The sequence below is a fragment of the Streptomyces sp. URMC 127 genome, assembly GCF_051386535.1.
Taxonomy (GTDB): Bacteria; Actinomycetota; Actinomycetes; order Streptomycetales; family Streptomycetaceae; genus Streptomyces.
In genome coordinates, this window is sequence record NZ_JBPQTW010000014.1 from 1 (window position 1) to 56,198 (window position 56,198).

Sequence of the window (56,198 nt, forward strand, 5' to 3'; positions counted from 1 at the left end):
GCCCGGCATGAGGCCCGGCATGAGGCCCGGCATGAGGCCCGGCATGAGGCCCGGCATGAGGCCCGGCATGAGGCCCGGCATGAGGCCCGCGCTCAGCGCGCTGGGCCGCATGAGGCGGTGGGGCGGGGGGCCGCGGTCCGGACAGCGCGGGAAGGGTGAGACGGGGTTTCGCTCGGGCTCTCAGTGCCCCGCGCCCGGGACGACCAAGCCGCTCTCATAGGCGACCACGACCGCTTGGGCGCGGCTGCACAGGCCGAGCTTGGCCATGGCGCGGTTGAGGTGGGTCTTGACGGTGGCCTCGCTGATCACGAGTTCGGCGGCGATTTCCGCGTTGGACAGGCCTCGTGCGGTGTGCCGCAGCACCTCGAGCTCGCGGCCGGTGAGCGCGTCGAGGGCGGTTCCGGGCGGGGCGGAGGCGCCGGTGTCCGTCCGCCGGGTGAAGGCTTCGACAAGGCGGCGGGTGACGCTGGGTGCGAAGAGCGTGTCGCCTCCTGCGACCGCCGTGACGGCGGCCAGGAGCCGCTGCGGTCCGGCGTCCTTGAGCAGGAAGCCGGCGGCGCCTGCACGCAGGGCCGCGTACACGTACTCGTCGAGGTCGAAGGTCGTGAGCACCAGGACGCGGGGGGCGGGGGGCGGTGCCTCGCGCAGGATCCGTTCCGTGGCGGTGATGCCGCTGATGTCGGGCATCCGGATGTCCATGAGGATCACGTCCGGCCGGTGCTCTGCGGCGAGCGCCACGGCCTCCTCGCCGCCGGACGCCTCGGCGACGACCTCCATGCCGGGGGCTGCGCGCAGCAGCGCGGCGACACCGGCGCGGATGAGGATCTGGTCGTCCACAACGAGGACGCGGATGCTGCTGCCGGGTCCGCCCGCCTCAGGCGCCTGGGTCTCGCCGGACTTGCCCGTCATCCCCCGCCGTCCTTCTCCCGCGCACCGCCGGCTGCAAAGGGAGGGTGAGCCGGACCTCGAAGCCGCCCTCGTCCCGCGGTCCTGCGGCCAGGGTTCCCCCGTAGATCCTGGCGCGCTCGCGCATACCGATCAACCCGTGCCCGCCCGGCGGCCCCGGGATGGCCGGAACGTTTCCCCGCCCTTCGTCGGTGACCCGTACCGACAGCTCGTGCGCCAGGAACGTGATGTGGACCGCGGCCCGGGCGGGGCGGGCGTGCTTGATGACGTTCGTCAGCGCCTCCTGGATGACTCGGTAGGCGCACAAGTCCGGTCCCGGGGCGAGCGGACGCCGCTCCCCCGCGATCCGCAGTTCCACGTCAACGCCTGCCGCCCGTACGCGCTCGGCCATGTCCTCGAGCCTGTCCAGGCCGGGCGTCGGCTGGTAGGGGCCCTCCTGGCCGGCGGTCTCCCCGACGCCTTCCGGGCCGACGCGCAGCACCGCCAGGAGCCGGCGAAGCTCCTCGAGGGCCTCGCCGCTGGCGGCCGAGATCGCGCCGAGCGCCCCGTGCGCGGTGCCGGGATCGGCGGTGAAGACGTAGTGCGCGAGGCCCGCTTGGACGGAGATCACGGACATGTGGTGGGCGACCACGTCGTGCAGTTCGCGGGCGATACGGACGCGCTCCTCGGCGACGGCCCGGCGGGCGTTCTCCTCGCGCTCGCGCCGCAGTTGGCCGGTCAGCTCGGACAGCGCGCGGTTACGGTCCCCGAGCTTGCGGGCGTTCTCGCCGAACTTCCACATGATGAACGGCACGACGAGGGCTTGGGCGACGGCCGTCGCCGGGGCGTTGCTGCCGGAGAGCAACGCCCCCGCCACCCACACCCCTGCGAAGGCGGCTCCGCAGGCCGCGGCGCAGACCGTACGGCGCATGGCCGCGACCGTGTACAGCGCCAGCATCAGGGCGGCGCTGTTGACGACCGGCCAGAATCCGGCAGCGATGTACCACAGCCACAGGGCGGTGGCGCCGGTGAAGACCACCACGGGGGCGCTGCGGCGAGCGGCGACGAGGAGGTTGATGACACAGATCAGCGTGTAGCCCAGGGCGTCGGGCCGGTCCCAGTACCAGCCTTCCGGCGGGCGCTCGCCGGCGAGCAGCAGCGCCACGACGGTGAAGCCGACCGCCAGCGCCACGTCCAGCGCCGCCCTCGGCCGGCCCGCAGCATGTCCTCGCAGCGCCCGAACGGTCCGCACCGCCGCAGCGTAGCCAGCCTGGTGACGGCTCGGCATCGGTCGGACGGAGGCTGTCACGGCTACCGCGCAGGGTGGAGAGCGCCGAGCGGCTACTGCGTGGGTTGAGGGAGGAATTCCACCCGTTACGGGACGACCGGTGCGCGGGCGCTCCGTAACGTCGGTGGGGTCGGCCCGGCAGCGGTCACGGGGGACGGGCCGGCAGGACGGGGGAACCACGGGGGAACACAGTGCGCTCCGTGCTCCGGGGCGGGGTTACGGGGCGCACTGTGCGGATACGGGGGCGACGAATCCGGTGCATGAGGCGGAGACATAAGGCCGCCTCATGCCCCCGCATGGAGCCGCAGCTGTCGTCAGCATGAGGCCGTCCTGCGCACTGCGGCGCGCATGAGGCCACGACGCATGAGGCAGCCGCGCCGCATGAGGCCGCGAGGCTCGCACGGGGCAGCAGCCTCTTACGCGCGGGCTCAGCGGTCAGTCGCCGACGGTCAGCACGATCTTGCCGGCGGTGCGGCCGGTCTCCCCGATCTCATGCGCCTTGGCCGCCTCGGCGAGAGGCAGGACTGCGGCAATCTCGGTGCGCAGCCGCCCGGACTCCACAAGCTCGCTGATGCCCTGCAGGCCCGCAAGGTCGGGCTCGACCATCATGCGCACGGCGCGGATGCCGCGTTCGCTCGCCTCGGCGAAGACCGGCTGCTCCAGAGGGAGCAGCGAGACGAGCGTTCCACCGGAGCGCAGGGTGCGCAGGGAGCGGGCGGGGTAGTCGCCGCTGATGGACTCCACGACGACGTCCAGGTCCTTCAGTTCCTCGGCGAAGTCCTGCTCGCGGTAGTCGATGAGCTCATCCGCGCCGAGGCTGCGCAGGAAGTCGTGCTTGGCGGCGCTGGCCGTACCGATGACGTAGGCGCCTCGTGCCTTGGCGATCTGGACGGCGAGGTGGCCGACGCCGCCCGCTGCGGCGTGGATGAGGACGCGCTGGCCCTCCGTGACCCGGGCGGTGTCGACAACGGCCTGCCAGGCGGTGAGGGCGGCGAGGGGCAGGGCAGCGGCCTGCACGTGGTCCAGGCCCCGGGGCTTGGGGGCGAAGTGCCGGGAAGGGGCGGTGACGTACTCGGCGTAAGCGCCTGCCGGGTGGGGGAAGCGCGGCATGCCGTAGACCTCGTCCCCCGGGGCGTACAAGGTCACGCCGTCGCCGATCGCCTCGACCACGCCCGACACGTCGAAGCCGAGGCCGAACGGCGGGGTTTCGCCCGGGTAGTAGTAGCCGCGCGCGCGGGTCTTCCAGTCGGCCGGGTTGACCCCTGCTGCCCGCACTCGCACCAGGATCTCGGTGGGGCCCGGCGTGGGGCGGTCGGTCTCGACCAGTTCCAGCACCTCGGGACCGCCGGCGGTCTCCTGGCGGATGGCGTGCATGCGGGCGGGGCTCGCGGTCATGGTGGCGCTCCTTGCAGTCGTGCCGTTCGCTTCGATGCCTCAAGGCTCGCCGAGTTCGGGGACGACAACGAGTGGCTCGACTGCCATGCTCCGCAAGGATCGGGCCATCGCATCGAGGGGCAGCCGGAACGCCGACGGCCGGGGCGCGCTCCATGCGCGCCCCGGCCGTGCGGTGCGACTCTGCCTGCTACTGCGTGCGGGCTCGCGTCAGAGCGCCAGGCCCGTCAGTACGAGCACCCGCTCGTAGGTGTAGTCGTCCATTGCGTAGCGCACGCCCTCGCGCCCCACCCCGGACTGCTTGGCACCGCCGTAGGGCATCTGGTCCGCGCGGTACGACGGGACGTCGCCGATGATGACGCCACCGGTCTCCAGCGCACGGTGCGCCCGGAACGCCGTCTGCAGGTCGTGCGTGAAGACGCCGGCCTGCAGGCCGTACGGAGAGTCGTTGACCGCGGCGAACGCGGCTTCCTCGCCCTCGGCCTTGGTGATCGTCAGGACCGGCCCGAAGACCTCCTCACAGGCGATCGTCACGTCTGCCGGGACGTCCGCAAGTACGGTCGGAGCGTACGTTGCACCGTCGCGCTTGCCGCCCGTGAGCAGAGTGGCGCCGTTTTCCACAGCCTCGTTCACCCAGGACTCCACCCGCTTGGCGGCGTCCTCGCTGACCAGCGGGCCGACGTCCGTGGCGGCGTCCGACGGGTCACCGGTGACCTGGGCCTCGACGGCGGCGACGACCTTGGGCACGAGGCGCTCGTAGAGGGAGGCGTCCACGATGACCCGCTGCACCGAGATGCAGGACTGGCCGCCCTGGTAGTTGGAGAACGTCGCGATGCGCTGCGCGGCCCAGTCGAGGTCCTCCTCGGAGGACCAGTCGGCGAGGACGACCGCCGCACCGTTGCCGCCGAGTTCGAGGGTGACGTGCTTGCGCGGGGCCGAGTCGAGGATCGACCAGCCCACCGGGCCTGAACCGGTGAAGGAGATGACCGGGAGCCGCTCGTCCTGGACGAGGGCGGGCATGCGGTCGTTCGGGACCGGCAGCACGCTCCAGGAGCCCGCCGGCAGGTCCGTCTCGGCGAGGATCTCGCCCAGCACGAGGGAGGAGATCGGGGTCGCCGGAGCGGGCTTGAGGATGATCGGCGCGCCGACGGCGATCGCCGGGGCGACCTTGTGGGCACTCAGGTTCAGCGGGAAGTTGAACGGGGCGATGCCCAGCACGGTGCCGCGCGGGAAGCGGCGGGTCAGCGCCAGGCGGCCGGTGCCGCCCGCGTCGGTGTCCAGGCGCTGCGCGTCACCGGCGTTGAAGCGACGAGCCTCCTCGGCGGCCCAGCGGAAGACGGAGACGGCGCGGCCGACCTCGCCGCGGGCCCACTTGATGGGCTTGCCGTTCTCGGCGGAGATGAGCTGGGCTATCTCCTCGGCGCGCTCGGTGAGCCGCTTCGCGACGTGGTCGAGGGCGGCGGTCCGCACGTGGGCGGGTGTCGCCGCGAACTCCTCTCGTACGGCGTGCGCAGCGGCCACGGCCTCCTCGACCTGTGCCTCGGTGGGCACGCTCACGGTGCCGACGAGACGGCCGTCCCAGGAGTTCGTGACGTCAAAGGTCTCCTCGCCGGTGGCCTCGCGGCCGGCCAGCCAGAACGCGTGGGGAGCAGTCACAATCCCGGCCCTTCCCAAGTGGTGTGGATATTGCTCCCCCACCGTAGGTGCGGGGCGGCCGGGCGCCGATTGTCCGCGGTGGAGCAGTACCGCGGGAGGGGGCACCGCAATGGCGGGGTAGGGCCCCGGGACCTTCTGTCCGCCTCATGCCGCGGGGCCCCGCCCGCCTCATGCCCTCCCAAGGCCTCCGTTCGCCTCATGCCCTGCCCGGGGACCGCCCCATGACCGGACACCGACCGCCGGCCTTCGGCATCGAACGTCCGCAGCCGGCCAGAGGGCATGGGGCGCTACTGCTCGCCGCACGAGGCCGTCCCCGGCCTCCCGGCGATGAGGTCTGCCCGCCCGCATGAGGCCGCTGTCACCTCGGCATGAGGCCGCCGTCACTCCTGCCCTGAGGCCGCCGTCGCCTTCAAAGCCAGCCACAGCTCCATGCGTACGTCCGGGTCGTCGAGCGAGCGCCCGAGGATCTCCTCCACCCTGCGCATGCGGTAGCGCAGCGTGTGGCGGTGGACCCCGAGGTCCGCCGCGGCCGCGTCCCACTGGCCGTGGCGGGAGAGCCAGGCCCGCAGGGAGGCGACGAGGTCGCCGCGGCCTGTGGCGTCGTGTTCGTGCAGGGCCCGCAGCATGCCGTCCGCGAAGGCACGTACGGCGTCGTCCGCAAGGAGCGGCAGGACGGAGCCGGCGGCGACCTCCTCGTGTTCGACGAGGACCCTGCCTCGGCGGCGTGCGACGGACAGGGCCTGCTCCGCCTGGCGGAAGGCCGCCGCCGTGGCGATGGGTCCGGCGGGCGCAGAGAGGCCGATGACAAGGTCGCAAGCGGGTGCTGCGGCGCTGCGGTCCCGCGGACGGGTCTTCGTGCCGCGGCGGGCCTCTATGGCGCGGGCGTGCTCCCCGCACGAGGCCACCACAGCCCCGCCGTCGGGCGCAAGGACGACAAGCCGTCCGCCGTCCGGGACGATCAGCAGCGGCTCCGCCACCCGCCCCGCCGCGGTCTCCAGGGTGTCGGCGAGCACCGCGAGCGGGTCCACGGGGCCCCCGGCCTCCTCCTCCGATGCCGCAGCATCGGAATCGGCGGGCGTCTCCACTCCCTCGGCGACGATCACCCGGAACGGCGCGTCCAGCAGGCTGCCGTACAGGTCGCCGGCGACGGCCCGCGCGTGATCGGGTTCACCGGCGAGCAGCATGCGCAGCAGCGCCGCGCCCAGCCGTTGCTCCGCCTCCTGCAGGGCCCGGGAGCGCTCGGTGGTCAGGGTGAGCAGGGCGATGGCGGAGTGCACGGCGTAGCGTTCGGCGGTCCCCAGGGGCGCACCCGTACCGACGGCGAGGACGCCGCGTGCCCGCCGCCCGGAGCCGAGGGATTGCAGCTCGACCCGGTCGGCTCCCTCCTCGGCGGGGTCCGTGCCCAGCACGGCGGTCGCGGGCGCGGGGCGCTCCCTCAGCCGCTCGACATCCGCTCCGAGGCGCGCGGCACGGCGCGCGGCCCACTCGGGCGCTGCCGCGACGACGGCGCCTGAGGCGTCGTACAGCGCTGCCCAGCCGTCGAGGTGCGCGGCCAGCCTGGCGACGAGGGCGGCCGGGCCGTCCGGGCCGAGCGCGGCCCGCGTCAGCTCGCGCTGGGCCTCGAAGCCGGCGGTCACCGCCCGGTACTGGTCGGCCGCGATGGCTGCCGACACGGCCTTGGTGATGGCGATGAAGGGAGTGCGACGGGGCACCTCCAGCAGCGGCAGGCCCTCCGCGGCGGCAGCCGCGACCAGGGCGCCGGGCACCGTCTCGTAATTGACGCCGACCGCAAAGCCCAGGCCCACGACGCCGGCGCGCACGAGGCGGCGGACGTACTGCTGCATGGCCTCCGGGTCCTCCGCATCGATCTTCAATGCGGTGATCAGGAGCAGTTCGCCGCCGTCCATCCACGGCACCGGGTCCGCCAGCTCGCTGACGTGCGCCCAGCGGACCGGCCTGTCCAGCCGGTCCTGCCCCGCGAGCACGGTGAGTTTCAGCGCGGAGTGGTGGACGAGGGAAGCGAGCGTGGGGGGCATGGCACCTTCGGAGGGAGCGTCGCGGCAACAGTGCCGTCACGTATGAACTGCTGTGACCGATTCTGCCTCAGTGGAGCATTCACCGGGAACGCCGACGCTTCATCGAACGCTTCACCGAACGTTTCACCGCTGCAGATCGATCAGCACCGGAGGCGCACTGCTTCCCCGTACCGAGGTCACGGAGAGCACGGCGTGACCCGCGGGCACGCCGTGGGCCAGTTCGGAGGCGGACCACCGTTCCCGCTCCACCTTGCGCACCGTCACGGACTGTGCGGTGACCGCGCGCCCCGTGACCAGCCTGCGCACCACATGGGTGACCCGGGTCAGCGGCTCGTGGGCGATGACCTGGCGGTCGGTGACGTCGCGGGTCTCCACCCACTCCTTGCCCCACACCTCCGCAAAGCGCGCCCCGTCCCAGGTGGTGACCCCGGAGAACGCCATGCGGCAGCCCACCGCGCCCAGCAGCGCACTACGCAGGGACTCGGGCACGTCATCGAGTGTGCGGAGAGTGAGCAGCGCCCCGGCGTTCGCGGAACGGAGCCGCGCCAGGCCCCGGACCGCCTCAGGCGTGACGGCGTGGGTGGCGTCGTCGAGCACGAGGAAGGCGAAAAGGGAGCGGTCTCCCCGGGCGACCGCGCACTCCGTGAACTGAGCGAGGACGAGCCTGGCCAGCATCCGCGACGCCTCGGCGTGGCCGCGCTCGGGCAGGTCGATCCGGACGCGCAGCGGGTGCTCGAGGGCGCGCAGAGAGAAGGTGCGGGAGGGGTCGGTGGTGTCGAAGAAGCGGGCGAAGGCAGGGCGGTCGAGGAGCGCGAGGCGGTCGGCGAGCATGGGGCCGGCGTCGCCGGGGCGGTGCGCCTGGCGCTCCCGCGCGTCGACCTCCCGGACGAGGGCGTCCTGCCCCGCCTCCGTGAGGGCGGCACGAAGGGCGCCCATCGCGGAGGGCGAGCCGTCCAGGAGCTCCCGCAGTTCCGGGACGGACGGGAAGCGGCCGTGGGCGGCGCGGTAGGGGCCCAGGATCTGGGCCAGCACCGTCGCAGCCCGGCGTCCGCCCTCGCCCGGCAGCGCGGCGGTGAGGTCCCCCACGAGTCCTTCGGCGAGGACGGCGGCGGCCTCGTCGGGGTCGTCGGTGCCGCCGTACAGGTCGAGGTCGTACGCGGAGTCCTGCCTGCCGATCCGCACCACGACATCGAACGCCTCGTCGGGTGCCAGTCCCGCCCCCGCCGCGCCGACCGCGACGACGGCCGCCCGCCCGGCGAGAGCCTGCAGGCACTGCGACTCGAGCACGGGGCGGACCAGCCGGTCCGTCTTGCCGCTGCCGGGCGGCCCGACGGCGAGCAGGGACGTGCCGAGGAGGCCGGAGTCGAGGGCGTATCCGGCGCCTCGGTGCATGTAGGGGTTGCGCTCGTCGTCGACGGCAGCACCGATGCGCACCTGCCCGGTGACGAGGTCGTGGCGCGCGGCACGGACGGGCAGGTCCCGCGCGCCGGACGGGTGCGCGCAAGCGGCCGCCCCGTGCCGCAGAACGGTTTCGGTGAAGGCTGCGAGCCGGCCGGGCTGCGCGCGTACGGAGTGCCAGGCGCGCTCGATGCGGGCGTGGTCGACGTCGTTCATCAGCCCGGCGCGGGCCTCGGCGGCAAGCCGGTCGGCGGCCTCATGCGCGCCCGCGGCGCGGAGCTGCGGCCAGTCCGCCGGATCCTGGCGGGGACCGCCGCCCGCAGCGGCGGGGATGACCCCGCCGTCGTCCCACAGCCGCGCGAGCAGGGGTGCGACGTACCGCCGCCACACCTGGGGCCAGCGCCCCAGGCGGCCGAAGACGTAGACGAGCGCGCCGAGGCAGATGGCGTAGTAGGTGTAGATGGTCCACACCGCCGCCATGCCGTGGTGCCAGGAGTCGGGGGTCAGGACGGTCAGCGGCCAGAGCCAGTACGTGCCGAGGTAGCCGTTCCACAACAGCGAACCCAGCAGCCAGCCGCACAGGAGGGCGGTGACCGCTCCGCTGAGGAGCTGCCGCCCGGGGATGCGGTCCGGCTCCTCCGGCGGCTTGGGGCGGTAGCCGTACGCCCAGATGCCGGGCCCTGTGGAGACGCGCGACGCTCGGAGCCAGGTGAGGAACGGGGACCGGTCGCGCGGGACCGCCTCAGGCGCCCTGCCGGGTTGCCGGGGCACGGTACGGGGCCGGGGCGCGGCTTCCACAGGCATAGGGGGAGGCGCCCCGTGCGGCATGGGGGGCGCGGCATGAGGCATGGGCGGGGGCGCTGGAACGCCCGCCTGCTGCTGCGGCCGGGGCGGGGCGCCGGCTGCCGGAGCAGATGTGTCCGCCGCCCCGGGCGGGCCGCCTCGTGCGCCCGGTGCGTCGTACGTGCCCTCGTGCTCCATCGCTGCCCCTCGCCCCCGCCGGCCGGCTTCATGCTTGTCGTGTGAGTGCGCGCCGCAGCTCAATCTAGTGGGCTTCCTGGGGCGAGTTCAGCGGTCCGGGCCACGCTGTCGCCATGATCACCCGGGAAGGGGGCGGGCGGGTCCGGCACACCCCGCCATGTCCGGTACGGACAACGCGACGCGCCCACTTCTCCCGAACGGAACATGCCCGACCCGCACCGCCGCCCCTAGCCTGCGACTAAAAGTCCGTCCGAAGCCCGTTCTCTCCCCCTGGAGCACCTCATGACCGAACTGACCGGAGGCCCGGCCCTCCCCCAGGAGCGCCGCATCGTCACCGCGATCCCGGGCCCGAAGTCTCAGGAGCTGCTGGCCCGGAAGAACGCGGCTGTCGCAGGCGGCGTCGGCGTCACCCTGCCGGTGTTCACCAAGCGCGCCGGCGGCGGCGTGCTCGAGGACGTGGACGGCAACTCCCTGATCGACTTCGGCTCCGGCATCGCCGTGACCTCGGTCGGCAGCTCCGCCGAGGCCGTGGTGCGCCGTGCGACCGCGCAGCTCGCCGAGTTCACCCACACCTGTTTCATGGTCACGCCGTACGAGGGCTACGTGGAGGTCTGCGAGCAGCTCGCCGAGCTGACGCCGGGTGACCACGCCAAGAAGTCCGCGCTGTTCAACTCGGGCGCCGAGGCCGTCGAGAACGCGGTGAAGATCGCCCGCGCGTACACCAAGCGCCAGGCCGTCGTCGTCTTCGACCACGGCTACCACGGCCGTACGAACCTGACGATGGCGCTCACCGCCAAGAACATGCCGTACAAGCACGGCTTCGGGCCGTTCGCCCCCGAGGTCTACCGCGTGCCGGTGGCTTACGGCTACCGCTGGCCCACCGGTCCGGAGAACTGCGCCGAGGAGGCCGCCGCCCAGGCCATCGACGCTATGACCAAGCAGGTCGGCGCCGACAACATCGCCGCGATCATCATCGAGCCGGTGCTGGGCGAGGGCGGCTTCATCGAGCCCGCCAAGGGCTTCCTGCCGCGTATCGCGCAGTTCGCGAAGGACAACGGCATCGTCTTCGTGGCGGACGAGATCCAGTCCGGGTTCTGCCGCACGGGGCAGTGGTTCGCGTGCGAGGACGAGGGCATCGTGCCCGACCTGATCACCACCGCCAAGGGCATCGCGGGCGGTCTGCCGCTCGCCGCCGTGACCGGCCGCGCGGAGATCATGGACGCGGCGCACGCCGGCGGCCTGGGCGGCACCTACGGCGGCAACCCGGTCGCCTGCGCAGCGGCGCTCGGCTCGATCGAGACCATGCGCGAGCTGGACCTCAACGCGAAGGCCAAGCGCATCGAGGAGGTCATGAAGGGCCGTCTCTCCGCGATGCAGGAGAAGTCCGACATCATCGGCGACATCCGCGGCCGCGGTGCGATGATCGCGATCGAGCTGGTGAAGCCGGGCTCCAAGGACCCCAACCCGGAGGCCGCCGGCGCGCTCGCCAAGGCCTGCCACGCGGAGGGCCTGATCGTGCTCACCTGCGGCACGTACGGCAACGTCCTGCGCTTCCTGCCGCCGCTTGTCATCGGTGAGGACCTGCTCAACGAGGGCCTGGACATCATCGAGGCGGCCTTCGCCCGCCTGTAGGCACCACAGGGGGACGAGGGTGAAGAACCTGTGCGGAGCGGGTGGTGGAGGGGTGATCCGGCTGTCCGGACCGCCCGGCCTGCCGTACGGTTTCTGCAGATGAGAGAAACACCTCGTCCGCAGGTGACTGCGGACGGAGCCGAGCCGGTACGTCCCCAGTGCCGACCCGGCCGTGCCTTCGCGCACACCACTGGAGCCCTGCGCTCCGGACATCCTCACCGATCGGATGGCCGCCCGCCCCATACCCCCCGGGGCGCGCGGCACCCCGGTCCTCACGGCGGCCTCGGAACCTCCCCCCCTGTTCCGGGGCCGCCGGCATGGCGCCGCCTCATGCGCGGGATCTTTCCGGTGGGGTGCGTACTGCTCTTCCTTCTGATCGGCTGGCAGGTCGCGGCCCGGGGGCCCTTGCGGACTCTCGACGAGGAGCTCGGTCGTACGGTCGCGGAGTCGTCCGTCCCCAGCGGTGCTGCGCAGTTCCTCGCCGATCTCGGCAATGCGTCAGTGGCGGTGCCCGTTCTGGTCGCCGCCATGGTGGTCTCGGCGCTGCTGCACGGCCGGCACCGGTCCCGGCCGTGGCTGCCCGCTGTGTGGGCGGCCCTCGCCATGGCGGCCGTTCCGGCTGTGATCGTGCCGGTGAAGGCCTGGATCGGCCGCACGGGGCCGCCGGCCATGGCGGCGTCCGGGGTGCACGACGGCTTCTTTCCTTCGGGTCACACGGCCACTGCCGCTGTCGCGTACGGGGCTGCCCTGCTGCTGCTCCTGCCGCCCCGCGCCTTCTCGTCACGGCCGCGGCCCCATGCCGACGTCCCCCCGCCATCGCCTCGTGCGGCATGTGCGCGCATAGCGCCTCATGCGGGTTCTGCTGCCGTCAGCCCCCCGCCTCATGCACGCCCTTCCCGCCTGAGGCCCCTCAGCAGCCGCTACGCGCGCACGCGCGCGTGGGCAGCCTTTGCGTACGTCCTGCTGAACGCGGGCGTAGCAGTCGGCCTGGTGCGGTGCGGCTACCACTGGCCACTTGACGTGGTGGGCGCCTGGTGCCTGTCCGGCGTACTGCTGTGGGGGCTGGTGCAGGCCCTCAAGCGTCCCGTTCACGGGCAAGGATCACGGCCGCCTCATGCATCGACAGTTCCAGAAGCACCGGATCGGTGAGCGTGCCCGTACCGTCGGGCGGCACCACCCACCGGACGCCCGAGGCGGCGGCACGCCCGGGGTGAGGCACGACGATCCAGCTGCCGGTTCCTGCGGCACGCACCCCCGTGGCAACCCACCCGTCAGCGGTCCCAGGGGGCACGAAGAAGCCCATGCGGCAGTCGCCGAAATCCACCAGGACAGGCCCCACCCGCTCCGTACAGCGAGTGAGGATCTCCAGCGTGGGGCGGCCCAGCACGCTGGGGAGGATGAGGACGTCCCAGAGCCTGCCGGCGGGCAACAGCGCCACCCCCAGGGGGTTGCGCTCCCACTCCCACCGGCAGGTCTCCGGATCGGGTGCCGCCGTCGACAGCCACTCCACCGCCCTCAGCTTCCCCGCGTCGCCACTCATGGCACTGCCTCCGTTCCGTGTCCCTCGTTCTGCGTTCACGGATGGAGAGGCCCCGGAGCGCGGATCATTACGCGGGTTTCCGGGCCGAGTGGAGGCGAAGGGTTCACCGTCCGCAGGACGGCGTGCACCGGTGCGCAGAGAGGTGGTGCATGAGGCGCAAGGCAGGACGCACATGAGGCCGAGAGGAATGCGCCGCATGAGGCGGGGACGCAGGCCGGGCGCATGAGGCCGGACGCCCTCGCCGGCCCTCGCCGCATGAGGCCGACGCGCCGGACAGCGCACGGACCGGCGCCGGCCCCGCCCCACCACCCTCAGCTGTCGAAGCCCAGGCCGACCTTGTCCATCGCCTTGAGCCAGAGGTTGCGGCGGCCACCGTTCTCGTCGGCCTTCGTCATCGACCACTGGGTGATGCCGATGCCCATGGAGCGCACAGGCTCGGGCGGGAACGGCAGCGGCTTGCTGCGCACCATCTCCAGCTCTGTGCGCTGTGTGCGCTCCCCGGAGAGCAGGTCGAGCATCACGTCGGCACCGAAGCGGGTGGCACCGACGCCCAGACCCGTGTAGCCGAGGGCGTAGGCGACCTTGCCTCCGTGCGCCGTGCCGAAGAAGGCCGAGAAGCGCGAGCAGGTGTCGATGGCGCCGCCCCAGCTGTGGGTGAAGCGCACGTCCTCGAGCTGCGGGAAGCAGCGGAAGAAGTGCTCGGCAAGCTTCCGGTACGTGGCCGGGTGGTGGTCGTACTCCGACCGGACGCCGCCACCGTAGTGGTACACGATGTCGTAGCCGCCCCAGAGGATGCGGTGGTCGGGCGTGATGCGGAAGTAGTGGAAGTGGTTGGCGGCGTCCCCGAGCCCCTGCCGGCCCTTCCAGCCGACGGCGGCGAGCTGCTCGGCGTTCAGGGGCTCCGTCATCAGGGCGTAGTCGTAGACGGGCGCGATGTAGGGGCGGACGCGTTTTACGAGCGAGGGGAAGGCGTTGGTGCCCAGGGCGGCGTGGCGGGCGAAGACGCGCCCGTAAGGGGTGCGGACGGCGAGGCCGGCGGCGCGGGAGGACAGCTCCGTGCCGGGCGTGTGCTCGTAGATGCGTACCCCGAGCTCCGTGCAGGCGCGTTTGAGGCCCCATGCGAGCCGGGCGGGGTGCAGCATCGCGACCCCGTTGCGGTCCCAGAGGCCGGCCATGAAGGTCGGGGAGTGGACTTCGGCGCGCAGGGCGTCCCGGTCGAGGTATTCGTAGCCGGTGATGCCGAGAGCTTCGAGTTCCTCGGCGGCTTCCTGGAGCTCGTGCACCTGGTGCGGGGCGGTGGCGATGTCGATCTCGCCGGTGCGTTCGAAGTCGCAGTCGATGCCGTAGCGGGTGAGCGTGGCCTCGATGGCATCGAGATTCCCGAGGCCGAGCTCGTGGAGGGCGGGAAGCTCGTCGGGCCAGCGTGAGGCGCCGTTGGCCCACCCGTGGGTGAGGGAGGCGGAGCAGAAGCCGCCGTTGCGGCCAGAGGCCGCCCAGCCGGTCTCCTGGGCCTCGATGAGGACGACGTCCCGGCCTGGGTCGCGCTCCTTGGCGAGGAGCGCGGTCCAGAGTCCGGAGTATCCGCCGCCGACGACGAGCAGGTCGCAGTGCTCGTCGCCGACGAGCGCGGGGAGCGCCTCCGGCCGGGAGGGGTCGTCGAGCCAGTAGGGCCGGGGAGCGGCGTCGGAAAGTGCTTTGACAGGGTTCATGGCACGAGCGGCCATGTTCTCAGCTCCTTTTTCGGCGCCCGCCGATCAGTTGACCGGCCAGGACGCACAGCACGGCGATGGCGAACATCGCCGTTCCGATGACATTGATTTGAACGGGTGTGCCCCGTTGTGCGGCTCCCCAGACGAACATGGGGAAGGTCACAGTCGAGCCGGCGTTGAAGTTGGTGATGATGAAGTCGTCGAAGGACAGGGCGAAGGAGAGCAGGGCGCCCGCCACGATGCCGGGTGCGGCGATGGGGAGGGTCACCCGCAGGAAGGTCTGCAACGGGGTGGCGTAGAGGTCCTGGGCGGCCTGTTCGAGGCGGGGGTCCATGGACATCACGCGGGCCTTGACGGCCGTCACCACGAAGCTCAGGCAGAACGTGATGTGGGCGATCAGGATGGTCCAGAAGCCGAAGGTGACGCCCATGTTGAGGAACAGGGTGGCCATCGAAGCGGCCATGACGACCTCGGGCATGGCCATCGGCAGGAAGATCAGGGTGCTGACGGAGGAGCGGGCGCGGAAGCGGTAGCGGGCGAGCGCGAAGGCGATCGCCGTGCCCAGGACGGTGGCGCCGACGGTCGCCCAGACGGCGATCCGCAGGCTGAGCGAGAGGGAGCCGCAGAGGTCCGCGACGCCGCACGGGGCGGTCCAGGCGTCGGTGGAGAAGTGCTGCCACTCGTAGTTGAAGCGGCCGTTGGGCTTGTTGAACGAGAAGACGGTGACGACGACGTTGGGCAGGACGAGGTAGGCCAGGGTGGCCAGTCCGGCGAGGACGACGAGGTTGCGGCGGAGCCACCGCACGGGGCGGCTGGAGAGGACGGCCGGGCGGGCGGACAGGGCAGACATCAGACCAGGTCCTCCGTCCCGGACTTGCGGATGTAGACGGTGACCATGGCGAGGATGGCGGCCATGAGGATGAAGGACAGGGCGGCGGCGGTCGGGTAGTCCAGGACGCGCAGGAACTGGGACTGGATGACGTTGCCGATCATCTTCTGGTCGGTGGAGCCGAGCAGCTCGGCGTTGATGTAGTCGCCTGTGGCGGGGATGAAGGTGAGCAGCGTGCCGGCGACGACGCCGGGCATGGAGAGCGGAAGGGTCACCTTGCGGAAGGTCGTCAGCGGACGCGCGTAGAGGTCACCGGCCGCCTCGTGCAGCCGTGCGTCGATGCGCTCCAGGGAGGTGTACAGCGGCAGGATCATGAAGGGCAGGAAGTTGTAGGTCAGGCCGCAGACGACGGCGAGGGACGTGGCGAGGACGCGGTGCCCTTCGGTGATGCCGAGGGCGTCGGTGACGTCGAGGACGTGCAGGCTCGCGAGCGCGGAGACGACGGGGCCGCCGTCGGAGAGGATCGTCTTCCAGGCGAGGGTGCGGATCAGGAAGCTGGTGAAGAACGGCGCGATGACGAGGATCATCAGGACGTTCCGCCAGCGGCCGGCCTTGAAGGCGATGAGGTAGGCGAGCGGGTAGCCGAGGGCGAGGCAGAGCGCGGTGGCGGACGCGGCGTATGCCACGGAGCGCAGGAACTGGGGGTAGTACTCGGTCAGCGCGTCCCAGTACGTGGCGAAGTGCCAAGTGACCTGGAAGCCCTCTTCGAGGGAACCGGTCTGCACGGAGGTGGACGCCTGGTAGACGAGCGGGGCGGCGAAGAAGACGAGCAGCCAGAGGATGCCGGGGAGAAGGAGCCAGTACGGGGTGAGCTTCCCGCCTCGTGCGGCCGCACGGGGCGTCGCGCGGGGCGCGGGGGGCTCGTCGGTGACGAGTGCCATCAGGTGCCCTCCCCCGCGTCCGTGCCGGCCTCGATGCTCTGTGCGGCGTCCAGGCCGAAGCTGTGGCCGGGGTTCCAGTGCAGGACGACGTCGGCGCCCGGCACGAGGCGGCTGTCGCGCTCGATGTTCTGCTCGTATACGGAGAGCCCCTTGCCCACGGGGCTGTCGACGAGGTACTGGGTGGAGACGCCGATGAAGCTGGAGGCGGTGACGCGGCCCTGAACGCGGTTACGGCCCTCGGGGATGGTGCCGGCGTCGTCGGCGTGCGTGAGGGTGATCTTCTCCGGCCGTATCCCGACGAGGAGCTTCCCGCCCGCACGGGGGGCGGTGGTACATCGCGCACGGGGCAGGGCGAGTTTGGTATCCGCGGCGCGCAGGACGAGGTTCTCGCCGGAGGTGTCGAGGACCTCGGCGGTGATGAGGTTCGAGGTGCCCAGGAAGTTGGCGACGAAGGTGGTGCGGGGGGTCTCGTAGAGGTCGGCGGGGGCGCCGAGCTGCTCGACCCGGCCGGCGTTCATGACGGCGACGGTGTCCGCCATCGTCATGGCCTCCTCCTGGTCGTGGGTGACGTGGATGAAGGTGATGCCGACCTCGGTCTGGATGCGCTTGAGCTCGAGCTGCATCTGGCGCCGCAGCTTGAGGTCGAGAGCGCCGAGGGGCTCGTCGAGGAGGAGCACCTGGGGGTGGTTGATCAGCGCGCGGGCGACGGCGACGCGCTGCTGCTGGCCGCCTGAGAGCTGGTGGGGCTTGCGGCGGGCGAAGTCTCCGAGCTGGACGAGGTCGAGCATGTCGCCGACCTGCTTCTTGACGGACTTGATGCCGCGGCGGCGCAGCCCGAACGCGACGTTCTCGTAGATGTCGAGGTGCGGGAAGAGCGCGTAACTCTGGAAGACGGTGTTGACCGGGCGCTTGTGCGGCGGGAGGGCGGTGACGTCCTTGCCGGCCAGTTCCACGGTGCCGGTGGTGGGCTGCTCCAAGCCGGCGATCATGCGCAGGGTGGTGGTCTTGCCGCAGCCCGAGGCGCCGAGCAGGGCGAAGAAGGAGCCGGCGGGGACAGACAGATCGAGCGGGTGAACGGCGGTGAAGGCGCCGTAGCTCTTGCTGATGGCGGTGAGGCGGACGTCCGTGCCGCTGCTGCTGTCGGTCGGGGCGGTTGTTGTCATGGGTCTTCGGTCCAGGGGTCTCGAGGGCGTGAGCGCGCACGGCACGTACAGCCGCGTACGTTCTCATATGTCCGGGGCCGGGCGCCGCGCCGGTGGCCCGTTTCGCCGGTTCAGGCGCCGATGAGCCCGAAGAATGCGGCCTCGAATGCCATGCCTCGGCGGCGGTCAGCGGGCGTAAGGCGTGGCAGGCCTTCGCCGGCACCGCCTCTCCGGAACGGTCAGGCTGCTACGGGCCGGCTCCTTGCCCGTCTCCGCGAGTGCGTCCGGCAGCTCGGCGACCGGGCCGGCGTAACCGGTGGAGGTGGCGAGCCGTACGGCGGCCTTGGGATGGGAGTGGTGATCGGTGAGGCGCGCGGCGTTCCTCTGGTGGCGGGGGTTGCGGGGGACCAGAGGATTGTCCCTGGAAAGTGTGCGGTACGCGTCCTGTGCCGCGTGCCGCATGCCGGTGTCGTCAGCCCTGAGCCGCATGAGGCCCCTCACCCTCGCGTCGCAGGCGGCAGTGTCGCCCTTGCCGAAGGCGTACACAACCCTGAGATCGCGCATTGCAGGGCCCGGCCGTTCGCCGCAGTCCGGCGGCTGGTAGCGCTCCATGCGAGGTGCCCTTTCCATAACTCCGACGGGCTTTGATCGAGGATCTTGGCAGAGCAAACGGAGCCGAACAAGAGATTCTGTTGTTGCCTTTTAAATGCGCGACATGCGGATGGCTCCACGACCACTTGACTATGCGCTGCGTCAATCCGAATGCCGCATGAGCGACATGAGGGGGACGCCGCGGAAGGAAGCCCGCTCATGGCAAGTTTCCAGCCGTACGCACCACGCCGGCACCTTGGTCCGACTGCCGGTCGTGACCGGCATGGGCGGGGCAGACTCGGCTACGAAAACGCGCCTCTGCACCCATAGCTACCGCCGGACGGACCTGCACATGCCGCATTGCCGAGGGGCCACCACCACGGAAAGGGCACACCGGCGAATGCGCATTTCTGGATCGGACTCGCCGCAAGGAGGCATACGAGCACTGTGCTCCCGACCGGGCAGCATTCCCATGATTCAGGACCTGAAGGCCTAAAACAATTCGACCAGGGTTTCCCATTCAGCCGCCGGAACGAATGAAGCATCAGCCGAGCGAAAACACGGTGCGACGCCAGGGCTTCAGGCCACGGCGGCGTTGTCGAACATCACATGTTTGATCTGGGTGTACTCCTCCAGTGAATAGGCGGACGTGCCCTTCCCGTAGCCCGATGCCCGGTATCCCGCCGTGGGGCATCTCACTGACGATCGGGATGTGGTCGTTGATCCACACGCAACCTGCCTTGATCTCCCTGGTGGCCCGCCCCGTGCGGTAGACATCACGGCTCCATGCGGAAGCCGCCAGCCCGTACGGCGTGTCGTTGGCGAGCGCGATGCCCTCATCGTCGCTGCCGAAGGGCAGAACGAGGAGGAGCGTGGTGAGGCAGTAGGCACCATTGGCCAGTTCCCCCGCGGGCGCTGGACGTAGGCACGGGTGGCCGCGGTGCAGCCTGACCGCTGTTGATGACGGCGTCGGCGACCGCCCCGTGCACCGCGGATTCGAGATCTGCGTCGTCGAAGACGACGAACTGGGCCTTGCCGCCGAGTTCGAGGTGGAGCCGTTTGACCGTCCTGGTCGCGATCTCGGCGACCGCCGTCCGACTGCCGTGGAGCCCGTGAACGACGTCATGGCGACGGCCGGATGGCCCACGAGGCACTCCCCCGCGTCCGCGCCCGCTGCGCCGACGACGTTCACGACGCCGTCGGGGATGCCGGCCTCAGTGGCGGCCTGGGCGAACATCAGCGACGTCAGGGGCGTCAGCTTTGCAGGCTTGAGCACAACGGTGTTGCCCGCGGCGACGGCAGGGAGGACCTTCCAGGCGGCCATCTGGAGGGGGTAGGTCGGCGGTGTCACGGAACCGACGACACCGATGGGCTCGCGGCGTACGCAGGAGGTGTGGTCGCTGCTGTACTCACCGGCGGAGCAGCCTTCCAGGTGCCGCGCCGCACCCGCGAAGCAGGCGGCGTTGTCCACCGTCCCCGGCACATCGAACTCCGTGGTGAGGCGGATCGGCTTGCCGCACTGCAAGGACTCCGCCCGCGCGAACTCCACCGCACGGCGGGCGAGCACATCCGCGAAGCGGTGCAGTGCGTCGGAGCGCTCCCCGGGGGTCGCCCCGCCCCATGCAGGAAGAGCGGCTTCGGCGGCCGCCACAGCGGCGTCCACGCCCTCCGGACCAGCCGGCTCGTACCGGAGCGCCTCTTCGCCCGTTGCGGGGTCCACGACTGCGTGCGTAAGGCCCGAGGAGCCCGGGCGCAGCCGGCCGCCGATGTACTGCGCACCGCCGGCGAACCGCCCCGCCGCATCGAACCGTTGATCCGTCGCGACCATCGCACACTCCTCCGCCGACTGCGGCCCCATGCGGTTCCGATGCAGGAGCGCCAGGGCCGATCTTGGCAGAGGACTGCGCGACCAACAAGGGATTCCGTCGCAGTCACGGGCGTCTGCGACGGAATCGGTGTGGAGCGTGGGCCTCCGGCTACAGGCCGGCACCAAGGCCGAGAAGGCTCGCGAAGAACGCGAACCACAGCACAGGGAGAACGAGGGCCACGATGCCGAGGACGATGCCGGTGGTCGCGGCGCTCCTGTTGGTCGCCTCGCCCTTAGTGACCTTGGAGCGGCCGACGGCGCCGAAGATGATGCCGAGGATGCCCAGGATCAGGCCGAAGAACCACAGGAAGACGAGGAGGCTGCAAACGGCGCCGATGATGCCGCAGACGAGGCCGGCGGTGCCCATGCCGTTGCTGGGCTGCATGGGGCCCGCATAGCCGCCTGCGGGGTAAGCCTGGGCGGGCGGTGCGGAGGGGTAGCTGCTCTGCGCCGGGTAGGCGCTCGGGGCCTGTGCGGGATAGCCGCTCTGACCGGGGTAGCTGCTCTGCGCCGGCTGATTCGGGTAGCCGTAGCCGGGCTGCTGGGGCGGCACCGGGGGCTGCTGAGGCACCTGCTGCGGCGCCCCATAGGGATTCTGGTTGTAGTCAGACATGAAGAATGTCCCCTCCGTTGAACTGCGTCCGGCAATGCTATGGGGAACGGTCGGGCACGGTCAGCCGAGTTCAGGAGCCCGCGGAGGACGCAGAATGGCGGGCATGAAGATCCACGGGGACCAGCAGGGAGAGGAGCGCATGGAGCGGCGCACGGGGCAGCAGGAGGGGCGGCAGGCGGACGGCCCGCGTTCGGTGGCGGAGCTGACGGCGGCCGTCGCCCGCGGAGAGCGTTTCAAGTACGTCTACTTCTGGGGCCACCACCCACGGCGTGACGGGAGCATAGGAGCGAGCTGCTTCAGCCAGTGGTGGCCGTCGCCGTTCACCGTGGGCGGCACCGTCTACGCCACCGCCGAACACTGGATGATGGCGGGCAAGGCGCGGCTCTTCGGCGACGCCGAGGCGGAAGCGGAGGCGATCGCAGCCTCGCACCCCAAGCAGGCGAAGGATGCGGGGCGCAAGGTGCGCGGCTTCGACGAGGAGACGTGGCGGCGCCACCGCTTCGGACTGGTGGTGGAGGGCAGTCTCCACAAGTTCGCGCAGGACGCCGCCCTGAGCACCTACCTGCTCGGCACAGGCGACCGGGTGCTGGTGGAGGCCAGCCCGCTCGACCGGGTCTGGGGCATCGGGCTCGCCGCGGACGACGAGCGGGCCGGGGACCCGGCCCGCTGGCAGGGCGACAATCTCTTGGGGTTCGCGCTGATGGAGGCGCGTCAGCGGCTGGCCGAGCGGTCCACGACCAGCACCGGGGCGGACAGGTAGGCGCCGTAGGTCCCTCCGGGGTCGTCGTCGGGCGCCGGACCGTCGTTGTCGTCGACATCGATGTTGATGTACACGATGACCATCAGGACGGTGGCGACGAGCCCCACGCCCCCGAGGATCAGGCCGGCGAGCGCCTGCCCGGGGTTCGTGGCCTCCCCCTTGCGCGCTTTGATGCGCCCCACGGCGCCGAAGACCACCGCCAGGACGCCCAGGACCGCACCCAGGACGACGGTGGGAGCAAGCACCGTGCCGACGATGCCGAGCACCAGGGCCGCCAGCCCCATGCCGTTGCTGGGCACCGGCGGCACGTAGAACGGCGCGGCCGGATACCCGTACGAGCCAGGCTGGTAGGCACCCGGGCCGTAGGGACTCTGGGCATACGGTGGCGCCTGCATGCCGTAGGCGACGGGGCCGGGGGCTGCGGAGGGAGCGCCGGGCATTCCGTAAGGCGCCTGGCCGTAAGGGCCGCTCTGGTACGCGCTGGGTGTACCGGGCCCGGTCGGGGCGAGGGGCACGGGCGGGACGGTGCCCGGAGCGGCGGCGGGGGGCCTGGCCGAGGCCGCATGGGGCGCCTGCGGGGCTGCATGAGGCGCCGCCGGGGGCGCATGAGGCGGGACGACGGCATGAGGCGCAGGCCCGGCATGAGGCCGCGGAGGACCAGGCGCATGGGGCGCCGGAGCGCCACCAGTGTGCTGCCCGGCCGCCGGCTGCTCACCAGGCTTGTCGAGGGATATCCGCCGCTGCGGGGGCGGAGCCCAAGGGTCGGAGTCCCGCGGCTCCGGCTGCTCGCCTGCCCCGGTGGCCTTGTCGGACATAGCCCTCCCCAGTCGATACCCCGTCATGCTAAGGCCTGAGCACAGAGGCCGCGCACGCCCCGCATACGATGAACGGCACCCGTCGACCGGCTCCGGCCGACCGCGCACTGGAGGCACGCATGTCCGTACTCGACTCGTTCATCGCCGGGCTCCCGAAGGCCGAGCTCCACGTGCACCACGTCGGGTCGGCGTCCCCCCGCATCGTCTCCGAGCTGGCCGCGCGCCACCCCGATTCGCCCGTGCCGACCGACCCCGAAGCGCTGGCCGACTTCTTCACCTTCCGCGACTTCGCCCACTTCATCGAGGTCTACCTCTCGGTCGTCGACCTGATCCGCGACGCGGAGGACGTGCGGCTGCTCACGTACGAGGTCGCACGCGACATGGCGCGGCAGAACATCCGCTACGCCGAGCTGACCGTCACCCCCTTCAGCTCGACGCGGCGTGGCATTCCCGATGCCGCCTTCGTGGAGGCCATCGAGGACGCCCGCAAGGCGGCCGAGACGGAGCTGGGCGTCGTGCTGCGCTGGTGCTTCGACATCCCGGGCGAGGCGGGCCTGGAGGCCGCGGAGGAGACCACGCGCATCGCTTGTGACCTCAAGCCCGAGGGGCTGGTCTCCTTCGGGCTGGGCGGGCCGGAGATCGGGGTGCCCAGGCCCCAGTTCAAGCCGTACTTCGACCGGGCCATCGCCGCGGGGCTGCACAGTGTGCCGCACGCCGGCGAGACGACGGGCCCGCAGACCATCTGGGACGCCCTGGTGGACCTGCGCGCCGAGCGCATCGGTCACGGCACCAGTGCCCCCCAGGACCCGGACCTGCTGGCTCACCTGGCCGAGCGCCGCATCCCTCTGGAGGTCTGCCCCACGTCGAACCTCGCCACCCGCGCCGTGGCCGACCTGGAGCAGCACCCCATAAAGGACATGGTGGCCGCGGGCGTCCTGGTGACGGTCAACAGCGACGACCCGCCCATGTTCGGCACCGACCTCAACCGCGAGTACGGGGTCGCCGCTCGTCTCCTGGAGCTCGACGCGGCGGGCGTCGCCGGCCTCGCCAAGAACGCCGTGGAGGCATCGTTCATGGATGAGGCGGGCAAGGCTGCGCTCCGGGCCGAGATCGACGCGTACACCGCCGCCTGGCGGGGCTGACGCTCCCAGGCGCACGCTGCGGCGACAATGGGCAGCATGTCCAGTCCGAACTCCCCTGGCATGGAAGCCCGGACCGTAACTGCTGTCGCCCACCGCGGCGACCCGTACCGGTTCCGGGAGAACACCCTCTCCTCGGTCCGGTCGGCGCTGGAGGCCGGCGCGGGGGCGGTGGAGGTCGACGTCCGCCTCACGCGCGACGGCGTGCCCGTGCTGCTGCACGACGCGACGCTGGAGCGCCTGTGGGGCTTCACGCGGTTCCTGGACTCACTGTCCGCGGACGAGCTGCGGGAGCTGACCGGCGGCGGCGTGCCCACCCTGCGTGAGGCCCTGCGCCTCGGCGCGGGACACTCGGGGCCGCGGCTGTTCATCGACCTGCCGGACGCGTCAGCGGCCGAGGCGGCGGTCGCCGAAGTGCACGCCGGCGGGGCAGCCGGACGGGTCTACTACTGCGGCGGGGCGGCGTCGATGCTGGCGGTGCGGCGCGCGGACGCGGATGCGGAGACCGCCTTGACGTGGACGACACTGATGCCGCCGCGCCGTGCGCTGCTCACCGCGGTCGCTCCACGCTGGCTGAATTACCGTTTCGGTCTGGTGAGTCCCGAGCTCGTGGCCCGCAATCACGCCGACGGGCTGCTGGTGTCGGCCTGGACCGCTGACACCCGGTTCACGATGCGGCGGCTGATCGCGGCGGGCGTCGATGCGATCACCACAAACCGGGTCGGCACACTGCGTACGCTGCTCCCGGGCTGACGCTTACGGCGGCATGGGGCCTGGACAGGCGAGCAGCTTCCGGCGGCATGGGGCGCGGCCGTACACGTGGGAGGCGAGCGGGCGGCACGGGCTGGCGCATGGAGCCGGCTAGAGGCCGACGATCTCGTTCCACTCTTTGGTGAAGCCCGGGCGTTCCCTCGCGGTCATGTCGCGCGCCGTCGCCAGGCGTTTGCGCATGTCGTCGCTGGGGAAGATGAGCGGGTTCTCGGCCAGCTCCGCCTGTTCCTTGTCCGACGACGAAGCGAGGACGTCGCGCGCGGCCGGCACGGGGCAGACGTAGTTGACCTCGGCGGCGAGCTGCGCTGCGACTTCCGGCCGGTAGTAGTAGTCGACGAGCGCCTCGGCGTTGCGCTTGTGGCGGGCGAGATTGGGCACCATGAGGCTCTCGGCCCACAGCTCGGCACCCTCCTCCGGGACGACGAACTCGATGTCGGGGTTGTCGGCCTGGAGCTGGATGATGTCGCCGGAGTACGCCTGGCAGGCCAGGACGTCGCCGGACGAGAGGTCCTTGATGTAGTCGTTGCCCGTGAAACGGCGGATGTGCCGCCGGCGCACGAGGCGGCGCAGCTGGTCGGTCATGGTGTGGAAGTCGTCGGCGGTCCAGCGCGTGACGTCGGCGCCGTTGCCCTGCATGAGCAGGGAGTAGGCCTCGTCCAGACCGGCGAGCAGCGTGACCCGGCCGCGCAGGTCGTCCTTCCACAGGTCGGAGGTGTGGCGGATCTCCCGGCCGAGCTTCTTGCGGTTGTACGCGATGCCCGTGATGCCGGACTGCCAGGGGACGGTGTGCAGCCGCCCGGGATCGAAGGAGGGCTTGCGCAGCAGCGGGTCCAGGTGACGGTCGACGTTCGGCTGGCGGGAGCGGTCCATCTTCTGGACCCAGCCGAGGCGCACGTAGCGGGACGCCATCCAGTCGCTGACGACGATGAGGTCTCTCCCGGTGTCCTGATGGTTCATCAAGGCCGGACTGATCTTGCCGAAGAACTCGTCGTTGTCGTTGATCTCCTCGGTGTACTTCACCGAGAGGCCGCTCTGCTTCTCGAAGGCGTCGAGCGTGGGACGTTTCTGCGGGTCGTTCTCGTCCACGTCGATGTAGAGCGGCCAGTTGGCGAAGACGAGGCGTTTGTCGCTGCCGGACCGGTCTTCGGCGGCCCTGTCGGCAGGCTCGACGTATGCGGCGGGAACGCCGCAGCCGGCGAGTGCAGCGGCCCCGGCGCCTGCGCCCAGTGCGCGCAGCAGGGTCCGGCGGGACAGGGGCTTCACGGGCTTCTCTCGCATTCCGGCAGCATGGTGGGTCGGATCTTCGCGGACAATGTACGGCCTGTCCGGGAGGCGACCGCACTTCCCGACAACCTGACGCCCGGAAACGGCCGGCCGTCGATGATACCGGCGCCCGGCATGGGGCGGGCCCGCGCCGGAATGGACGTCCCGGGCGGGCCCTGCGCCGCATGAGGCGCCACGAGCCGATAGGCGCGGGAGCCCGGCCCGGTCGTGCGGCATGAGGCCGGCGGCCATGCCGCATGGGGCGCGGCTCCGCCGTGCAGCATGGGGCAGGCCCGCCCCTCCGCGGCGAGGCGGGCCCTGCACATCGGCACGGGGCGGACCCGCCTGCAGCGCACTGCGGCATGAGGCGGGCCTCCTGCAGCCCGGAGCAGACCGCCAAGCCGCATGCGGCGGCCTCGCCCCGGCCCCGTGAAGCGCCCTCACTCCGCCCGCGTGCAAGCAGGCCTCACCCGCGGCATGAGGCCGCGGCCGGCCTGCCCTCGCAGCCCAACCAGTCCGGTCAGGCCGTCCCGTCCGGTCAGTCCAGCGACGTCATGACGTGCTTGACGCGCGTGTAGTCCTCGAACCCGTAGGCCGAGAGGTCCTTGCCGTAGCCGGACTTCTTGAAGCCTCCGTGGGGCATCTCGGCGACCAGCGGGATGTGCGTGTTGATCCACACACAGCCGAAGTCGAGCTTCTTGGACATCCGCATGGCGCGGCCGTGGTCCTTCGTCCACACCGAGGAGGCCAGCGCGTACTCGACGCCGTTGGCGTACTCGACGGCCTGGTCCTCGTCCGCGAAGGACTGGACCGTGATCACGGGCCCGAAGACCTCGTGCTGGATGATCTCGTCGTCCTGCTTGAGGCCGGAGACGACGGTGGGAGCGAAGAAGTAGCCCTTCTCGCCGACCCGCTGTCCGCCCGTCTCGAGCTTGGCGTGGCCGGGCAGCCGCTCGATGAAGCCGGCGACCTGCTTGAGCTGGTTGGCGTTGTTGAGGGGACCGTAGAGCACGTCCTCGTCGTCCGGCTGCCCCGTCTTCGTGTCGGCGGCGGCCTTGGCGAGGGCGGTGACGAACTCGTCGTGGATCGACTCGTGGACGAGGACGCGGGTCGCGGCCGTACAGTCCTGGCCGGCGTTGAAGTAGCCGGCGACGGCGATGTCCTCGACGGCCTTGGCGATGTCGGCGTCGTCGAAGACGACGACGGGGGCCTTGCCGCCGAGCTCCAGGTGGACGCGCTTGAGGTCCTTGGAGGCGGACTCCGCGACCTGCATGCCGGCCCGCACGGAGCCGGTGATCGAGGCCATCGCCGGTACCGGGTGCTCGACCATGAGGCGGCCGGTCTCCCGGTCGCCGCAGATGACGTTGAAAACGCCCTTGGGGTGGCCGAGCTCCTCCAGCACGCCGCCGATGATCTCGGCGATGAGGACCGTGGAAGCGGGCGTGGTGTCGGAGGGCTTGAGGACGACGGTGTTGCCCGCGGCGAGCGCCGGGGCGAACTTCCACACGGCCATCATCATCGGGTAGTTCCACGGGGCCACCTGCGCACAGACGCCGATCGGCTCGCGCCGGATGATGGAGGTCAGGCCCTCCATGTACTCGCCCGCCGAGCGGCCTTCCAGCATCCGCGCGGCGCCCGCGAAGAAGCGGATCTGGTCCACCATCGGGGGGACCTCTTCACTGCGGGTGAGGGCCAGCGGCTTGCCGGTGTTCTCGGACTCGGCGGCGATGAGCTCCTCGGCGCGCGCCTCGATCGCATCGGCGATCTTGAGCAGGACCTTCTGGCGCTCGCCCGGCACCAGGTCGCGCCATGCGGGGAAGGCCGCTTCCGCGGCGGCCATGGCGGCGTCGACGTCCGCGGCGCCGGACAGCGGAGCGGTGGCGTATGCCTCGCCTGTGGCCGGATTGACCACCTCGGTGGTCCGCCCGTCGGCGGCGTCCCGGAACTCCCCGTCGATGAAATTGCGAAGACGACGCAGCTCGGTGGTCATGGCTGCCACCCCTCCTGTCAGATGTCCACTGGGTGAGACCGTCAGCCTAGTCAGTGAGCCCGCGTTTTCGACATACCTCACCACCATGAACGACGGATTCAGTTATTCCGCCACCTCTCGACAACGAATTTCATCGCTTCAGGGTTGCCTCACGGGCGAGACGCATGCACAGTGGACGTGTGGCCACTCGTAGTCCAGACCCGAAGAACGTGCACGGCACGCCGCCCATCGACGCCGTCTCCCTGGCGATCATCGAGCAGCTCCAGGAGGACGGACGCCGCCCCTACGCGGCGATCGGCAAGGCCGTGGGGCTGTCCGAGGCAGCCGTGCGGCAGCGCGTGCAGAAGCTGCTCGACCAGGGCGTGATGCAGATCGTCGCCGTCACCGACCCCCTCACCGTGGGCTTCCGGCGCCAGGCGATGGTCGGCATCAACGTGGAGGGAGACCTCGATCCGGTCGCCGACGCCCTGACCGCGATGGACGAGGTCGAGTACGTCGTCGTGACCGCAGGCTCCTTCGACCTCCTCATCGAGATCGTCTGCGAGGACGACGACCACCTCCTCGAAACGATCAACAAGCGCATCCGGACCCTGCCCGGCGTGCGCTCCACCGAGAGCTTCGTCTACCTCAAGCTCCGCAAGCAGACCTACACATGGGGAACCCGATAGCCGTGAGCAAGGACCTCTCCCAGACTGCGTACGACCACCTGTGGATGCACTTCACCCGCATGTCGTCGTACGAGAACGCCCCCGTGCCGACCATCGTGCGCGGCGAGGGCACCTACATCTTCGACGACAAGGGCAAGCGCTACCTGGACGGACTCGCGGGGCTGTTCGTGGTCCAGGCGGGTCACGGCCGGGCCGAGCTGGCCGAGGCGGCCGCCAAGCAGGCGCAGGAGCTGGCCTTCTTCCCCGTGTGGAGCTACGCGCACCCCAAGGCGATCGAACTCGCCGAGCGGCTCGCCCAGCACGCCCCGGGCGACCTCAACAAGGTCTTCTTCACCACCGGCGGCGGCGAAGCCGTGGAGACGGCGTGGAAGCTCGCGAAGCAGTACCACAAGCTCACCGGTAACCCCACGAAGTACAAGGTCATATCCCGGGCCGTCGCCTACCACGGCACGCCCCAGGGCGCACTGGCCATCACCGGCTTGCCGGCGCTCAAGGCGCCCTTCGAGCCGCTCGTCCCCGGCGCGTACAAGGTGCCCAACACCAACATCTACCGCGCCCCGGTGCACGGCGACGACCCGGAGGCCTTCGGCCGCTGGGCGGCGGACCAGATCGAGCAGCAGATCCTCTTCGAGGGCCCTGACACGGTCGCGGCCGTCTTTCTGGAACCGGTGCAGAACGCGGGCGGCTGCTTCCCGCCCCCGCCCGGCTACTTCCAACGGGTACGCGAGATCTGTGATACGTACAACGTGCTACTCGTCTCGGACGAGGTGATCTGCGCCTTCGGCCGTCTCGGCACGATGTTCGCGTGCGACAAGTTCGGCTACGTGCCGGACATCATCACGTGCGCCAAGGGCATGACGTCCGGCTACTCCCCCATCGGCGCGGCCGTCGTCTCCGACCGGATCGCCGGACCGTTCTTCAAGGGCAGCAACACCTTCCTGCACGGATACACCTTCGGCGGCCACCCCGTCTCGGCTGCGGTCGCGCTCGCCAATCTCGACATCTTCGAGCGCGAGGGCCTCAACCAGCACGTGCTCGACAACGAGTCGGCCTTCCACGCGACCTTGTCGAAGCTACACGACCTGCCCATCGTCGGCGACGTGCGCGGCAACGGCTTCTTCTACGGCATCGAGCTGGTGAAGGACAAGGCGACCAAGGAGTCGTTCACGCCGGAGGAGTGCGAACGGCTGCTCTACGGCTTCGTGTCCAAGAAGCTGTTCGAGAACGGCCTGTACTGCCGTGCCGACGACCGCGGAGACCCGGTCATCCAGGTCGCTCCGCCGCTGATCTCCGATCAGTCGACCTTCGACGAGATCGAGCAGATCGTGCGTGGGGTCCTCACGGAGGCCTGGACCAGGATCTGACGGACCAGGACGAACCGCCGGCGCCGTCCGCGGTTCGTCCCTCCCGCCGTGGCCCCGCGCGACCCCCCACAGGTCACGCGCGCGTGGGCCACGGCTTCACCTTCACCTCGGGCGGGCATGAGGCGCAGCCAACGAGCGGCGGTTCTGGCCTCATGCCGGGCCCCATGCCCAGGCATCACACTGCGCCCCATGCCGGGCCTCATGCCGCCGGCTCGCCGTTGACTCTCAAGGGCGCACACGCCGCACACCGTCGCACACGCGACGCACGCCCGTCGCACACGCACCACGCCCCACCACACACCCGGTCGCAGGGTTCTGTCGCATATGCGCTCCGACTCATATGCGACCCCCGGGGCATGAGGCCGACCGGAGGAAAGTGGGCCGTCCAGCGCCGAGTCTGGGCAAAGGCTAGGATCCGGGTTCCGTACGGTGCCAGTGACCCAATGGCCTCCGGTTCGTTCCCCCGGACAGGGGAACGGACCCTACAGCGACCCGAGGTGCTCGATATGGTGGCCCCGCCGGACAACGACGTGCTCTGGGCACGCGGCCTGCACTACGCCCACAGCGGTTCCCCCGCGCTCGCCGGGGTCTCCATCGGCGTGCGCGAGGGAGAGATTCTCGCCATCACGGGGCCACGAGGCTCAGGCAAGACCACGCTCCTCAAATGCCTGTCCGGGCAGATCATTCCCGACCCCGGCGAGGTGTGGTTCAACAGCGCCCCCGTGCACACCCTCTCGCGTGCCGCCCGGGAGCGGCTGCGGCGGGAGCGGTTCGGCTGGATCGACAGCGAGCCCCACCTCGTACCGGAGCTGACGGCCTGGGAGAACACCGCTCTCCCGCTGCTGATGCGTGGTGTCGGGCACCGGGCCGCCAAGCGCACTGCCGGTGAGTGGCTGGAGCGCCTCGACGTCGGTGACTGCCAGCGCAAGCGGCCGGCCGCTCTTCTCCAGTCGCAGCGTCAGCGGGTCGCCATCGCACGGGCGCTGGCGAGCGAGCCCACCGTCCTGTTCGCCGACGAGCCGACGGCCCCGTTGCACAACGCCGACCGGGCACAAGTGCTACGCACTCTGACCACGGCCGCGCGCTCGCACCACATCACGGTCGTCATCGCCACGCTGGACGATGAGATCGCCACGCTGGCCGACCGTACGGTCTCCCTGGTCGACGGCCGGCGGGGCACCGCGATCACGGCACTTGACGCGCCCGGCGGAGAGGGCAGGGCGGCGTGCTCAGTCTCCGCCTAGCGCGCGGCGCGCACCCGCTGGTCCTGCTGCGCAGGCTGCTGGTGGCAGCCGCCGCGGCGGGTGTGGGTTTCCTGCTGCTGTGCACCCTGGGGTACGCGGTAGCCCATCCGCAGTCGACGGGCCAGTCGCTCGTCCGGCTGGTGTGGTGCGCGGTGCCGCTTGCGGCAGTCGTGCAGTTCGCGCTTGCGGTGGCCCGGAGCGATCCGGCCACCCGCCCCCGCGACGGCCTGGACGCCGCAGGTCTCGGCCCCGTGCAGCTCACGTTGCTCGCGGCGGCGTCCACGGCGATCTCCTGCACGCTCGGGAGCGGGTTCGCCCTCCTGCTGTACATGGAGCTCCGTGGTGACCTCGGCGGGCCGCTGAGCGGTTCGGCGAGGCGGCTGCTGGACGGCCAGGTGCACCTGCCCTGGGGCGCGGCACTGACTCTGCTCGGGCTCCTGCCGGCCCTTGCGGCGGGCGCCTGCATCATTGCGCTGCACCCGCGGCGTGAGGCGGCGGCCATGACGCAGCAGGCCGCGGAACAGGCCGTCGCAGAGCCGCTGGAAGGCGCGGACGAGGCGGTGCATGCGGAGCCGTCCGGCGCCCCTGCAGGCGCCCCCCCGGTCCCGCTTGCCGCCACCACGCCCAGACCTGCCTACGCGGGTCTCCCGTGGGGCATCGCGATCATCGCGGTCGGGCTCGCTCTTGAGGCGTATGTGGGGCACGGCCCGGCGCCCGATCCCGACAAGCTGATCTCGCTGCCCGGAGGCACGGACGGCACCTCCCCAGGGGTGCTGGGAGGCTGGCTCCTGGCCTCCCTGGGCCTCGTGCTGGCCGGCCCCGGGCTGACCCACTGGTCCGGGGTGCTCCTGGCGGCCGGGCGCCCCGGGGCGGTGCGGCTGCTGGCCGGGCGGATACTGCAGGACGCCGCCACCCGGATCGGCCGGCCTCTCGGCGTGCTCTGCGCGGTCGCCTCAGGCGCCCTGGCCGCCGCCGAACTCTACGGAGCCGCCTGGGACTCCTCCGGGCCTCGCCCCTTCGGCCCCCTCACGGGCCTCGGCGCGGCGCTCGTGATGGCCTGTGTCACGGCTACGGCCATCACCGCGGCCCTGGACAGCCGGCAGAACCGGACCAGCACGACGGCGGCCCTGCAGCGTCTCGGTATCCCCGCGTCCATGCTCCGCGGGGCGGCCGTGCTGCGCACGTGCGTGCTGCTGGCCGTCCTTACGCCTCTGACGTGGGCGATCGCGGAGCTCGTGGCACTGCCGATGTCACGCTGAAGGCGCCTGGGGCGGTCCCGCGCCCCGGCCCGCCGGACGGCCGCAGTGCAACAGTTCTTGACCAGTTCTTGACTCAAGGCAACTTCGTCGCCGGATTGTGCGTCTGCTGAGGAGCACGACGGATATCCGGCGAACGGAGCTATTGGTGATCATCGGCCTTGTGACGGCTGTCGCGGCCTCGGCCTGTTACGGCACAGGTTCGGTCCTGCAAGCCGTGGGCTCGCGGAAATCGGCCCGCCGGGAGGCCGCGAAGGCCTCTTCGACGGGTACCACCCAGCACGGTGGACCGAGCCTGTCCTCCACCGCGAAGGCCGCGGTGACGTGGGAGTTCATGGTCGGCACGGTCCTCGACTTCCTCGGCTTCGGCCTCGGCGCGCTCGCCGCCCGCATGCTGCCGCTCTTCCTCTCCCAGACCGTCATCAGCGCCAACCTCGTCGTGACCGCGCTGCTGAGCATCAAGCTCCTGGGCATCCGGCTGACCAAGCCCGAGTGGGCGTCCATCGGTGTCGTCTGCTCGGCGCTGGTGCTGCTGGCGACGGCGGCCGGGCACGAGGGGGGCGGTGACACCCCGATGTCGACGCACTGGTGGCTGCTGATCATCTCAGTCGTGCTGATGGGCGGCGGCACGGTGGCCGTGCGCCTGCTGGGGGCACGGGCCGCGATCCTCGCCGGTCTGCTGTCCGGTCTCGGCTTCGGTGCGATCGGCGTGGGCGTACGGATCCTGGACGGGATCGACCCCTTCGACCTGCCGACGCTGATCGCCGACCCGGCGCTCTACGCCATCCTGATATCCGGTGCGGTCGGTATGTACCTGCACACGGTTGCCCTGCAGATCGGTTCGGTCAACGGCGCCACGGCGGCACTGGTCGTCGGCGAAACGATCCTCCCGGGGATCATCGGTGTCCTGCTACTCGGTGACAACTCCCGTCCCGGCTTCGCCTGGGTGGCCGTCCTCGGCTTCGTCCTGGCAGTGGCCGGCGCTGTCGCCGTCGCGTGGTTCGGCGAACCGGACACGCCCGCGGCAGAGCCCGAACCTCAAGCGCTCCAGCCGTCGGCAGTCAGCTGACCGCCGTCAGAGCCCCGGCCGCCGTCCGGCAGCCGGGGCTCTGATGTATCCGCCTCATGCCGTCGCTCAGCCGGTTTCCGAGGCCGCGCCGTCCAGCACGACGACATCGGCCACGTCGAAACCGATGCCTACGCGATCGCCGGCTTCGGGGGCCCCGTGCAGCCCGCACGCAGCCTCCAGCACGGGGCCGTCCGCGGGGCGCAGCATCAGCACAACGTGGTCTCCCCGGAACGTCCGCCCGGTGACCGTGCACGGCAGGCCCTCCGCCTCGGGCAGCAGCCGTACGCCTGCGGGCCGTACGAGCAGCCTGCAGGCGCCCTGCCGCGAACCTGCCGGGACGGGAACCCTGCCCCATGCGGTGTCCGCGCAGTCGCCGCTGACCGTCGCCTCGACCACGTTGTCGAAGCCGAGGAAGCGCGCCACGAACTCGGACGCAGGCCGCTGCCAGACCTCCAGCGGGGTGCCGGACTGGGCGATCCTTCCGTCGCGCATCACAACGACCCGGTCGGCGAGCGCGAATGCCTCCCCCTGGTCGTGGGTGACGGCCAGCACGGTGGTGCCCAGCCGGCCGAACAGCTCACGCAGTTCCACCACCAGGCGCTCGCGCAGGCTGCGGTCCAGCTGTCCGAGGGGTTCGTCGAGCATGAGCAAGCGGGGCTGGGGGGCGAGGGCTCGTGCCAGGGCCACCCGCTGCTGTTCGCCGCCGGACAGGGCCGCGACCGAGCGGCGCTGGGCGCCGGGCAGGCCCACCAGGTCCAGCAGGTCGGCGACCTTCCGGGCCGTCTCGGCGCGCCCGGCCCCACGCATGCGCAGCCCGAACGCGACGTTGCCCGCCACGTCCCGCTGCGGGAAGAGCTGGTGGTCCTGGAACATGAGGCCCACTCCGCGCCGGTGCGGGGGGACCCCGCTCTGGTCCCGGTCCGCGAGGAGCACCCGGCCCGTGTCCGTGGGCTGGAGGCCGGCCACCACCCTCAGCAGAGTGGACTTGCCGCTGCCGCTGGGGCCGAGTACGCACACGATCTCGTGCTCGGCTACCTCCAGGTCCACCGCGTCGAGCACCGCGCGCTCGCCGAAGCGGACGGCGACCTTGTCCAGGCGCAGCAGGGCCATCTAGAACTCCCCCGTACGGTCGGTGCGGATGCGTTCCAGCACCAGCAGTGCTGCGGCGCACACCAGCATCAGGATCGTGCTCAGGGCCATCGCCTGCCCGTAGGTGAGCTCCCCGGGGCGGCCCAGCAGCCTGGCGACCGCGACCGGCAGCGTGGGGCTGTCGGGGCGGGCGATGAACACGGTCGCCCCGAACTCGCCGAGGGAGACGGCGAACGCGAAGCCCGCCGCGACTCCGAGGGCCCTGCCGACCAGCGGCAGGTCCACCTCCCGCCACGCCCGCAGCGGCGAGGCGCCCAGCACGGCGGCGGCCTCACGCAGCCGGGCGTCCACGGCGCGCAGGACCGGGAGCACGGTCCGTACGACGAACGGGACGCCCACGAGGGCCTGCGCGAGCGGCACCAGGATCCAGGACGCCCGCAGGTCCAGCGGCGGCTCGTCCAGGCTGATGAGGAACCCGAAACCGACGGTCACGGCCGAGGTGCCGAGCGGCAGCATGAGGAGGGCGTCGAAGCCCCGCACGAGGCGCCCCTCGCGCCGCGTCAGCGCTGCCGCCGCGAGCCCGCCGACGACAACCGCGATGGCCGTCGCAGCAAGGCCGTACGCGAGGGAGTTGCCGATCGCCTCCAGCGGGGCGACGACGAACGTGCCCGCGTTGTCGTCCGCGGAGGCCAGGGCGCGGTAGAAGGCCAGACCGTAGCCGTCGGGGCCGTCGAACGAGCGCAGCACGAGAACCACGAGCGGCGCGAGGATCAGCACCACGATGACCGCCAGGACGGACACCAGGAACGCCCACTGGCCGACGCCCCTCGGGCGCCGCGCGGTGCGCGCCGGGTCGACCAGCCGCAGGGCCGCCTCACGCCGGCGGACCGTCCAGGCATGCACCGCCAGCAGAGCTGCCACGGCCACGAACTGCAGCAAGGTGAGGACAGCGGCGGTCGGCAGATCGAGCATCTGCGCTGTCTGCTGGTAGATCTCCACCTCCAGGGTGGCGTAGCGCGGTCCGCCGAGGATCTGCACGACGCCGAAGGAGGTGAAGGTGAAGAGGAAGACCATGAGGGCGGCCGCGGCCACCGCCGGGGCCAGAGCGGGCAGCGTGACCCGCCGCCAGGCGGTGAAGCGCCCCGCGCCCAGCACCCGCGCCGCCTCCTCCTGGCGGGGGTCGAGCTGGGCCCACAGACCGCCGACGGTGCGCACGACGACGGCGTAGTTGAAGAACACGTGGGCGAGCAGGATCGCCCAGACCGTGGTGTCCAGGCGCACTCCCCACCATTCGTCCAGCAGCCCCCCGCGCCCGAGCAGGGCGAGGAAGGCCGAGCCGGCGACGACGGTCGGCAGGACGAACGGCACGGTCACCACGGCGCGCAGCATGCGCTTGCCGGGGAAGTCGAAGCGTGCGAAGGCGTACGCGCCGGGCAGGGCCACGGCGAGGGTGAGTGCGGTGGAGGCGGCCGCCTGCCAGGTGGTGAACCACAGCACGTGGCCGATGGCCGGGTCGGTCAGGACCTCTCCGGCGCGGGCGAACTGCCACTGCCCGCCGTCCTTCAGGCCCCGGGAGACGATTGCGGCCACGGGGTAGGCGAAGAAGACGCCGAAGAAGGCCAGCGGCAGGGCCATGAGGCCCAGTCGCACCGCCGTCCGCCGTGCCGAGCCGTCCGCGCCCCGTGCGGGGCCCCGTGCCGCGGTTCCGGGCCCTACTTCAGGACGAGCGAGGACCATGCCTTGACCCACTGGTCACGGTTCTTGGCGATCTTGTCAGGGGCCAGGGTGCCGGGCTCGTTCACCTGCGCGCCGTACTTGGTGAACAGCTCGGGCAGCTTGGCGTCCTGGTTGGCGGGCTTGACGAACATCTGCAGCGGCATGTCCTCCTGGAACGTACGGCTCAGGAGGAAGTCGATCAGGGCCTTGCCGCCCTCGGGGTTCTTCGCGCCCTTCAGCAGCCCGGCGAACTCGGTCTGCTGGAAGCAGGTGCCCGTGGCGACGCCGGTCGGCGCCTCGGCGGGCTGCGGCTTCACGCCCATGACCTCGGCCGGCGGGCTGGAGGCGTAGGAGACGACGAGGGGCTTGTCCCCCTTGGCCTTCTTTCCGCCCGCGGAGCCGGAGAAGCGCTCGTTGTAGGCCTGCTCCCAGCCGTCCACGACCTCGACGCCGTTGGCCTTGAGCTTCTTCCAGTAGTCCTGCCAGCCGTCGTCGCCGTACTTGGCGGCCGTGGCGAGCTGGAAGGCGAGACCCGGGGAGGAGGTGGCGACGTTCTCGGTGACGAGCAGGTTCTTGTACTCGGGCTTGATCAGGTCGTCGAGGGTCTGCGGCGGGGCCAGCTTGTGGTCGGCGAAGTAGGCGCGGTCGTAGTTGACGCAGATGTCGCCGGTGTCGACGGGCGTGACCCGGTGCTCGCCCGCGTCGGCCTGGAGCTTCCGCGGGACCCGGTCCAGGCCCTTGGCCTGGTACGGGGCGAAGATGCCGTTGTCGAGCGCCCGGGAGAGGAGCGTGTTGTCGACGCCGAAGAAGACGTCGCCCTGCGGGTGGCTCTTGGACAGGATGGCCTGGTTCACGGCCTGGCCCGCGTCGCCGCCCTTGAGGACGTTGACCTTGTAGCCGGTCTGCCGGGTGAACTGTTTCAGCACCTCGTCGGATGCGGCGAAGGAGTTGTGCGAGACCAGGGTGACGGTCTTGTCCTTGCCGCCGGAAGCTCCCGAGCCGCCGGAGTCGTCCGAGCCGCCGCATGCGGCCAGGGCCGGGAAGGCGAGCGCGGCGAGAGCTGCCGTGCCGACGGCACGCCGCAGGTTGGTGTTCATGGTTGAGCTGACTCCCTACGCCGGTATGACCCGGATCAGGTCCGAGGGTCTGCGGGCTGTGCCGCACTCTCAGCGCCCCGTGGGCGCTCCCCTGTCGGATTGTTCATTTGTGCGAGGGCACCGTATCAGTGCCCTCTCCATCGATCGGCGGCCGACCTGCGGCGGCCTCATGCCGGGCGCCTCGTGCGGCGCGCCTCATGCCGGCGCCTCATGCGGGCCGCCTCATGCCGCGCTCGTGCTCAGCGCTCCGTGGCGGCCAGCTGGCCGCAGGCGCCGTCGATCTCCTGGCCGCGGGTGTCCCGGACGGTCACGGGGACGCCGTGCGCGGCGATCGCCGCGACGAAGGCGCGCTCGTCCTCGGGCCGGGACGCCGTCCACTTCGACCCCGGAGTGGGGTTGAGCGGGATGAGGTTGACGTGCACGCGCTTGCCCTTGAGGAGCCGGCCGAGGAGGTCGCCGCGCCATGCCTGGTCGTTGATGTCCCGGATCAGGGCGTACTCGATGGAGATCCGGCGGCCGGACTTCTCCGCGTACTCCCACGCCGCGTCGAGGACCTCGCGGACCTTCCAGCGGGTGTTGACCGGCACCAGGGTGTCGCGCAGCTCGTCGTCCGGCGCGTGCAGGGAGACCGCCAGGCGGCACTTGAAGCCCTCGTCGGCGAAGCGCAGCATGGCGGGGACCAGGCCGACGGTGGAGACGGTGATACCGCGCTGGGAGAGCCCCAGGCCGTCCGGCTCGGGGTCCGTGAGGCGGCGGATGGCGCCGACGACCCGCTTGTAGTTGGCCAGCGGCTCGCCCATCCCCATGAAGACGATGTTGGACAGCCGCGCGGGGCCGCCGGGGACCTCGCCGTCGCGCAGGGCCCGCATGCCGTCCACGATCTGGTGCACGATCTCGGCGGTCGACAGGTTCCGGTCGAGCCCGGCCTGGCCCGTGGCACAGAACGGGCAGTTCATGCCGCAGCCGGCCTGCGAGCTGATGCACATGGTGACCCGGTCGGGGTAGCGCATGAGCACGGACTCCACCAGCTTGCCGTCGTGCAGGCGCCAGAGGGTCTTGCGGGTGGTGTCGTCGTCGCAGGAAATGTGACGCACGACGCTCATCAGTTCCGGCAGCAGCTCGGTGGCGAGCTTCTCGCGCGAGGCCGCCGGGATGTCGGTCCACGCGGCGGGGTCGTGCGCGTAGCGGGCGAAGTAGTGCTGTGAGAGCTGCTTGGCGCGGAACGGCTTCTCGCCGATCGCGGCGACGGCCTCGCGGCGCTCGGCCGGCGAGAGGTCGGCGAGGTGGCGCGGCGGCAGCTTGGCCCCGCGGGGGGCGACGAACGTCAGTTCTCCAGGCGCGGGGGCCATGAGTAAAGACTCCTCATTGACGACGGCGGATGACCTCCGCAATCGCGGAGCCGGCGGCAGGACGGTGCCGGAAACCCGGAGACCTCACAGGCACCCCCGCGGGCTGCGGGGCCGGAAAAGGGCCCGCCGCACAGCGACGAGCCCTTCCAGGGTACCCGGCCCGGTTCAGCCCGAGCCGACGAAGACGACCATGAGGAGCCAGACGACGGGCGCGGTCGGCAGGAGCGAGTCCAGCCGGTCCATGATGCCGCCGTGCCCCGGCAGCAGCGCGCCCATGTCCTTGATGCCGAGGTCCCGCTTGATCATCGACTCGCCGAGATCGCCGAGGGTGGCGCTGACCGCGACGGCCAGGCCGAGCAGCAGCCCCTCCCACCACACTCCGTCGTCGATCAGGAACTGCATGCACAGCGCACCGGCGACCATCGCGAAGGCGACCGCCCCGGCCAGCCCCTCGCGCGTCTTGCCCGGACTGATGCGCGGGGCCAGCTTGCGCTTGCCGAACTTCCAGCCCACCGCGTACGCGCCCGTGTCGCTGACCACCGTCAGGATCAGGAACGTGAGCACGCGCCACGCGCCGTCCCCGGCCGCCAGCATGAGGGCCACGAACGTGGCCAGAAAGGGCACGTAGAAGGCCGCGAAGATGCCGGCCGTGACGTCCTTCAGGTAGTCGTCCGGCGACTCCGTCATGCGCCACACGAGGACCGCCAGGGCGGTGAAGGCCACGGCCACCCACGCGCCCTCGGCGCCGCTGGCGTAGCCGGCGATGACCATGGCCGCCCCGCCGACCGCGAGGGGCACCAGCGGGGCGCGGATCGCCTTGCGCTCCGCGAGGCGGGACGTCAGCTCCCAGAGCCCGACCACGACGGCGATCACGATCACGCCGAGGAAGACGGGCTTGTAGATGAACAGGGAGGCGAGGATGACCGCGCCGAGGCCGACGCCGACCCCTATCGCCGCCCGCAGATCACGGCCGGCGCTCTTCTTCCCCGCCTTCGGCGACTCGGGCGAGGCAGGCACCGGGGCAGGGTCCTGGGGCCGGATGTCGGGCTCCTGTTCGTCGCGGAACAGGGGGCCGCGGAGATGGGCGGCCCCCTGGTCACGGTCGTCCTGGTCTCCGCCTGAGGAGGGCACGATGGGCATGGGCCGAGTCTGCGCCGCGATGCCCGCCTCGTGCACAGGACCCGCCGACGGGGCCGCAGAGGACGGCCCCCGGTCGGTGGACCCCCGGTATCCGGCGCTCGGCGGGGCCCCCCAGGATGTCTCGTTCATCAGACCTCGAGGAGCTCGGCTTCCTTGTGCTTGAGCAGCTCGTCCACCTGCGCCACGTACTTCGCGGTGGTGTCGTCGAGCTCCTTCTCCGCGCGGCGGACCTCGTCCTCGCCGGTCTCCTTGTCCTTGACCAGCTTGTCGAGGAGGTCCTTGGCCTTGCGGCGCACGGAGCGGATCGAGACCCTGGCGTCCTCGGCCTTGGTCTTCGCGACCTTGACGAACTCCCGGCGGCGCTGCTCCGTGAGCTCCGGGAAGGTCACCCTGATGATGTTGCCGTCGTTGCTCGGGTTGACGCCGAGGTCGGAGTCGCGGATCGCCTGCTCGATGTTGCGGAGCGCGCTCTTGTCGAAGGGCGTCACCACCGCCATGCGCGGCTCCGGCACCGAGAAGGACGCCAGCTGGTTGATCGGCGTCAGCGCACCGTAGTACTCCGCCACGATCTTGTTGAACATCGCCGGGTGCGCACGCCCGGTGCGGATCGCCGCGAAGTCCTCCTTGGCGACCACAACGGCCTTGTCCATCTTCTCCTCGGCCTCGAGGAGGATCTCTTCGATCACCACTTGCTCCTGGTGTTATCAGTAAGCAGAGCCTCGCCCCTGCGCGCGTCTTCTCCTGCACGGTGTCCGACCGGCAGGCAGTTGTCCATCCCCGTGCCGAGGTCTTCCCCCGGCACGGAGTTGCCGTCCGTAGCGGCTCCGGCCCCTACGAACGGCGTTGCGGGTCGTCAGTCCCGCGTGCTCTGGTCGCTCACGAGCGTGCCGATCTTCTCACCCTTGACCGCACGCCCGATGTTGCCCTCGGCGAGCAGCTCGAAGACCAGGATCGGCAGCTTGTTGTCCATGCACAGGCTGATGGCGGTGGCGTCGGCGACCTTCAGGCCCCGTGCGAGCACCTCGCTGTATTCGAGGGCGTCGAACTTCACCGCGGCGGGGTTCTTCTTCGGGTCGGAGTCGTAGACCCCGTCGACGCCGTTCTTGCCCATGAGGATCGCCTCGGCGTGGATCTCCAGGGCGCGCTGGGCGGCGGTGGTGTCGGTGGAGAAGTAGGGCATGCCCATGCCCGCGCCGAAGATCACGACGCGGCCCTTCTCCAGGTGGCGCACGGCGCGCAGCGGGATGAACGGCTCCGCGACCTGCCCCATGGTGATACCGGTCTGGACGCGGGTCTCGATGCCTTCCTTGACCAGGAAATCCTGGAGGGCGAGGGAGTTCATCACGGTGCCGAGCATGCCCATGTAGTCCGAGCGGGCCCGGTCCATGCCGCGCTGCTGGAGCTCGGCGCCACGGAAGAAGTTGCCGCCGCCGATGACGACGGCGATCTCGTAGCCCTCGCGGACCACGGCCGCGATCTCCCGGGCGATGGCGTGCACGACATCGGGGTCGACGCCGAGACCGCCCCCGCCGGCGAACGCCTCGCCGGAGAGTTTGAGCAGGAACCGGCGGCGTGAGCCGTGGTCAGCACTGGTGTCGTCGGCGGCCTGCCGGGCGTCCGCACCCTGATTCATTGGAGCTCTCCTCGTGCACATACGAAGAAGGCCATTGCCGGATGGGTCCTTTCGGTTCCCTGTGCGGCAATGGCCTCCTCGTCACATCAGCGGCCGACCGGTGAGGGATCGGCTGCGTACGACCCTAGCGGGTCGCAGGTCAATCGCTGCCCTGCTGACGGCTCAGGCGCCGACGCGGATGCGCGCGAAGCGCTTCAGCGTGACACCGGCCTCGTCCAGGACCTTCTGGACGGTCTTCTTGTTGTCCTTGGCGAACGCCTGGTCCAGCAGGACGTTCTCCTTGTAGAAGCCGGTGACGCGACCCTCGACGATCTTCGGCAGGGCGGCCTCGGGCTTGCCCTCCTCGCGAGCGGTGGCCTCGGCGACGCGGCGCTCGTTCTCGACGGTCTCGGCCGGGATGTCCTCGCGGCTGAGGAACTTCGGCGCGAAGGCGGCGATGTGCTGCGCGACGTCCTTGGCGACCTCGGCGTTCTCCTTGTCCAGCTCGACCAGGACGCCGACCTGCGGGGGCAGGTCCGCGGCGGTGCGGTGCATGTACACGGAGACGAAGCCGTCGGCGAAGCGCGCGAAGCGGTCGACGACGATCTTCTCGCCGAGGGTGGCGTTGGCCTCGTCCACGAACGCCTGGACGGTCTTGCCGGGCTCGATCTCGGAGGCCATGAGGGCCTCGGTGTCGGCCGGGGCGCTCTTGGCGACGTGGGCGGCGAGGGCCTCGGCGACGGCCACGAACTTCTCGCCCTTGGCGACGAAGTCGGTCTCGCACTTCAGCTCGACGATGACACCGGAGGTGTTGTCGTCGGCGACGACGGAGACGACGGCACCGTTCTCGGTGGTGCGGCTCTCGCGCTTGGCCACGCCCTTGAGGCCCTTGACGCGCACGATCTCGACGGCCTTCTCGAGGTTGCCCTCGGCCTCGTCCAGCGCCTTCTTGCAGTCCATCATGCCGGCGCCGGTGAGCTCACGGAGCTTCTTGACGTCAGCGGCGGTGAAGTTCGCCATGGTCTGTGAATCTCTCTCGAAAGTCGTTGGGTGACTACGGGTGCACGACGGGGGCGGCGCTCCGTGCGCCGTCCCCCGTCATGATCTACCGACTGAGTTGTCAGGCCTGCTCGGCGTCCGCGGCCGGAGCCTCGGCAGCGGCCTCGGCCGGCTTCTCGGCCTCGGCGTCGGCCTTCTTCTCGCCCTCGAGCAGGTCGCGCTCCCACTCGGCGAGGGGCTCGCCGGCGGCCTTGTCGGCCTTCGCGTCACCGGTGGCGGCGCCGGAGCGGGCGATGAGGCCCTCGGCGACGGCGTCGGCGATCACACGGGTGAGCAGCGTGACGGAGCGGATCGCGTCGTCGTTGCCCGGGATCTTGTAGTCGACCTCGTCGGGGTCGCAGTTGGTGTCGAGAATCGCGACGACCGGGATGCGGAGCTTGCGCGCCTCACCGACGGCGATGTGCTCCTTCTTGGTGTCGACGATCCAGACGGCGCTCGGCACCTTCTGCATCTCGCGGATGCCGCCGAGGGTCTTCTCCAGCTTGGCCTTCTCGCGGGAGAGGACCAGGAGCTCCTTCTTGGTGAGGCCGGAGGCGGCCACGTCCTCGAAGTCGATGAGCTCGAGCTCCTTCAGGCGCTGCAGGCGCTTGTAGACGGTCGAGAAGTTGGTGAGCATGCCGCCCAGCCAGCGCTGGTTCACGTAGGGCATGCCGACGCGGGTCGCCTGCTCGGCGATGGCCTCCTGGGCCTGCTTCTTCGTACCGACGAACATGATGGAGCCGCCGTGCGCGACGGTCTCCTTGACGAACTCGTAGGCGCGGTCGATGTACGACAGCGACTGGAGCAGGTCGATGATGTAGATGCCGTTGCGCTCCGTGAAGATGAAACGCTTCATCTTCGGGTTCCAACGACGGGTCTGGTGACCGAAGTGGACGCCGCTCTCCAGCAGCTCCCGCATCGTGACGACGGCCATGGCCGCGCTCCTTGAAATACTCGGTTACACGGCGGCCGGGCGGCCGCCGCTCCTGACGCCCCGACGCGCCTGCCGTGGACGGAGCCCTTGCGAGGACCGTTCCGCGGACCGAGAGACACGGCCACCGGGCTGCCCGAAAGGGACTGACGCGCCGGTAGCGGGGCGTGCGAAGTCGATCCGGTCACCCGGATCGCCATGAGAAGTGTACGGGACCCGGGAAGTCCCGGGTGACGGCGTTGTGCACAACCCGCGAGTAGTCCACAGATCTGCGTCAAGATCCCCACGATCGCCGGTGATCCGCCACCGTACGGGCATGGCTCTCATCGGATCTTTTGCACGGCTCGGATCGTTCACGCGGCGCCTGCTCGCCGGGGCCGGCGCGGTCACGCTCTGTGTCCTGGCCGCGGCGGTCACCGGCGGTACGGCAGCGAGCGCACGGGCCTCCGCGGCGGCCGCTCCCCCGCCCGCGCCCCCGCCCGTTCCTGTGCCCGCTCCGGCGTCCGCGGAGGCCGCGGTCCCGCCCGTGGCATCCGCCGGGCGAGCGGCCGCGGGGCCCGGGCCGTCCGGGCAGGGAGGCGGCGGGCCGCAGCGGGGCGACCGGGCCTGGCCTGTCGCCGGGGCACGGGGCGGCCGGCCCCTGCTCGTACGGGCCTGGCGGCCGCCGCCCGTGCCCTGGGCGGCCGGGCACCGCGGGGTGGATCTCGTCGCCCGCCCGGGTCAGCCGGTACGGGCCGCAGCGCCCGGCACCGTGTCCTTCGCCGGCACCGTCGCGGGGCGGGGTGTGGTGGCGGTCAAGCACGCGGGCACGGGCGAGCCGCCCCTGCGAACCACGTACGAGCCGGTGAACGCGCTGGTGAAAGTGGGAGACGAGGTGGCGGCGGGGCAGGTGATCGGCACGCTTCAGGCCGGCACTTCCCTCTCCCACTGCCTGAAGGGACCGGGAGGCGCCGCCGGCTCCACGGGCTGTCTGCACTGGGGACTGCTCCGCGGAAAGATCTACCTGGATCCCTTGTCCATGCTGCCGCCGTGGATGCTGCGCAGGCCACCCTCGCGGCTGCTGCCGCTCACGGGCGGGGCCGGCACGGCGGCGGTCAGCCCGTGACGCCGCGCAGTGCCATGGACACGGCCGCCTCGATGATGCGGCCGGGCTCCTCGGCCGCGCCGAGCTCGATCCGGCGTACGGCGGCGTCGACGACACCCTGCAGCAGCATGGCGGCCAGGCGGGGCTGCTCGTGGCCGAGGCCTTCGAGGGCCTCCACGACCATAGCGATGAGCCCGCCGTGGGCCGCCCGGATCTTCTCGCGCGCGCCCGCGTCCAGCTCTCCGGCGGAGATCGCGACCACGGCGCGGTGGCGGCGGTCGCCGACGAGGGCCAGCTGGCGGCGGACGTACGCCTCGATCTTCGCCTCGGGCGTTTCCGCGGCCTCCATGGCGGTCTCGACCTCCGCCGCCCACACGGGGAAGTCGACGGCGCACAGCTCCTCGACCACGGCCGCCCGCGAGCGGAAGTACTCGTAGACCGAGGACCGCGCCAGCCCTGTGCGCTCGGCCAGGGCGGGGAAGGTCAGCGCTTCCGTGCCGCCCTCGGACAGCAGGGAGCGGGCGGCGTCCAGCAGGGCGCCGCGCTGCATCGTCCGGTGCTCGGCCACTGAGGCCGCTCGAATCCTGGGCACGTCCCCACTTTACGGATTGCCGGTGGCCGGGACGACGCCGAGGGAGGATTCTCGCCGGGTGTCAGCGGCCGACGTCCGCCAGCTTGGCCCGCAGCTGGAGCACCGACTTCGTGTGGATCTGGCTGACCCTGCTCTCCGTGACGCCGAGCACGTGCCCGATCTCGGCCAGCGTGAGGCCCTCGTAGTAGTAGAGGGTGACGACGGTCTTCTCGCGCTCGGGGAGCGTGTTGATCGCGCGGGCGAGGAGGCGGCGCAGCTCGCGGTCCTCGGCGACCTCGACGGGGTCGTCGGCGGCGGTGTCCTCCAGGGTGTCCATGAGGCTCAGCCGTTCGCCGCCCTCGGCGCCGGCGTGCAGGAGGTCTTCCAGGGCGACCACGTTGGTGAGCGACAACTGGCTGAAGACGCCGTGCAGTTCCTCGATGGCGATGCCCATCTCGGCCGCGACCTCGGCCTCGGTGGGGGTGCGGCGCAGCTCGGCCTCCAGCGTGGCGTACGCGCGCTCGACCGCGCGCGCCTTCTGGCGGACGGAGCGCGGAATCCAGTCCAGGGCGCGCAGCTCGTCGATCATCGCCCCGCGGATCCGGGTGATGGCGTACGTCTCGAACTTGATCTCCCGGGCGGGGTCGAACTTCTCGATGGCGTCGATGAGTCCGAAGATGCCCGAGGAGACGAAGTCGGCCTGCTCGACGTTGGACGGCAGACCGACGCTGACGCGCCCCGCCACGTACTTCACGAGGGGCGAGTAGTGGAGGATCAGCTGCTCCCGCAGCCGCTCGTCGCCCGAGGCCTTGTACGACCGCCACAGCTCGTCGAGCGTCGAGGGCGCGGGAGGGCGCTCGGCGCCGCGCGCCGCGGGCGGCACCGCCGCGCGGTCCGAACCGGAGGTGTGCTGGGGCATTCGTCGTCTTGAGCCGTTCTGCTGTGACGTGGATCGAGTGGTACGAATGGCTGGAATCCCGTGAGCGTAGCGTGACTGCCGCGTTGCGGTATGCGATGGATTCCCTTCTGTCGCTGTGCGGATGCGTTCCCCGCCGGGGGCACCGGCGTGCGCCGGGGCGGGTGGCCGTGCGTGCCTCGCCGTATCGGCGGCCGCGGTCGTCCCCTTAACCTTTTCACCCGATCGCCCCAGGTCAAGAACCGCCTCGCCGCGCAGGCGGGCGCCGTCCGGGGGGCTTGGGTGTGCCGGATGTTGACGGTGGGGCGGCCAACTTCCAGCGGTCCTCGTGGCGTTCGACGAAGCCGAGGGACTGCAGCTCGTACAGCCTGGCGAGCGTCTGCTCCCTGCTCAGGCCCGCGTTTCGCGCGATGAGGTCCCGGTCCCCGCCGCTGCCTCCGGGCACGGCTTCGAGCACCACGGCCGCCGCCGGGGCCAGGAGGTCGCGGGCGACGACGGGGCCGTGGCGCTCGGGGGCGAGGTCTCCCATGCCGCCGACGAGCTCGGCGATCTCGTCGGCGTCGGTGACGAGGACCGCGTCCTCGCGGAGCAGTTCGTGCACGCCGGCCGAGAGGCCGGAGGTGACGGGGCCGGGCACGCCCATCGTCCGGCGGCCGAGGCGGCGTGCGCGACGGGCCGTCACCAGCGAGCCGCTGCGGTACTCGGCCTCCACGACCACGGTGCCGCGCGTCAATGCGGCGATGACGCGGTTGCGGAGGATGAAGCGACTGCGGGTGGGGTGGCCGCCCGGGGGCAACTCGGCGAGCACGAGACCCCGTTCCACGATCCGCTCCAGCAGCTCCGCGTGGCCGCGGGGATAGGGAACGTCGACCCCGCAGGCCAGCACGGCCACGGTCGCACCTCCCGCCCCGAGCGCTCCTCTGTGCGCGGCGCCGTCGACGCCGTAGGCGGCGCCGGACACGACCACCCAGCCGCGCCGGGCCAGCCCGGCGCCGAGGAGGGAGGCGACATGTGAGCCGTAGTCGGTGCTGGCGCGGGCGCCGACCACGGCGACGGAGCGCAGGGCCCACAGCCGCAGGTCGGCGGCGCCGCGCACCCACAGGCCCAGCGGCCGGGCGTCGCCGAGGTCGTCCAGCTGCCCGGGCCATTCGTGGTCGCCGGGACAGACGAACCGGCCGCCCAGCCGGGCGACGGCGTCGAGGTCGCCTTGCGGATCGAGGGCGGCGGCGCGCTCCCTGCAGCCCGCGAGCCGCTCAGGGCCGGCGCCCGGCGGCGCCGGTCCCGCGCCCGTGAGCCCGCGCACCACCTCCACGGCACCCATCTCCCGCACCCAGCGGCCCACGCGCTCGTCCCCGGGCTCGGTCAGCCGGGTCAGCGCGGCGCGCGCCAGCCGGTCCTCGGGGGCGGGGGCGGTCACGCGCGGTCCCCTGCCAGAACGGTGCCGCGATGGACGCCCGTACGCAGCTCCAGCGCGCAGTTGACGTCCGCGGCGTCGGGGCGGTCGTGTCCGGCGAGGTCGGCCACGGTCCAGGCGACGCGCAGGACGCGGTCCAGGCCACGCGCTGTCAGCATGCCCCGTTCCATGTCACGTTCGGCTTCGGCGAGGGCTCCCGGGCCGACGCGCCAGCGGGTGCGCAGTTCGTGGCCGGGGACCTCGCTGTTGGTCGCCCAGGGCGTGTCCGCAAGGCGGGCGGCGGCCCGCTCCCGGGCGGCACGGACCCTCTCGGCCACCTGGGCGGTCGTCTCCGACCCCGCCTCGGCCCCCGTGAGCTCGGAACGGGCCACCGGTTCGACCGTCACCCTCAGGTCGACCCGGTCCAGGAGGGGGCCGGAGAGGCGGGCCCGGTAGCGCCTGACGGCCTGGGGAGGGCAGTCGCAGCCCTCTCCCAGCATTCCGTGCCTGCCGCAAGGGCAGGGGTTGGCGGCCAGGGCGAGCAGGAACCGGGCGGGGAGCCGCAGCACGCCCCCGGACCGGGCAACGATCACGTGCCCCGATTCGAGCGGCTGCCTGAGCGCGTCGAGCACGCGGCCGGAGAACTCGGGCGCCTCGTCCATAAAGAGCACTCCGCGGTGCGCGAGGGAGACCGCGCCGGGGCGCGGCAGCCCCGATCCGCCGCCGACCAGAGAGGCCATGGACGCCGAGTGGTGCGGGGCGCAGTAGGGGGCCCGGTCGAGGAGGGGCTGTCCGGCGGGCAGCGTCCCTGCGACCGAGTGGACCGCCGTGACTTCGAGGGACTCCTGTGCGGTGAGCGGCGGCAGCAGGCCGGGCAGGCGCTCGGCGAGCATGGTCTTGCCGGCCCCCGGCGGGCCCTGCAGGAGCAGGTGGTGCCGCCCGGCGGCGGCCACTTCGAGAGCCGTCCGGGCCTTGAGCTGCCCGGCGACCTCGGCGAGATCCGGCTGCCGGTCGCCGAGCAGGACTCCCGTGCCCAGCCCCGCGCCCGGCACCGAGAGCCCCGCGAGCATCGGATCGGGGCGGCCTTCCGGAAGCGGCTCCTCCTCCGGCACCGGCGCGTCGGTCAGGACCGCGATCAGCTGGCGCAGGCTGCGGATGCCGAGGACCGAGACCCCGGGCACGAGGGACGCCTCGGCGGCGGTGCGCTCGGGGACGACGACCTGGCGGTAGCCCGCGTCGGCGGCGGCCAGGACCGCCGGCAGGATGCCCGGCACCGGCCGGACCCGGCCGTCGAGGCCGAGCTCCCCGATCAGCACCAGATCGGCGATCTCGCGCGGGTCGAGACGCTCGGAGGCGGCCAGGACGGCACAGGCGACGGCGAGGTCGAAGCCGCTGCCGCTCTTGGGGACCGCCGCGGGGCTCAGGCCGACGGTCAGCTTCTTCTGCGGCCACTCGGCGCCGGAGTTCACCACGGCGGCACGGACGCGGTCCTTGCTCTCGACGAGGCTCTTGTCGGGGAGGCCGACGAGGGTGAAGGCGGCGACCCCGGGCTCCAGGTCGGCCTGGACCTCGACCACCACGCCCTCGACACCGACCAGCGCCACCGAGCACGTACGGGCAAAACCCATCACGCTACCCCCTTGGCGTGCTCGACGGCGGGGGCGCCGCGGCCGGGGACGATCACGCCCACCAGATCGATCCGCACCCCGCCCGGCGGCGGGCCGCCGTGGTGCTCCAGCCAGCGCTCGGCGAGCCGGCGCAGCCGCTGCGCCTTCGCCGGGGTGACGGCGGCCATCGGATGTTCGTACACACCGGTCGTGCGGGTCTTGACCTCGCAGACCACCAGGGTGTCGGCCTCCATGGCCACGATGTCGATCTCGCCCTCGCGGCATCTCCAGTTCCGTTCGAGGACGAGGATGCCGGCCTGGGCCAGCCGGCGGACGGCGAGATCCTCGCCGTAGCGGCCGAGTGCTTTTCGGGCGTTCACGGGCACCACCTCCGGCGCCCACCCTGCCGTCACGGCCCGTAATCGTTGGATCTTGGTGGATAACCCGTCGGTTGTGGAGAACTCAGCCACCCGGAAGGTCGAGGTCGGTCTTGTTGAGCTCCTCGATGTTCACGTCCTTGAACGTGAGCACCCGCACCTGCTTCACGAAGCGCGCGGGGCGGTACATGTCCCAGACCCAGGCGTCGGCCATGGACACCTCGAAGAACACCTCGCCCTGGACGGAGTGCACCTGCATCTCGTAGTCGTTGGTGAGGTAGAAACGACGCTCGGTCTCGATCACGTATTTGAACAGACCGACGACATCGCGGTACTCCCGGTAGAGCTTCAGCTCCATCTCGGTCTCGTACTTCTCGAGGTCCTCGGCGCTCATGGCATGTTCCCCTTCAGCCGTGCGTCCCCCCATTGTGCGTCAGGCACGCTCCGTCTCCAGGAGCACCGGCGTACGCGGGGGTCCCTCGTCGAGCAGCCTACGCAGCAGCCCGGCGAGCCTGGTCGGATACACCGTCTCACGGGTCGCGAGGAGTTCCTCGCAGGTCCACCAGCGCAGTCCCGTGACGCTGCGCCGCTCCAGCTCCGTGCCGCCGCCGGTCCACCGGCCGGGCTGTGCCGTACGGGCCAGGTAGTAGCGCTCGTCCTGGTTCCACAGGCGGCCGTCGAAGGGAAAGGAGCAGGTCCGGCGCCACAGCACGGGGCCGAGCTCGATCTCCGTGATCCCGGTCTCCTCGGCCAGCTCGCGGCGCGCCGCCTGCTCCCACGTCTCGGCGCCCTCCAGGCCGCCGCCCGGGGTGAACCACCACGTGGTGGAGGGATCGCCCGGTTCGTAGCCGTGCATCAGCAGGATGCGGTCGGACGGATCGAGCAGGACGATCCGTGACGCCCGGCGCGGGTCGCCGGCGCTGCCGGCCGCCTCACGGGGCATGGGCGCGCACCTCCTCCCTGCGCCCCGGCCTGACGAGGCGCGCCACGGGGCCGTACGCCGCGCCGCCCAGGATGAGCACCGCTCCGGCGATCACGGCGGTCAGCACCAGCGGCAGCGGGCCGGGCTGCGAGGTGCCGCCGGGGAGGCCGGCGAAGGACCCGGGTCTGTCCATCATGCCCCAGCCCTCCACGGGCCAGGCGGTGGCGTCCACGCGCGCGCGGACGGCGCCGCGCGGCACGGTGCCGTGGGAGGCGTCGGAGAGGTGGCCGCGGGAGTCCACGGAGTCGCTGCGGTGGTCGCCGAGCAGGAAGAGCTGCCCCTCGGGGACGGTCGCCGAGAAGCGGGTGGGCGAGGCCGCGCCCTTGTCCTGCAGATACGGTTCCTCGATCGGTGTGCCGTCGACCGTGAGGCGCCCCTGGCGGTCGCAGCAGGCCACCGTGTCGCCGCCCGTGCCGACGACCCGTTTGACCATCGGCGTGTCGCCCCAGACCTTGTCCTTGAAGACGACGATGTCCCCGCGCCGCACGGCGCCACCGCTTATGCGCTCGGCGAGGACCCGGTCGCCCCGCCCGATGGTGGGCGCCATGGAGTCGGTGGGGACGGTGTACGGCTGGTAGAGCAGGGCGCCCCAGGCGAAGCCGCCGAGGAAGAGCACACAGCCGACGGCCACGGCCAGCCCGGACAGCATCCTGCCCGCGCGGCCGTGGCCGTCGTCCGTACGTCCTGCTCCGCTCATCCCAGTGCTCCCGCCCCGCGTAGAAGATCGGACTCCGCGCCCCCGGGGGCGCGGGAACCGCACACTACCGGGCGGTATGCACGGGAGACAGCCCTTCGGGGAGCTCTGGCGGTCAGCTCCTGGAGGCGCTGTCGCGAGTGAGCCCCTCGGCACCGCTCCGTGCGACCAGCCGGCGCCGGCGCCACAGGACCAGCGGCACTGCACCGGCGAGCCCGAGGGCGGACGGCGCGGCCGCGGCGGCCGCGTTGATCCCCGGCTGGTCGAAGGTGCCGGGGACACCCAGGAAGGACCAGCGGTTGATCGGCCAGGCGACCACGAAGGCGCGGCCCACGACGTCCGATACGGGGACGAAGCCGTGGTCCTGGTCCGGGTGGTAGCGCGAGTCCAGGGAGTTCTGGCGGTGGTCGCCCATCACCCAGAGCTTGCCCTTGGGAACCTTGACCGGGCCGAAGGGCTGATCGTCGCAGGGGGTGTTGTCGGGGAAGAGGTAGCCCTGCTCCGACAGCGCCTTGCCGTTGACCTTGACCGGGCCGCCCTTCTGGCACTCCACGGTGTCCCCGCCGACCGCGATGACCCGCTTGATGAGGTCCTTCTCCTCGGCCGAGGGCATGAGGCCGATAAAGCTGAGGACCTTCTGCACGCCACCGCCCAGCGGGCCGGGCTGCGGGGTCTGGGTCTCGTCGCCGAGCCAGTTGTCCGGGTCGTGGAAGACCACGACCTCGCCGCGCTCGGGCTCGGCACCGAACCACGGCGTGAGCTTGTCCACGAGCACGCGGTCGCCGCGCTGGAGGGTGTTCTGCATCGAGTCCGACGGGATCGAGAACGCCTGCACCAGGAACGTCTTGATCAGCAGCGCGAGAACCAGGGCGATGCCGATCAGGATCGGCAGCTCCTTCCAGAACGACCGCTGCTTCTTGGGCGCCGCCCCGCGCGGCCCCTCGCCGCCGGAATCCCCGGCCGGGCTCACGTCGTCGCCGTCCGTCCGTGCCGGTCCGCCCGCAGCCTCCTGGGACGCCTGGGACATGGCCTCCGCCGGCACACCGGCCTCTGGCGACCCGTCAGCCTCCCCGGGCCGCTTCTCGGGCTCTTCGTGACCGGACCGTGCGCCGACCGCCAAGTCCCCCACATCCACTCCTCTCGCTCCGCTCTCCACGCTGCGGCCTGCCGTACGCATGGGGCAGGCCCACCACTCCCATAACGAGCGGGAGTTCCGCAGGGGTCGGGAGTTGGATCGATCCTTGCTGATCCATGAGGGACACACTATGCGGCGAACCGCGTGCTTGCGTCTCCGCGGGCGGCGCGTCACCGACCGATGCGAAAGTGTCTCTTTCGGACAGCTGCCGCCAGTGCCCCAGCGGCCACGCGATGACGACGGCGCGCCCGACCACCAGGTCTTCCGGCACGGTGCCCTGCCCGGCGTCGTCGAGGTGGAAGCGTGAATCGGCCGAATTGGAGCGGTGATCGCCCATCACGAAGTAGCGCCCCGCGGGCACCCGGACCGTGAACTCGATCTTGGAGGGCGGGTTCTCCGGGTGCAGGTACGGCTCGTCGAGCGGCGTTCCGTTGACTGTGATTTTGCCGTTCCCGTCGCAGCACTTGACCGTGTCACCACCGACGCCGATCACCCGCTTGATCAGGTCGTGCTCGTTCGCCGACGGCAGCAGGCCGATGAAGGTCAGGAACTGCTTGACCTGTCTGACGCCCACCGGGTCGTGCGCGGTGTCCGCCTCCTCGCCGTCCCACCAGCCGCCGGGGTCGCGGAAGACGATGACGTCGCCGCGCTGCGGCCTGGAGCCGAACCAGGGGGTCAGCTTGTCCACGAGCACGCGGTCGCCGATCCGGATGGTCTGCTCCATGGAGCCGGAGGGGATCACGAACGCCTGCACCAGGAACGTCTTGAGCACGAGGGCGATCAGCAGCGCGACCGCTATGAGGATCGGCACCTCCTTGACCGCGGAGCGCCGCCGGCGCCGCTTGACCCGGCGAGCGGCCTTGCGGCGCGCTGCACGGCCTCCCGCGGCGGCGACGTCCGTACTCGCCGCTCCTGTCTCTGCGGGGCCTGCCGGGCCCGGCAGCGTACGGCCCCGGCTACCCACCCGGCCTCCCTGCGCGTCCCGTGGGCCCCTGGGGCTGTCCGGGCGGCTCGGCGGGCTGCCGGGCCCGGTCGCGCTCTACGGGGGGCTGTTCGCCGCCTCGTGCACCGCCCCATGCGCCGCCTCGCGTACTTCCCCACGCGCCGCCTCGTGCAGCGCCCCATGCGGTCGGCATTCCTCCGTGCCCGGCCGCCTCGTCAGGCTCGGGGACACGGGCATATGCGCCGGGGCGCTCCAGGGTGCTCATCCTCCCGAAGGGCCAGCCGATCCAGTCTGCCCGGCCGACGACCTTGCTCACCGGCACCATGCCGCCGCCGGGCTCGCCCAAGTGATCGCGGGAGTCGCGAGAGTCGCCCCGGTGGTCACCCATCACCCACAGCTTCCCCTTGGGCACCACCACGTCGAAGGGCACGCGCGAGGGGCCGTCGCCGGGGTAGAGGAAGTTCTCGTCCACCGGCCGGCCGTTGATCTGCAGCCGGCCGCGCGCGTCGCAGCAAGTGACGCGGTCGCCCCCGACACCCACCACACGCTTGATGTAGACAGTCGCCGCGGGCCCCATGAGGCCGACGGACGAGGCGCCCTTACGGATCAGCGCCGCCACCGCGTTCTCTGCCGGCGCGTCCTGGACGAAGGATCCGGTGCCGTCGAAGACGACCACATCACCGCGCCGCGGCTCGTCCCCGAAGGTGTAGGCGAGCTTGTTGACGAGGACACGGTCCCCGACGCGCAGCGTGTTCTCCATGGAGCCGCTGGGGATGAGGAAGGGCTGCACCACGTAGCTGCTCAGCAGCAGCATGAAGACCAGGCAGAGCGTCAGCAGCACGCCTGCGCGGCGCATGGGGCCGCCGCCCCTCAGCCACGCCCAGGCGGCCCTGGCCGAGGCCGCCCGAGAAGCGGTGAAACGCGTGGAGCGCGACCCCTGCTCCTCGCCCTCTGGGGGGCGGGGAGAGCGGTCGCGCTCCGAAAGCTGTACGTCGGTGTCCATCGAGCCGAAAGCCTATCCGGCCGGGCGCGGACTCCGGACGGAAGCTCAGTTGTCGCGCTTCTCCTTGATCTTCGCGGCCTTGCCGCGGAGCTCACGGAGGTAGTACAGCTTGGCGCGACGGACGTCACCGCGGGTGACGAGCTCGACCTTCTCGAAGATCGGGCTGTGCACCGGGAAGGTGCGCTCGACGCCGACGGAGAACGAGACCTTGCGGACCGTGAAGGTCTCGCTGATGCCCGCGCCCTGGCGGCGGATGACGACACCCTTGAACTGCTGGATGCGGGAGCGGTTGCCCTCGATGACGCGAACGTGGACGTTCACGGTGTCGCCGGGGCGGAAGGCCGGGACGTCGGTGCGCAGCGACGCGGCGTTGACGTTGTCGAGCAGGGAGGACATGTTCGTCTGCTTCCTCGCCGATGCCACAGGTCATCAGCGGAATCCGTACTGAAGTGGGGATGGTGCCGGAACGTCGGGCGGGCGTCGTTCCCCCTGTGGCAGGGGCGCACGCCGGGCGCAAGGCAACGGCTTATTCTTCCACGTCCGGGGCCACCCGCCCAAATCGGCCGTCGGGGCCGGGGCCCCAGCCCAGGATCGAGAGGATCTCGCGGTCCTTCTTGTCGAAGGCCGCGGGGTCCGCGCGCTCGATGAGATCGGGGCGGTTGCGCACGGTGCGGCGGAACGCCTCGTCGCGGCGCCAGCGCGCGATCTTGCCGTGGTGGCCGCTGAGCAGGACGTCGGGGATGCCGCGGCCGCGCCACTCCGGCGGCTTGGTGTAGACGGGGCCCTCCAGGAGGTCCGCCATGGCGCCCGGGGCGAAGGAGTCGTCGCGGTGGGACTCGGCGTTGCCGAGGACGCCGGGGAGCAGGCGCGCGACGGCCTCGACCATCACGAGGACGGGGGCCTCGCCGCCGGCCAGGACGTAGTCGCCGATGGACACCTCGCGGACGTCCAGGCGGTCGCCGTACTCCTCGATGACCCGGCGGTCGATGCCCTCGTAGCGGGCGGGGGTGAAGACCAGCCACGGCTTCTCCGAGAGCTCCACGGCGAGCTCCTGCGTGAAGGGCCGGCCGCTGGGCGTCGGAACGACGAGCACGGGCAGCTCCTCGCCCGGGGCCCCCGACTCGATGACCGCGTCCAGGGCCTCGCCCCAGGGCTCCGGCTTCATGACCATGCCGGGGCCGCCGCCGTACGGGGTGTCGTCGACGGTGTTGTGCTTGTCGTGCGTCCATGCGCGCAGATCGTGCACGCGGACATCCAGCCGGCCCCGTGCCCGCGCCTTGCCGACGAGCGAGACGTTCAGCGGCTCGAGGTACTCGGGGAAGATCGTGACGACGTCGATGCGCATCAGGCGTCGCCCCGCTCGGAGTCCTGCTCGGAGGCGCGCCCCGCGTCCTGGCCGGCCTGCGCTCCGGGGCCCTGCCCGGCCTCATGCGCCGCCTCGTCCTCGGCCTCATGCGGCGCCTCATCCACGGCCCCATGCGGCGCCTCGTGCGCCGCTCCAGGCGTGGCCTCACGGGCGGACGCGATCTCCGCCTCGTCGGCGTCGATCAGACCGCGCGGCGGGTCGATGACGGCACGCTGACCCTCCAGGTCGATCTCCGTGACGATCTCGGAGACGAAGGGGATCATGACCTCGGACCCGTCGGCCCGCTCCACGATGAACAGGTCCTGCGACGGCAGGTGGGAGATCTCGCTGATCCGGCCGACGACGGTGCCGTCGGCGGTGACGACCTCCAGGTCCATCAGCTGGTGGTCGTAGAACTCCTCGGGGTCCTCCGGGGTCTCCTCCGGGTCGACCTCGGCGATGAGGAGGGTGTTGCGGAGCGCCTCGGCGGCCGTACGGTCGCCCACGCCCGCGAAGCGCAGCAGCAGCCGGCCGCTGTGCACGCGGCCGGACTCGATGGTCAGCGGTCCCGCGGAGGCGGGGTCCGTGGCCAGGACGGCGCCGGGTCCGAGCCGCAGCTCGGGCTCGTCCGTACGCACCTCAACCGTGACCTCGCCCCGGATGCCGTGGGCGCGGCCGATCCTGCCGACTACGAGCTGCATGTTTCCTTCTCTGCTCTCCGTACGCGACAACGGGCCGGGAAGGGCCCAAGCCCTTCCCGGCCCGTGCCGGTGCTCAACCGCTTCTCAGCGGACCTGATCCACGTCGACGAGGTCGACGCGGATGCCACGGCCGCCGATGGCGCCCACGACGGTGCGCAGGGCACGAGCGGTGCGGCCGTTGCGGCCGATCACCTTGCCGAGGTCGTCGGGGTGCACCCGGACCTCCAGCACGCGCCCGCGGCGCAGGTTGCGCGAAGCGACCTGCACCTCGTCGGGGTTGTCGACGATGCCCTTCACGAGGTGCTCAAGGGCCTCCTCGAGCATCCTCAGGCCTCGGTCGACTCAGCGGACTCGGCCTCGGCGGCCTCGTCCTTCTTCTCCGACTTCTTCGCCTTCGGGGTGATGGCCTCACCCTTCGCCTCGCCCGCGGCGCTCACGACAGCGTCGAAGAGACCGCTGTGGTCCTTCTTCGGCTCGGCGACGAGCATCGGGGCCGGGGCCGGCAGACCCTTGAACTTCTGCCAGTCGCCGGTGACCTTGAGGATGGCCAGAACCGGCTCGGTCGGCTGCGCGCCGACACCCAGCCAGTACTGGACACGCTCGGAGTCGACCTCGATGCGCGAGGGGTTCTGCACC

At 71.4% G+C, this 56,198-nt stretch carries 51 protein-coding genes, 2 pseudogenes and 1 riboswitch (1 of these 54 running past the window's edge); of the genes and pseudogenes, 11 read left to right on the top strand and 42 right to left on the bottom strand.

Going from position 1 to position 56,198, the window contains the following annotated elements:
• Nucleotides 1-180: 180 nt before the first annotated feature.
• From ACSNOH_RS05650 to ACSNOH_RS05675, 6 genes are all read right to left on the bottom strand, one after another.
• Nucleotides 181-909 carry a response regulator gene (locus tag ACSNOH_RS05650; protein WP_436720076.1) on the bottom strand — a complete coding sequence of 243 codons (729 nt, stop codon included), beginning with the start codon at nt 907-909 and terminating at the stop codon, nt 181-183.
• Nucleotides 875-2,137, bottom strand: a complete 1,263-nt coding sequence (locus ACSNOH_RS05655; protein ID WP_436720077.1) for a sensor histidine kinase — start codon at nt 2,135-2,137, stop codon at nt 875-877. Before ACSNOH_RS05655 ends, ACSNOH_RS05650 begins: the two co-directional genes overlap by 35 nt.
• 471 nt (nt 2,138-2,608) lie before the next feature.
• Nucleotides 2,609-3,568, bottom strand: coding sequence for an NADP-dependent oxidoreductase (locus ACSNOH_RS05660; RefSeq protein ID WP_436720078.1), 960 nt, complete (start codon nt 3,566-3,568; stop codon nt 2,609-2,611).
• Between the two features lie 207 nt (nt 3,569-3,775).
• Nucleotides 3,776-5,221 (bottom strand): aldehyde dehydrogenase family protein, encoded by a 1,446-nt coding sequence (locus ACSNOH_RS05665; RefSeq protein ID WP_436720079.1) that lies wholly within the window; start codon nt 5,219-5,221, stop codon nt 3,776-3,778.
• 380 nt (nt 5,222-5,601) lie between these two features.
• Entirely contained in the window at nt 5,602-7,257 is a 1,656-nt protein-coding gene (locus ACSNOH_RS05670) for a PucR family transcriptional regulator (RefSeq protein WP_436720080.1), read from the bottom strand.
• Nucleotides 7,258-7,380: 123 nt separating this feature from the next.
• Entirely contained in the window at nt 7,381-9,636 is a 2,256-nt protein-coding gene (locus ACSNOH_RS05675; RefSeq protein ID WP_436720081.1) for an ATP-binding protein, read from the bottom strand.
• 282 nt (nt 9,637-9,918) lie between these two features.
• On the opposite strand from ACSNOH_RS05675, the gene gabT reads away from it, so the two are divergent.
• Both gabT and ACSNOH_RS05685 read left to right on the top strand, forming a co-directional pair.
• Nucleotides 9,919-11,268: a 4-aminobutyrate--2-oxoglutarate transaminase gene (gabT, locus tag ACSNOH_RS05680; RefSeq protein ID WP_436720082.1), complete on the top strand. Its 1,350-nt coding sequence runs from the start codon at nt 9,919-9,921 to the stop codon at nt 11,266-11,268.
• A 603-nt stretch (nt 11,269-11,871) separates the two neighbouring features.
• Entirely contained in the window at nt 11,872-12,417 is a 546-nt protein-coding gene (locus tag ACSNOH_RS05685) for a phosphatase PAP2 family protein (protein WP_436720122.1), read from the top strand.
• On the opposite strand, the gene ACSNOH_RS05690 is transcribed toward ACSNOH_RS05685, so the two are convergent.
• From ACSNOH_RS05690 to ACSNOH_RS05725, 8 genes and pseudogenes are all read right to left on the bottom strand, one after another.
• Nucleotides 12,344-12,808, bottom strand: coding sequence for a hypothetical protein (locus ACSNOH_RS05690; RefSeq protein WP_436720083.1), 465 nt, complete (start codon nt 12,806-12,808; stop codon nt 12,344-12,346). The two genes, ACSNOH_RS05685 and ACSNOH_RS05690, sit on opposite strands and share 74 nt — an antisense overlap.
• A 311-nt stretch (nt 12,809-13,119) precedes the next feature.
• The gene (locus tag ACSNOH_RS05695; protein WP_436720084.1) at nt 13,120-14,532 is read right to left on the bottom strand and encodes an NAD(P)/FAD-dependent oxidoreductase; all 1,413 of its coding nucleotides are present in this window, start codon (nt 14,530-14,532) and stop codon (nt 13,120-13,122) included.
• Nucleotides 14,533-14,536: 4 nt separating this feature from the next.
• Complete coding sequence (locus ACSNOH_RS05700) at nt 14,537-15,367, bottom strand: ABC transporter permease (protein WP_436720085.1); 831 nt, start codon at nt 15,365-15,367, stop codon at nt 14,537-14,539.
• Nucleotides 15,367-16,287: an ABC transporter permease gene (locus ACSNOH_RS05705; RefSeq protein ID WP_436720086.1), complete on the bottom strand. Its 921-nt coding sequence runs from the start codon at nt 16,285-16,287 to the stop codon at nt 15,367-15,369. Before ACSNOH_RS05705 ends, ACSNOH_RS05700 begins: the two co-directional genes overlap by 1 nt.
• Entirely contained in the window at nt 16,287-17,450 is a 1,164-nt protein-coding gene (locus ACSNOH_RS05710) for an ABC transporter ATP-binding protein (protein WP_436720087.1), read from the bottom strand. The genes ACSNOH_RS05705 and ACSNOH_RS05710 overlap by 1 nt, the downstream gene beginning before the upstream one ends.
• 165 nt (nt 17,451-17,615) lie before the next feature.
• A complete protein-coding gene (locus ACSNOH_RS05715) occupies nt 17,616-17,918 on the bottom strand; it encodes a hypothetical protein (RefSeq protein ID WP_436720088.1) in 303 nt (100 codons plus the stop codon).
• 646 nt (nt 17,919-18,564) lie between these two features.
• Nucleotides 18,565-19,848, bottom strand: a pseudogene (locus ACSNOH_RS05720) (aldehyde dehydrogenase family protein).
• Between the two features lie 148 nt (nt 19,849-19,996).
• Complete coding sequence (locus ACSNOH_RS05725) at nt 19,997-20,500, bottom strand: DUF4190 domain-containing protein (RefSeq protein WP_436720089.1); 504 nt, start codon at nt 20,498-20,500, stop codon at nt 19,997-19,999.
• 139 nt (nt 20,501-20,639) lie between these two features.
• On the opposite strand from ACSNOH_RS05725, the gene ACSNOH_RS05730 reads away from it, so the two are divergent.
• The gene (locus ACSNOH_RS05730) at nt 20,640-21,260 is read left to right on the top strand and encodes an NADAR family protein (protein WP_436720123.1); all 621 of its coding nucleotides are present in this window, start codon (nt 20,640-20,642) and stop codon (nt 21,258-21,260) included.
• On the opposite strand, the gene ACSNOH_RS05735 is transcribed toward ACSNOH_RS05730, so the two are convergent.
• On the bottom strand, nt 21,212-21,700 hold the full coding sequence (locus ACSNOH_RS05735; RefSeq protein WP_436720090.1) for a DUF4190 domain-containing protein: 489 nt from the start codon (nt 21,698-21,700) through the stop codon (nt 21,212-21,214). The genes ACSNOH_RS05730 and ACSNOH_RS05735 overlap by 49 nt on opposite strands.
• A gap of 494 nt (nt 21,701-22,194) precedes the next feature.
• On the opposite strand from ACSNOH_RS05735, the gene ACSNOH_RS05740 reads away from it, so the two are divergent.
• Entirely contained in the window at nt 22,195-23,217 is a 1,023-nt protein-coding gene (locus ACSNOH_RS05740) for an adenosine deaminase (protein ID WP_436720091.1), read from the top strand.
• A 36-nt stretch (nt 23,218-23,253) separates the two neighbouring features.
• Nucleotides 23,254-23,967, top strand: coding sequence for a glycerophosphodiester phosphodiesterase (locus ACSNOH_RS05745; protein WP_436720092.1), 714 nt, complete (start codon nt 23,254-23,256; stop codon nt 23,965-23,967).
• 108 nt (nt 23,968-24,075) lie between these two features.
• Here the strand turns inward: ACSNOH_RS05745 and ACSNOH_RS05750 are convergent, their stop codons facing one another.
• Nucleotides 24,076-25,239, bottom strand: coding sequence for a polyamine ABC transporter substrate-binding protein (locus ACSNOH_RS05750; protein ID WP_436720124.1), 1,164 nt, complete (start codon nt 25,237-25,239; stop codon nt 24,076-24,078).
• Nucleotides 25,240-25,786: 547 nt separating this feature from the next.
• Nucleotides 25,787-27,238: a gamma-aminobutyraldehyde dehydrogenase gene (locus tag ACSNOH_RS05755; RefSeq protein ID WP_436720093.1), complete on the bottom strand. Its 1,452-nt coding sequence runs from the start codon at nt 27,236-27,238 to the stop codon at nt 25,787-25,789.
• A 164-nt stretch (nt 27,239-27,402) separates the two neighbouring features.
• On the opposite strand from ACSNOH_RS05755, the gene ACSNOH_RS05760 reads away from it, so the two are divergent.
• The 5 genes from ACSNOH_RS05760 (at nt 27,403) to ACSNOH_RS05780 (ending at nt 32,839) form a co-directional block, all read left to right on the top strand.
• Nucleotides 27,403-27,906 (top strand): Lrp/AsnC family transcriptional regulator, encoded by a 504-nt coding sequence (locus ACSNOH_RS05760; RefSeq protein ID WP_078660611.1) that lies wholly within the window; start codon nt 27,403-27,405, stop codon nt 27,904-27,906.
• Complete coding sequence (locus ACSNOH_RS05765; RefSeq protein ID WP_436720094.1) at nt 27,891-29,270, top strand: aspartate aminotransferase family protein; 1,380 nt, start codon at nt 27,891-27,893, stop codon at nt 29,268-29,270. Before ACSNOH_RS05760 ends, ACSNOH_RS05765 begins: the two co-directional genes overlap by 16 nt.
• Nucleotides 29,271-29,776: 506 nt before the next feature.
• On the top strand, nt 29,777-30,514 hold the full coding sequence (locus ACSNOH_RS05770) for an ABC transporter ATP-binding protein (protein WP_436720095.1): 738 nt from the start codon (nt 29,777-29,779) through the stop codon (nt 30,512-30,514).
• Nucleotides 30,496-31,773 carry a hypothetical protein gene (locus ACSNOH_RS05775; protein ID WP_436720096.1) on the top strand — a complete coding sequence of 426 codons (1,278 nt, stop codon included), beginning with the start codon at nt 30,496-30,498 and terminating at the stop codon, nt 31,771-31,773. The genes ACSNOH_RS05770 and ACSNOH_RS05775 overlap by 19 nt, the downstream gene beginning before the upstream one ends.
• A 145-nt stretch (nt 31,774-31,918) precedes the next feature.
• On the top strand, nt 31,919-32,839 hold the full coding sequence (locus ACSNOH_RS05780) for a hypothetical protein (RefSeq protein WP_436720097.1): 921 nt from the start codon (nt 31,919-31,921) through the stop codon (nt 32,837-32,839).
• A gap of 66 nt (nt 32,840-32,905) precedes the next feature.
• Here the strand turns inward: ACSNOH_RS05780 and ACSNOH_RS05785 are convergent, their stop codons facing one another.
• From ACSNOH_RS05785 to rpsB, 9 genes are all read right to left on the bottom strand, one after another.
• Nucleotides 32,906-33,949: an ABC transporter ATP-binding protein gene (locus tag ACSNOH_RS05785; RefSeq protein WP_436720098.1), complete on the bottom strand. Its 1,044-nt coding sequence runs from the start codon at nt 33,947-33,949 to the stop codon at nt 32,906-32,908.
• On the bottom strand, nt 33,950-35,563 hold the full coding sequence (locus tag ACSNOH_RS05790) for an ABC transporter permease (protein ID WP_436720125.1): 1,614 nt from the start codon (nt 35,561-35,563) through the stop codon (nt 33,950-33,952).
• Between the two features lie 77 nt (nt 35,564-35,640).
• Nucleotides 35,641-36,741: a thiamine ABC transporter substrate-binding protein gene (locus ACSNOH_RS05795; RefSeq protein ID WP_436720099.1), complete on the bottom strand. Its 1,101-nt coding sequence runs from the start codon at nt 36,739-36,741 to the stop codon at nt 35,641-35,643.
• A riboswitch (TPP riboswitch) is annotated at nt 36,737-36,844 on the bottom strand. It overlaps the preceding gene by 5 nt.
• Nucleotides 36,845-36,980: 136 nt before the next feature.
• Nucleotides 36,981-38,090: a 23S rRNA (adenine(2503)-C(2))-methyltransferase RlmN gene (rlmN, locus tag ACSNOH_RS05800; protein WP_436720100.1), complete on the bottom strand. Its 1,110-nt coding sequence runs from the start codon at nt 38,088-38,090 to the stop codon at nt 36,981-36,983.
• Between the two features lie 165 nt (nt 38,091-38,255).
• Complete coding sequence (locus ACSNOH_RS05805; RefSeq protein WP_436720101.1) at nt 38,256-39,359, bottom strand: phosphatidate cytidylyltransferase; 1,104 nt, start codon at nt 39,357-39,359, stop codon at nt 38,256-38,258.
• Nucleotides 39,359-39,916 carry a ribosome recycling factor gene (gene frr, locus ACSNOH_RS05810; RefSeq protein ID WP_436720102.1) on the bottom strand — a complete coding sequence of 186 codons (558 nt, stop codon included), beginning with the start codon at nt 39,914-39,916 and terminating at the stop codon, nt 39,359-39,361. Before frr ends, ACSNOH_RS05805 begins: the two co-directional genes overlap by 1 nt.
• A gap of 167 nt (nt 39,917-40,083) precedes the next feature.
• Nucleotides 40,084-40,863 carry a UMP kinase gene (gene pyrH, locus ACSNOH_RS05815; RefSeq protein ID WP_436720103.1) on the bottom strand — a complete coding sequence of 260 codons (780 nt, stop codon included), beginning with the start codon at nt 40,861-40,863 and terminating at the stop codon, nt 40,084-40,086.
• A 162-nt stretch (nt 40,864-41,025) separates the two neighbouring features.
• Nucleotides 41,026-41,862, bottom strand: a complete 837-nt coding sequence (tsf, locus tag ACSNOH_RS05820; RefSeq protein WP_436720104.1) for a translation elongation factor Ts — start codon at nt 41,860-41,862, stop codon at nt 41,026-41,028.
• Nucleotides 41,863-41,962: 100 nt separating this feature from the next.
• Complete coding sequence (gene rpsB, locus ACSNOH_RS05825; protein WP_106676927.1) at nt 41,963-42,814, bottom strand: 30S ribosomal protein S2; 852 nt, start codon at nt 42,812-42,814, stop codon at nt 41,963-41,965.
• A 313-nt stretch (nt 42,815-43,127) separates the two neighbouring features.
• On the opposite strand from rpsB, the gene ACSNOH_RS05830 reads away from it, so the two are divergent.
• Nucleotides 43,128-43,916: a M23 family metallopeptidase gene (locus tag ACSNOH_RS05830; protein ID WP_436720105.1), complete on the top strand. Its 789-nt coding sequence runs from the start codon at nt 43,128-43,130 to the stop codon at nt 43,914-43,916.
• Here ACSNOH_RS05830 and ACSNOH_RS05835 read toward each other — a convergent pair.
• The 16 genes and pseudogenes from ACSNOH_RS05835 to rpsP form a co-directional block, all read right to left on the bottom strand.
• A complete protein-coding gene (locus ACSNOH_RS05835; protein WP_436720126.1) occupies nt 43,906-44,445 on the bottom strand; it encodes a TetR/AcrR family transcriptional regulator in 540 nt (179 codons plus the stop codon). The genes ACSNOH_RS05830 and ACSNOH_RS05835 overlap by 11 nt on opposite strands.
• Nucleotides 44,446-44,548: 103 nt before the next feature.
• Entirely contained in the window at nt 44,549-45,385 is an 837-nt protein-coding gene (whiG, locus tag ACSNOH_RS05840) for an RNA polymerase sigma factor WhiG (protein ID WP_436720106.1), read from the bottom strand.
• A gap of 232 nt (nt 45,386-45,617) precedes the next feature.
• Nucleotides 45,618-46,799 (bottom strand): DNA-processing protein DprA, encoded by a 1,182-nt coding sequence (dprA, locus tag ACSNOH_RS05845; protein ID WP_436720107.1) that lies wholly within the window; start codon nt 46,797-46,799, stop codon nt 45,618-45,620.
• Complete coding sequence (locus tag ACSNOH_RS05850) at nt 46,796-48,403, bottom strand: YifB family Mg chelatase-like AAA ATPase (RefSeq protein WP_436720127.1); 1,608 nt, start codon at nt 48,401-48,403, stop codon at nt 46,796-46,798. Before ACSNOH_RS05850 ends, dprA begins: the two co-directional genes overlap by 4 nt.
• Nucleotides 48,403-48,762, bottom strand: a complete 360-nt coding sequence (locus tag ACSNOH_RS05855) for a YraN family protein (RefSeq protein WP_436720108.1) — start codon at nt 48,760-48,762, stop codon at nt 48,403-48,405. The genes ACSNOH_RS05850 and ACSNOH_RS05855 overlap by 1 nt, the downstream gene beginning before the upstream one ends.
• Nucleotides 48,763-48,844: 82 nt before the next feature.
• Entirely contained in the window at nt 48,845-49,153 is a 309-nt protein-coding gene (locus ACSNOH_RS05860) for a DUF2469 domain-containing protein (RefSeq protein WP_007821609.1), read from the bottom strand.
• A 39-nt stretch (nt 49,154-49,192) separates the two neighbouring features.
• Nucleotides 49,193-49,702 carry an NUDIX hydrolase gene (locus ACSNOH_RS05865; protein ID WP_436720109.1) on the bottom strand — a complete coding sequence of 170 codons (510 nt, stop codon included), beginning with the start codon at nt 49,700-49,702 and terminating at the stop codon, nt 49,193-49,195.
• Nucleotides 49,692-50,438, bottom strand: coding sequence for a signal peptidase I (lepB, locus tag ACSNOH_RS05870; protein WP_436720110.1), 747 nt, complete (start codon nt 50,436-50,438; stop codon nt 49,692-49,694). Before lepB (ACSNOH_RS05870) ends, ACSNOH_RS05865 begins: the two co-directional genes overlap by 11 nt.
• Nucleotides 50,439-50,550: 112 nt before the next feature.
• Nucleotides 50,551-51,555 (bottom strand): signal peptidase I, encoded by a 1,005-nt coding sequence (gene lepB / locus ACSNOH_RS05875; protein ID WP_436720128.1) that lies wholly within the window; start codon nt 51,553-51,555, stop codon nt 50,551-50,553.
• Complete coding sequence (gene lepB / locus ACSNOH_RS05880; RefSeq protein WP_436720111.1) at nt 51,497-52,534, bottom strand: signal peptidase I; 1,038 nt, start codon at nt 52,532-52,534, stop codon at nt 51,497-51,499. The genes lepB (ACSNOH_RS05875) and lepB (ACSNOH_RS05880) overlap by 59 nt, the downstream gene beginning before the upstream one ends.
• A gap of 175 nt (nt 52,535-52,709) precedes the next feature.
• A pseudogene (gene lepB, locus ACSNOH_RS05885) lies at nt 52,710-53,516 on the bottom strand (signal peptidase I); the annotation flags it as partial.
• Nucleotides 53,517-53,561: 45 nt separating this feature from the next.
• A complete protein-coding gene (gene rplS, locus ACSNOH_RS05890; RefSeq protein WP_030369336.1) occupies nt 53,562-53,912 on the bottom strand; it encodes a 50S ribosomal protein L19 in 351 nt (116 codons plus the stop codon).
• 130 nt (nt 53,913-54,042) lie between these two features.
• The gene (gene trmD / locus ACSNOH_RS05895) at nt 54,043-54,861 is read right to left on the bottom strand and encodes a tRNA (guanosine(37)-N1)-methyltransferase TrmD (RefSeq protein ID WP_436720112.1); all 819 of its coding nucleotides are present in this window, start codon (nt 54,859-54,861) and stop codon (nt 54,043-54,045) included.
• Complete coding sequence (rimM, locus tag ACSNOH_RS05900; protein WP_436720113.1) at nt 54,861-55,562, bottom strand: ribosome maturation factor RimM; 702 nt, start codon at nt 55,560-55,562, stop codon at nt 54,861-54,863. Before rimM ends, trmD begins: the two co-directional genes overlap by 1 nt.
• Nucleotides 55,563-55,646: 84 nt before the next feature.
• A complete protein-coding gene (locus ACSNOH_RS05905) occupies nt 55,647-55,886 on the bottom strand; it encodes an RNA-binding protein (RefSeq protein ID WP_020868149.1) in 240 nt (79 codons plus the stop codon).
• 2 nt (nt 55,887-55,888) lie between these two features.
• Nucleotides 55,889-56,198: the 3' portion of a 30S ribosomal protein S16 gene (gene rpsP, locus ACSNOH_RS05910; RefSeq protein WP_106679545.1), read on the bottom strand. Its footprint extends 125 nt past the window's final position; only the last 310 of its 435 coding nucleotides appear in the window; its start codon lies off the right edge, out of view; its stop codon occupies nt 55,889-55,891.

Excerpts from the sequence above, each read along its gene's own strand:
- ACSNOH_RS05695 (WP_436720084.1), bottom strand. The coding sequence starts at position 14,532 with ATGGCCGCTCGTGCCATGAACCCTGTCAAAGCACTTTCCGACGCCGCT.
- ACSNOH_RS05755 (WP_436720093.1), bottom strand. The coding sequence starts at position 27,238 with ATGACCACCGAGCTGCGTCGTCTTCGCAATTTCATCGACGGGGAGTTC.
- whiG (WP_436720106.1), bottom strand. The coding sequence starts at position 45,385 with ATGCCCCAGCACACCTCCGGTTCGGACCGCGCGGCGGTGCCGCCCGCG.
- ACSNOH_RS05865 (WP_436720109.1), bottom strand. The coding sequence starts at position 49,702 with ATGCCCCGTGAGGCGGCCGGCAGCGCCGGCGACCCGCGCCGGGCGTCA.
- ACSNOH_RS05835 (WP_436720126.1), bottom strand. The coding sequence starts at position 44,445 with ATGCAGCGCGGCGCCCTGCTGGACGCCGCCCGCTCCCTGCTGTCCGAG.
- ACSNOH_RS05785 (WP_436720098.1), bottom strand. The coding sequence starts at position 33,949 with ATGGCCCTGCTGCGCCTGGACAAGGTCGCCGTCCGCTTCGGCGAGCGC.
- rplS (WP_030369336.1), bottom strand. The coding sequence starts at position 53,912 with ATGTCCTCCCTGCTCGACAACGTCAACGCCGCGTCGCTGCGCACCGAC.
- ACSNOH_RS05905 (WP_020868149.1), bottom strand. The coding sequence starts at position 55,886 with ATGCTCGAGGAGGCCCTTGAGCACCTCGTGAAGGGCATCGTCGACAAC.
- gabT (WP_436720082.1), top strand. The coding sequence starts at position 9,919 with ATGACCGAACTGACCGGAGGCCCGGCCCTCCCCCAGGAGCGCCGCATC.
- ACSNOH_RS05670 (WP_436720080.1), bottom strand. The coding sequence starts at position 7,257 with ATGCCCCCCACGCTCGCTTCCCTCGTCCACCACTCCGCGCTGAAACTC.
- ACSNOH_RS05715 (WP_436720088.1), bottom strand. The coding sequence starts at position 17,918 with ATGCGGCTCAGGGCTGACGACACCGGCATGCGGCACGCGGCACAGGAC.
- ACSNOH_RS05745 (WP_436720092.1), top strand. The coding sequence starts at position 23,254 with ATGTCCAGTCCGAACTCCCCTGGCATGGAAGCCCGGACCGTAACTGCT.
- ACSNOH_RS05730 (WP_436720123.1), top strand. The coding sequence starts at position 20,640 with ATGGAGCGGCGCACGGGGCAGCAGGAGGGGCGGCAGGCGGACGGCCCG.
- ACSNOH_RS05710 (WP_436720087.1), bottom strand. The coding sequence starts at position 17,450 with ATGACAACAACCGCCCCGACCGACAGCAGCAGCGGCACGGACGTCCGC.
- ACSNOH_RS05700 (WP_436720085.1), bottom strand. The coding sequence starts at position 15,367 with ATGTCTGCCCTGTCCGCCCGCCCGGCCGTCCTCTCCAGCCGCCCCGTG.
- pyrH (WP_436720103.1), bottom strand. The coding sequence starts at position 40,863 with ATGAATCAGGGTGCGGACGCCCGGCAGGCCGCCGACGACACCAGTGCT.
- rimM (WP_436720113.1), bottom strand. The coding sequence starts at position 55,562 with ATGCAGCTCGTAGTCGGCAGGATCGGCCGCGCCCACGGCATCCGGGGC.
- ACSNOH_RS05805 (WP_436720101.1), bottom strand. The coding sequence starts at position 39,359 with ATGAACGAGACATCCTGGGGGGCCCCGCCGAGCGCCGGATACCGGGGG.
- ACSNOH_RS05735 (WP_436720090.1), bottom strand. The coding sequence starts at position 21,700 with ATGCCCGGCGCTCCCTCCGCAGCCCCCGGCCCCGTCGCCTACGGCATG.
- trmD (WP_436720112.1), bottom strand. The coding sequence starts at position 54,861 with ATGCGCATCGACGTCGTCACGATCTTCCCCGAGTACCTCGAGCCGCTG.
- ACSNOH_RS05660 (WP_436720078.1), bottom strand. The coding sequence starts at position 3,568 with ATGACCGCGAGCCCCGCCCGCATGCACGCCATCCGCCAGGAGACCGCC.
- rpsB (WP_106676927.1), bottom strand. The coding sequence starts at position 42,814 with ATGGCCGTCGTCACGATGCGGGAGCTGCTGGAGAGCGGCGTCCACTTC.
- ACSNOH_RS05760 (WP_078660611.1), top strand. The coding sequence starts at position 27,403 with ATGCACAGTGGACGTGTGGCCACTCGTAGTCCAGACCCGAAGAACGTG.
- ACSNOH_RS05690 (WP_436720083.1), bottom strand. The coding sequence starts at position 12,808 with ATGAGTGGCGACGCGGGGAAGCTGAGGGCGGTGGAGTGGCTGTCGACG.
- ACSNOH_RS05740 (WP_436720091.1), top strand. The coding sequence starts at position 22,195 with ATGTCCGTACTCGACTCGTTCATCGCCGGGCTCCCGAAGGCCGAGCTC.
- lepB (WP_436720110.1), bottom strand. The coding sequence starts at position 50,438 with ATGAGCGGAGCAGGACGTACGGACGACGGCCACGGCCGCGCGGGCAGG.
- tsf (WP_436720104.1), bottom strand. The coding sequence starts at position 41,862 with ATGGCGAACTTCACCGCCGCTGACGTCAAGAAGCTCCGTGAGCTCACC.
- ACSNOH_RS05850 (WP_436720127.1), bottom strand. The coding sequence starts at position 48,403 with ATGGGTTTTGCCCGTACGTGCTCGGTGGCGCTGGTCGGTGTCGAGGGC.
- ACSNOH_RS05685 (WP_436720122.1), top strand. The coding sequence starts at position 11,872 with ATGGCGGCCGTTCCGGCTGTGATCGTGCCGGTGAAGGCCTGGATCGGC.
- ACSNOH_RS05765 (WP_436720094.1), top strand. The coding sequence starts at position 27,891 with ATGGGGAACCCGATAGCCGTGAGCAAGGACCTCTCCCAGACTGCGTAC.
- ACSNOH_RS05790 (WP_436720125.1), bottom strand. The coding sequence starts at position 35,563 with ATGGCCCTGCCGCTGGCCTTCTTCGGCGTCTTCTTCGCCTACCCCGTG.
- ACSNOH_RS05795 (WP_436720099.1), bottom strand. The coding sequence starts at position 36,741 with ATGAACACCAACCTGCGGCGTGCCGTCGGCACGGCAGCTCTCGCCGCG.
- ACSNOH_RS05770 (WP_436720095.1), top strand. The coding sequence starts at position 29,777 with ATGGTGGCCCCGCCGGACAACGACGTGCTCTGGGCACGCGGCCTGCAC.
- ACSNOH_RS05860 (WP_007821609.1), bottom strand. The coding sequence starts at position 49,153 with ATGAGCGCCGAGGACCTCGAGAAGTACGAGACCGAGATGGAGCTGAAG.
- ACSNOH_RS05830 (WP_436720105.1), top strand. The coding sequence starts at position 43,128 with ATGGCTCTCATCGGATCTTTTGCACGGCTCGGATCGTTCACGCGGCGC.
- ACSNOH_RS05675 (WP_436720081.1), bottom strand. The coding sequence starts at position 9,636 with ATGGAGCACGAGGGCACGTACGACGCACCGGGCGCACGAGGCGGCCCG.
- ACSNOH_RS05705 (WP_436720086.1), bottom strand. The coding sequence starts at position 16,287 with ATGGCACTCGTCACCGACGAGCCCCCCGCGCCCCGCGCGACGCCCCGT.
- ACSNOH_RS05650 (WP_436720076.1), bottom strand. The coding sequence starts at position 909 with ATGACGGGCAAGTCCGGCGAGACCCAGGCGCCTGAGGCGGGCGGACCC.
- rlmN (WP_436720100.1), bottom strand. The coding sequence starts at position 38,090 with ATGGCCCCCGCGCCTGGAGAACTGACGTTCGTCGCCCCCCGCGGGGCC.
- ACSNOH_RS05725 (WP_436720089.1), bottom strand. The coding sequence starts at position 20,500 with ATGTCTGACTACAACCAGAATCCCTATGGGGCGCCGCAGCAGGTGCCT.